General features: G+C 49.4%; 55 protein-coding genes (2 of these 55 only partly in view). 29 read left to right on the forward strand and 26 right to left on the reverse strand.

What is annotated here, in order from left to right; genetic code table 11:
• Both gltX and V5J35_RS05895 read right to left on the reverse strand, forming a co-directional pair.
• Positions 1 to 332, reverse strand: the start of a protein-coding gene (gene gltX, locus V5J35_RS05890; RefSeq protein WP_354010355.1) for a glutamate--tRNA ligase. It extends 1,162 nt beyond the left edge of the window; 332 of the gene's 1,494 nt are visible here — the first part of the coding sequence; its start codon is at positions 330 to 332; the stop codon falls past the left edge of the window.
• Positions 333 to 480: 148 nt separating this feature from the next.
• Entirely contained in the window at positions 481 to 2,640 is a 2,160-nt protein-coding gene (locus V5J35_RS05895) for a hypothetical protein (RefSeq protein ID WP_354010356.1), read from the reverse strand.
• Positions 2,641 to 2,929: 289 nt separating this feature from the next.
• Between V5J35_RS05895 and V5J35_RS05900 the strand changes: the two genes are divergently transcribed.
• Together V5J35_RS05900 and V5J35_RS05905 are read left to right on the forward strand one after the other, a co-directional pair.
• Positions 2,930 to 3,838 (forward strand): hypothetical protein, encoded by a 909-nt coding sequence (locus tag V5J35_RS05900; protein ID WP_354010357.1) that lies wholly within the window; start codon positions 2,930 to 2,932, stop codon positions 3,836 to 3,838.
• 153 nt (positions 3,839 to 3,991) lie between these two features.
• On the forward strand, positions 3,992 to 4,369 hold the full coding sequence (locus V5J35_RS05905) for a RidA family protein (protein ID WP_354010358.1): 378 nt from the start codon (positions 3,992 to 3,994) through the stop codon (positions 4,367 to 4,369).
• A gap of 51 nt (positions 4,370 to 4,420) precedes the next feature.
• Here V5J35_RS05905 and V5J35_RS05910 read toward each other — a convergent pair whose 3' ends face one another.
• From V5J35_RS05910 to rplM, 7 genes are all read right to left on the reverse strand, one after another.
• Positions 4,421 to 4,984 (reverse strand): DUF2058 domain-containing protein, encoded by a 564-nt coding sequence (locus V5J35_RS05910; RefSeq protein ID WP_354010359.1) that lies wholly within the window; start codon positions 4,982 to 4,984, stop codon positions 4,421 to 4,423.
• Between the two features lie 177 nt (positions 4,985 to 5,161).
• The gene (locus V5J35_RS05915) at positions 5,162 to 5,920 is read right to left on the reverse strand and encodes a cytochrome c1 (RefSeq protein ID WP_354010360.1); all 759 of its coding nucleotides are present in this window, start codon (positions 5,918 to 5,920) and stop codon (positions 5,162 to 5,164) included.
• Positions 5,920 to 7,155: a cytochrome b gene (locus tag V5J35_RS05920; protein WP_354010361.1), complete on the reverse strand. Its 1,236-nt coding sequence runs from the start codon at positions 7,153 to 7,155 to the stop codon at positions 5,920 to 5,922. The genes V5J35_RS05915 and V5J35_RS05920 overlap by 1 nt, the downstream gene beginning before the upstream one ends.
• Positions 7,152 to 7,745 (reverse strand): ubiquinol-cytochrome c reductase iron-sulfur subunit, encoded by a 594-nt coding sequence (gene petA, locus V5J35_RS05925; protein ID WP_354010362.1) that lies wholly within the window; start codon positions 7,743 to 7,745, stop codon positions 7,152 to 7,154. The genes V5J35_RS05920 and petA overlap by 4 nt, the downstream gene beginning before the upstream one ends.
• A gap of 530 nt (positions 7,746 to 8,275) precedes the next feature.
• Positions 8,276 to 8,917 (reverse strand): hypothetical protein, encoded by a 642-nt coding sequence (locus V5J35_RS05930; RefSeq protein ID WP_354010363.1) that lies wholly within the window; start codon positions 8,915 to 8,917, stop codon positions 8,276 to 8,278.
• A 363-nt stretch (positions 8,918 to 9,280) separates the two neighbouring features.
• Entirely contained in the window at positions 9,281 to 9,673 is a 393-nt protein-coding gene (rpsI, locus tag V5J35_RS05935) for a 30S ribosomal protein S9 (RefSeq protein WP_262566283.1), read from the reverse strand.
• A gap of 12 nt (positions 9,674 to 9,685) precedes the next feature.
• Entirely contained in the window at positions 9,686 to 10,114 is a 429-nt protein-coding gene (gene rplM, locus V5J35_RS05940) for a 50S ribosomal protein L13 (protein WP_262596735.1), read from the reverse strand.
• 403 nt (positions 10,115 to 10,517) lie between these two features.
• Between rplM and rpe the strand changes: the two genes are divergently transcribed.
• The 7 genes from rpe (at position 10,518) to trpC (ending at position 17,552) form a co-directional block, all read left to right on the forward strand.
• Complete coding sequence (rpe, locus tag V5J35_RS05945) at positions 10,518 to 11,195, forward strand: ribulose-phosphate 3-epimerase (protein WP_354010364.1); 678 nt, start codon at positions 10,518 to 10,520, stop codon at positions 11,193 to 11,195.
• A gap of 69 nt (positions 11,196 to 11,264) precedes the next feature.
• Positions 11,265 to 11,954: a phosphoglycolate phosphatase gene (locus V5J35_RS05950; protein WP_354010365.1), complete on the forward strand. Its 690-nt coding sequence runs from the start codon at positions 11,265 to 11,267 to the stop codon at positions 11,952 to 11,954.
• Between the two features lie 201 nt (positions 11,955 to 12,155).
• Positions 12,156 to 13,139, forward strand: coding sequence for a carbohydrate kinase family protein (locus V5J35_RS05955; protein WP_354010366.1), 984 nt, complete (start codon positions 12,156 to 12,158; stop codon positions 13,137 to 13,139).
• A 384-nt stretch (positions 13,140 to 13,523) separates the two neighbouring features.
• The gene (gene trpE, locus V5J35_RS05960; RefSeq protein WP_354010367.1) at positions 13,524 to 15,050 is read left to right on the forward strand and encodes an anthranilate synthase component I; all 1,527 of its coding nucleotides are present in this window, start codon (positions 13,524 to 13,526) and stop codon (positions 15,048 to 15,050) included.
• A gap of 1 nt (position 15,051) precedes the next feature.
• Positions 15,052 to 15,630: an aminodeoxychorismate/anthranilate synthase component II gene (locus V5J35_RS05965; RefSeq protein WP_354010368.1), complete on the forward strand. Its 579-nt coding sequence runs from the start codon at positions 15,052 to 15,054 to the stop codon at positions 15,628 to 15,630.
• A gap of 56 nt (positions 15,631 to 15,686) precedes the next feature.
• Positions 15,687 to 16,721 (forward strand): anthranilate phosphoribosyltransferase, encoded by a 1,035-nt coding sequence (gene trpD, locus V5J35_RS05970; RefSeq protein WP_354010369.1) that lies wholly within the window; start codon positions 15,687 to 15,689, stop codon positions 16,719 to 16,721.
• A 21-nt stretch (positions 16,722 to 16,742) separates the two neighbouring features.
• Positions 16,743 to 17,552: an indole-3-glycerol phosphate synthase TrpC gene (trpC, locus tag V5J35_RS05975; protein WP_354010370.1), complete on the forward strand. Its 810-nt coding sequence runs from the start codon at positions 16,743 to 16,745 to the stop codon at positions 17,550 to 17,552.
• 190 nt (positions 17,553 to 17,742) lie between these two features.
• Here the strand turns inward: trpC and V5J35_RS05980 are convergent, their stop codons facing one another.
• The 5 genes from V5J35_RS05980 to crp form a co-directional block, all read right to left on the reverse strand.
• A complete protein-coding gene (locus V5J35_RS05980; RefSeq protein ID WP_354010371.1) occupies positions 17,743 to 18,279 on the reverse strand; it encodes an NUDIX hydrolase in 537 nt (178 codons plus the stop codon).
• A gap of 109 nt (positions 18,280 to 18,388) precedes the next feature.
• Positions 18,389 to 18,871, reverse strand: coding sequence for a GNAT family N-acetyltransferase (locus tag V5J35_RS05985; protein WP_354010372.1), 483 nt, complete (start codon positions 18,869 to 18,871; stop codon positions 18,389 to 18,391).
• A 291-nt stretch (positions 18,872 to 19,162) separates the two neighbouring features.
• Positions 19,163 to 19,249, reverse strand: a complete 87-nt coding sequence (locus V5J35_RS05990) for a hypothetical protein (RefSeq protein WP_354016530.1) — start codon at positions 19,247 to 19,249, stop codon at positions 19,163 to 19,165.
• A gap of 19 nt (positions 19,250 to 19,268) precedes the next feature.
• The gene (sodC, locus tag V5J35_RS05995) at positions 19,269 to 19,712 is read right to left on the reverse strand and encodes a superoxide dismutase [Cu-Zn] SodC (RefSeq protein WP_354016290.1); all 444 of its coding nucleotides are present in this window, start codon (positions 19,710 to 19,712) and stop codon (positions 19,269 to 19,271) included.
• Positions 19,713 to 19,778: 66 nt separating this feature from the next.
• Positions 19,779 to 20,447: a cAMP-activated global transcriptional regulator CRP gene (gene crp / locus V5J35_RS06000; protein ID WP_354010374.1), complete on the reverse strand. Its 669-nt coding sequence runs from the start codon at positions 20,445 to 20,447 to the stop codon at positions 19,779 to 19,781.
• A 223-nt stretch (positions 20,448 to 20,670) separates the two neighbouring features.
• Between crp and V5J35_RS06005 the strand changes: the two genes are divergently transcribed.
• Positions 20,671 to 21,081 (forward strand): OsmC family protein, encoded by a 411-nt coding sequence (locus V5J35_RS06005; RefSeq protein ID WP_354010375.1) that lies wholly within the window; start codon positions 20,671 to 20,673, stop codon positions 21,079 to 21,081.
• 69 nt (positions 21,082 to 21,150) lie between these two features.
• Here V5J35_RS06005 and V5J35_RS06010 read toward each other — a convergent pair whose 3' ends face one another.
• The 3 genes from V5J35_RS06010 to V5J35_RS06020 all read right to left on the reverse strand — a co-directional run bounded on the left by V5J35_RS06010 (position 21,151) and on the right by V5J35_RS06020 (position 23,696).
• Complete coding sequence (locus V5J35_RS06010; protein WP_354010376.1) at positions 21,151 to 21,492, reverse strand: histidine triad nucleotide-binding protein; 342 nt, start codon at positions 21,490 to 21,492, stop codon at positions 21,151 to 21,153.
• A 28-nt stretch (positions 21,493 to 21,520) separates the two neighbouring features.
• Positions 21,521 to 22,252 carry a sulfate transporter CysZ gene (gene cysZ, locus V5J35_RS06015; RefSeq protein WP_354010377.1) on the reverse strand — a complete coding sequence of 244 codons (732 nt, stop codon included), beginning with the start codon at positions 22,250 to 22,252 and terminating at the stop codon, positions 21,521 to 21,523.
• A 103-nt stretch (positions 22,253 to 22,355) separates the two neighbouring features.
• A complete protein-coding gene (locus V5J35_RS06020; protein ID WP_354010378.1) occupies positions 22,356 to 23,696 on the reverse strand; it encodes a PTS sugar transporter subunit IIC in 1,341 nt (446 codons plus the stop codon).
• Between the two features lie 307 nt (positions 23,697 to 24,003).
• On the opposite strand from V5J35_RS06020, the gene trxB reads away from it, so the two are divergent.
• Positions 24,004 to 24,966, forward strand: coding sequence for a thioredoxin-disulfide reductase (gene trxB, locus V5J35_RS06025; RefSeq protein ID WP_354010379.1), 963 nt, complete (start codon positions 24,004 to 24,006; stop codon positions 24,964 to 24,966).
• 207 nt (positions 24,967 to 25,173) lie between these two features.
• Positions 25,174 to 25,821, forward strand: coding sequence for a hypothetical protein (locus tag V5J35_RS06030; RefSeq protein WP_354010380.1), 648 nt, complete (start codon positions 25,174 to 25,176; stop codon positions 25,819 to 25,821).
• A 176-nt stretch (positions 25,822 to 25,997) separates the two neighbouring features.
• On the opposite strand, the gene V5J35_RS06035 is transcribed toward V5J35_RS06030, so the two are convergent.
• Positions 25,998 to 26,516, reverse strand: coding sequence for a Z-ring associated ZapG family protein (locus tag V5J35_RS06035; protein ID WP_354010381.1), 519 nt, complete (start codon positions 26,514 to 26,516; stop codon positions 25,998 to 26,000).
• A 173-nt stretch (positions 26,517 to 26,689) separates the two neighbouring features.
• Positions 26,690 to 28,183: an ankyrin repeat domain-containing protein gene (locus V5J35_RS06040; protein WP_354010382.1), complete on the reverse strand. Its 1,494-nt coding sequence runs from the start codon at positions 28,181 to 28,183 to the stop codon at positions 26,690 to 26,692.
• 285 nt (positions 28,184 to 28,468) lie between these two features.
• On the opposite strand from V5J35_RS06040, the gene zapE reads away from it, so the two are divergent.
• The 3 genes from zapE to V5J35_RS06055 all read left to right on the forward strand — a co-directional run bounded on the left by zapE (position 28,469) and on the right by V5J35_RS06055 (position 32,044).
• The gene (zapE, locus tag V5J35_RS06045) at positions 28,469 to 29,572 is read left to right on the forward strand and encodes a cell division protein ZapE (RefSeq protein WP_354010383.1); all 1,104 of its coding nucleotides are present in this window, start codon (positions 28,469 to 28,471) and stop codon (positions 29,570 to 29,572) included.
• A gap of 138 nt (positions 29,573 to 29,710) precedes the next feature.
• Complete coding sequence (locus tag V5J35_RS06050) at positions 29,711 to 31,069, forward strand: MATE family efflux transporter (RefSeq protein WP_354010384.1); 1,359 nt, start codon at positions 29,711 to 29,713, stop codon at positions 31,067 to 31,069.
• Between the two features lie 189 nt (positions 31,070 to 31,258).
• A complete protein-coding gene (locus V5J35_RS06055) occupies positions 31,259 to 32,044 on the forward strand; it encodes an SDR family oxidoreductase (protein WP_354010385.1) in 786 nt (261 codons plus the stop codon).
• A gap of 117 nt (positions 32,045 to 32,161) precedes the next feature.
• Here V5J35_RS06055 and V5J35_RS06060 read toward each other — a convergent pair whose 3' ends face one another.
• Positions 32,162 to 32,896: a hypothetical protein gene (locus V5J35_RS06060; RefSeq protein WP_354010386.1), complete on the reverse strand. Its 735-nt coding sequence runs from the start codon at positions 32,894 to 32,896 to the stop codon at positions 32,162 to 32,164.
• 166 nt (positions 32,897 to 33,062) lie between these two features.
• Between V5J35_RS06060 and V5J35_RS06065 the strand changes: the two genes are divergently transcribed.
• Entirely contained in the window at positions 33,063 to 33,275 is a 213-nt protein-coding gene (locus tag V5J35_RS06065; protein WP_354010387.1) for a hypothetical protein, read from the forward strand.
• Between the two features lie 92 nt (positions 33,276 to 33,367).
• Here V5J35_RS06065 and V5J35_RS06070 read toward each other — a convergent pair whose 3' ends face one another.
• The 4 genes from V5J35_RS06070 to V5J35_RS06085 all read right to left on the reverse strand — a co-directional run bounded on the left by V5J35_RS06070 (position 33,368) and on the right by V5J35_RS06085 (position 36,583).
• Positions 33,368 to 33,571 carry a hypothetical protein gene (locus tag V5J35_RS06070; protein WP_354010388.1) on the reverse strand — a complete coding sequence of 68 codons (204 nt, stop codon included), beginning with the start codon at positions 33,569 to 33,571 and terminating at the stop codon, positions 33,368 to 33,370.
• Between the two features lie 295 nt (positions 33,572 to 33,866).
• On the reverse strand, positions 33,867 to 34,688 hold the full coding sequence (djlA, locus tag V5J35_RS06075; protein ID WP_354010389.1) for a co-chaperone DjlA: 822 nt from the start codon (positions 34,686 to 34,688) through the stop codon (positions 33,867 to 33,869).
• Between the two features lie 21 nt (positions 34,689 to 34,709).
• Positions 34,710 to 35,402 (reverse strand): N-acetylmuramate alpha-1-phosphate uridylyltransferase MurU, encoded by a 693-nt coding sequence (gene murU, locus V5J35_RS06080; protein ID WP_354010390.1) that lies wholly within the window; start codon positions 35,400 to 35,402, stop codon positions 34,710 to 34,712.
• A complete protein-coding gene (locus V5J35_RS06085) occupies positions 35,399 to 36,583 on the reverse strand; it encodes an aminoglycoside phosphotransferase family protein (RefSeq protein WP_354011372.1) in 1,185 nt (394 codons plus the stop codon). The genes murU and V5J35_RS06085 overlap by 4 nt, the downstream gene beginning before the upstream one ends.
• A gap of 315 nt (positions 36,584 to 36,898) precedes the next feature.
• Here V5J35_RS06085 and V5J35_RS06090 point away from each other — a divergent pair, with 315 nt between their 5' ends.
• The 6 genes from V5J35_RS06090 to V5J35_RS06115 all read left to right on the forward strand — a co-directional run bounded on the left by V5J35_RS06090 (position 36,899) and on the right by V5J35_RS06115 (position 45,619).
• Positions 36,899 to 39,736, forward strand: coding sequence for an LPS-assembly protein LptD (locus V5J35_RS06090; RefSeq protein ID WP_354010391.1), 2,838 nt, complete (start codon positions 36,899 to 36,901; stop codon positions 39,734 to 39,736).
• A gap of 23 nt (positions 39,737 to 39,759) precedes the next feature.
• Positions 39,760 to 41,046 carry a peptidylprolyl isomerase gene (locus tag V5J35_RS06095; protein ID WP_354010392.1) on the forward strand — a complete coding sequence of 429 codons (1,287 nt, stop codon included), beginning with the start codon at positions 39,760 to 39,762 and terminating at the stop codon, positions 41,044 to 41,046.
• Between the two features lie 138 nt (positions 41,047 to 41,184).
• A complete protein-coding gene (gene pdxA / locus V5J35_RS06100; protein WP_354010393.1) occupies positions 41,185 to 42,171 on the forward strand; it encodes a 4-hydroxythreonine-4-phosphate dehydrogenase PdxA in 987 nt (328 codons plus the stop codon).
• A gap of 383 nt (positions 42,172 to 42,554) precedes the next feature.
• Complete coding sequence (gene rsmA, locus V5J35_RS06105) at positions 42,555 to 43,355, forward strand: 16S rRNA (adenine(1518)-N(6)/adenine(1519)-N(6))-dimethyltransferase RsmA (protein WP_354010394.1); 801 nt, start codon at positions 42,555 to 42,557, stop codon at positions 43,353 to 43,355.
• Between the two features lie 147 nt (positions 43,356 to 43,502).
• Positions 43,503 to 44,309 (forward strand): symmetrical bis(5'-nucleosyl)-tetraphosphatase, encoded by an 807-nt coding sequence (locus V5J35_RS06110; RefSeq protein ID WP_354010395.1) that lies wholly within the window; start codon positions 43,503 to 43,505, stop codon positions 44,307 to 44,309.
• 89 nt (positions 44,310 to 44,398) lie between these two features.
• Positions 44,399 to 45,619 carry a type II secretion system F family protein gene (locus V5J35_RS06115; RefSeq protein WP_354010396.1) on the forward strand — a complete coding sequence of 407 codons (1,221 nt, stop codon included), beginning with the start codon at positions 44,399 to 44,401 and terminating at the stop codon, positions 45,617 to 45,619.
• 157 nt (positions 45,620 to 45,776) lie between these two features.
• Here the strand turns inward: V5J35_RS06115 and V5J35_RS06120 are convergent, their stop codons facing one another.
• Positions 45,777 to 46,574: an HpcH/HpaI aldolase family protein gene (locus V5J35_RS06120; protein ID WP_354010397.1), complete on the reverse strand. Its 798-nt coding sequence runs from the start codon at positions 46,572 to 46,574 to the stop codon at positions 45,777 to 45,779.
• Positions 46,575 to 46,916: 342 nt separating this feature from the next.
• On the opposite strand from V5J35_RS06120, the gene V5J35_RS06125 reads away from it, so the two are divergent.
• Both V5J35_RS06125 and V5J35_RS06130 read left to right on the forward strand, forming a co-directional pair.
• A complete protein-coding gene (locus V5J35_RS06125) occupies positions 46,917 to 47,126 on the forward strand; it encodes a hypothetical protein (protein WP_354010398.1) in 210 nt (69 codons plus the stop codon).
• Positions 47,127 to 47,741: 615 nt separating this feature from the next.
• The gene (locus V5J35_RS06130) at positions 47,742 to 48,884 is read left to right on the forward strand and encodes a hypothetical protein (protein WP_354016291.1); all 1,143 of its coding nucleotides are present in this window, start codon (positions 47,742 to 47,744) and stop codon (positions 48,882 to 48,884) included.
• 476 nt (positions 48,885 to 49,360) lie between these two features.
• Here V5J35_RS06130 and V5J35_RS06135 read toward each other — a convergent pair whose 3' ends face one another.
• Positions 49,361 to 50,686 carry a uracil-xanthine permease family protein gene (locus V5J35_RS06135; RefSeq protein WP_354010400.1) on the reverse strand — a complete coding sequence of 442 codons (1,326 nt, stop codon included), beginning with the start codon at positions 50,684 to 50,686 and terminating at the stop codon, positions 49,361 to 49,363.
• A gap of 616 nt (positions 50,687 to 51,302) precedes the next feature.
• On the opposite strand from V5J35_RS06135, the gene ygeW reads away from it, so the two are divergent.
• The 5 genes from ygeW to xdhA all read left to right on the forward strand — a co-directional run.
• Positions 51,303 to 52,493, forward strand: a complete 1,191-nt coding sequence (ygeW, locus tag V5J35_RS06140; protein ID WP_354010401.1) for a knotted carbamoyltransferase YgeW — start codon at positions 51,303 to 51,305, stop codon at positions 52,491 to 52,493.
• Between the two features lie 125 nt (positions 52,494 to 52,618).
• The gene (gene dpaL / locus V5J35_RS06145; protein ID WP_354010402.1) at positions 52,619 to 53,812 is read left to right on the forward strand and encodes a diaminopropionate ammonia-lyase; all 1,194 of its coding nucleotides are present in this window, start codon (positions 52,619 to 52,621) and stop codon (positions 53,810 to 53,812) included.
• 37 nt (positions 53,813 to 53,849) lie between these two features.
• Complete coding sequence (locus V5J35_RS06150; RefSeq protein WP_354010403.1) at positions 53,850 to 55,073, forward strand: YgeY family selenium metabolism-linked hydrolase; 1,224 nt, start codon at positions 53,850 to 53,852, stop codon at positions 55,071 to 55,073.
• Between the two features lie 140 nt (positions 55,074 to 55,213).
• Complete coding sequence (gene hydA, locus V5J35_RS06155; RefSeq protein WP_354010404.1) at positions 55,214 to 56,659, forward strand: dihydropyrimidinase; 1,446 nt, start codon at positions 55,214 to 55,216, stop codon at positions 56,657 to 56,659.
• Positions 56,660 to 56,661: 2 nt separating this feature from the next.
• On the forward strand, positions 56,662 to 57,671 hold the beginning of the coding sequence (gene xdhA / locus V5J35_RS06160) for a xanthine dehydrogenase subunit XdhA (protein ID WP_354010405.1). Its footprint extends 1,303 nt past the window's final position; only the first 1,010 of its 2,313 coding nucleotides appear in the window; it begins with the start codon at positions 56,662 to 56,664; the stop codon falls past the right edge of the window.

The following is a 57,671-nucleotide window of genomic DNA, read 5'->3' on the forward strand; positions in this document are numbered from 1 at the left end:
TCAGAAGAACAGAAGCAACGGAATGCATGGCCTTTATCCAGCAGAATCTGAGCATGCTCAGCGTAAATTTCACGACGCTCACTCTGCCGGTATGGACCTTTGTCACCGCCAATATCCGGACCTTCATCCCAGTCCAGACCCAGCCAGCGCAAAGAGTCCATAATCTGTTGTTCTGACTCAGGCGTACTGCGAGCCTGATCAGTGTCTTCAATACGAAGCAGGAATTGACCGCCCTGACTCTTGGCAAACGCCAGGTTAAAGAGGGCAATATAAGCGGTGCCTACATGAGGGTCGCCGGTAGGAGACGGCGCAACACGGGTACGAACTGTCATCGGAATCCCAGTCAGAGGAATTAAAAACGGTGCATTATAGCGAGAGAGGAGGGGCAAACCCAATAAATAAACGGGCAGAAAGGCATATCGGGCAGATACGCTCTTTCAACCAGGGTTTCTACAGAATTATTTACAGACTCCGATCTATTTAGCTTTCTTGTGAAGGCGCTGTATCACTCTCTACGAAATACTCTTCCAGTGGACTGATAACGCGTTTGATTTCTTCAATAAATTCTTCCCCCACAGCTGTTTCTCCTCTAAGTTTTCTTTCAGACGCTCCCCTGAATTCTTCAATGAAAGACTCCAGAGGTTTTTTTAAAGGCAACAAAATATGCACATGCCTCCAGGTCTGCTGATCGTCAGAGAGCGCCGGACCTTTACCACCGCTGTTAGTGTCTTTCAGCATTTCAGTTTCATATGGGAACTGCTGTCTCCTCAGGTGCTGCTCATAATTTAAGGAATTAAGATGTTCTATGAGGTAAACCATAAAATCCAGATCCTTTTCCGCAGACGGCTTATCCCGACCAGACACTTGTTTAGAACACTTGTCGAGCAAACTGGGAAGCTCCTTGACCAACAGCCTGACAGCAAGGTGATGGTTAATCTGAATACCTCCAACAGAGGCTTCTGGCAAGTGCTGCCGCAACCCGTCTGACAGAGCCAGCAGTCGCTCCTGACCAATTTTCAGCGCTTTAGGTTCGGGAGGCAGTGACGGATCCAACCAGTTGTCAGGACGCAGCTCCGGACTGAAAACAGCTTCGATATAGCTATGACTCTTCAGACTTCTGTCATCTTCAAGATACCTTTTGAGCTGACCTGAAAAATCATTTTCATCACAATGACTGATCAGTTCCCGCAAACGCTCCAACTCAGCCTCAGCCTTTTGACAATGCCCGATTTCATCAATGGCTTTCTTAAGCACCTTAAATTCTCCACCTCCTGCTATCACTTCATTCCGACTTTCCCGGTGACGATGTAAGCACATGGATAGATGATCAAGACATTCTGATACCTCTTTAAGCTGTATGCGTCTGGAAGATTTATCAGGCTCACCCTCCTCTGGTTGCAGCATATTCATCAATACAGACTCAATGATCAGCATTAGCTGTGCTCCACTGACTTCATAGTGTCCCGTACGTTTGAGTACTTTCCTACCCCCTGATGATGCCTCCCCCCGAACTTTTTGCAGGTCACTTTCATCAGTCAACCCCAGAGTTGAAAGGGTTGTACCATTCACACATAAAAGATCAGGTGCATCGCTAATACCCGAACTTTTGAATTCGCGGAGAGACTGACTACTTCCAGGCAACTGAGCAGCCCACTCCCGGGAAGCTGACCCAACCTCTGAACCTTCGATTCTCTTCTGTTTATTTACAGGCTCGAAAGACTGACCATGGTCTTCCAGACCCGAATTTGAAGATCGCGATCTTTTTCCAGCGGTTACAGGCAGGCCATCCGAACTCTTCAATCCAGTCCACTTAAATTTATGCTTTGGTTGCAGTCTTTTTATATCAGCTATTTCTTCATCAACTGTCGAAAGCCGGTATTTCATGCACTCGTATTCAAACTCAGACAAATCTGAACTTTTAATAGCCTCTTCTTTATCCTGAAAAGCAACCAGCCAGTTATAAAGTCCATCATTTTTCTTGTATAAATCGGTTGCGGTTAATGATTCCCCCTTTCTAGTGGGAGCTACATTATCATTCCGAACGTTGTAGTAGGTAAAGTAGATACTACCAAGATCTTCTCCGTACACTTTTTTGTTCATCCAGGGGGGAACAAACGCTATCCTGCCAATCTTTTTCAGATAGTCGTCATAGTTTGCATCCAAAGCAGGTTTGAGATCCTTGTCTGCTTTCTTTAGCTTCCAGCCTTTGACATCAGGACTGACCACCAGCGGCAGGTGCCTCCAGTTTACAGGAAAAGTCCCAAATACATCATCCAGCCACCCGGCAATAATACCTTTTTGTTCTTCACTAAAGGCACCTGTCTCACAGGCTTTTTCAAGATTCATCAGAGCTATGATCATATCGTTGTAATTACGGCCGAAAGCATTAACCGTATTGAACAACGGCTTCCCGCCATCAACAAACTGGTTATAGATTTTACCCAGCGGAACCAGAATGCTGCTCCTATAACGTTCAAACCAGTCTGGACATTTATCCGGAAACCCAAACGCTTTTGCATCAACGTTTTTTAACTGAGAAACATAATATTCATGCAGAGGTTTTCCGGATACTGAAGAAGAGTGCTCAGCAGCAGGCATATAGCCAGAAACATCGGAACGAGAAGCATCAGGCAATGTCATATCACGCCCCTGATACTGAACCTTCTGTTTTTCCGCAGTTTTTTCAAATCTCGCTGAACAAGAAACAGCTGGCGATCCAGCCGGTTGAGTGCTTTCCATGACAATTCCTGTTTATCCATAATCCATTCATTGCCCTTTATGACTAAAAAATTCAATAAAAGTTCAACATTAAACTGGCGACAACCCTCCTTCATCTCCCACACCAAGGCCGTTCTTAACTGTTTTGGCAAAAAGCGCGTTTCTTGGCTATCTTTTCAGAACCCAACAAGCAGTAAGAAGTTAACACCCCTTGAGTTCACCCATTCTTTCGACGAGCCATCCCTTTATATCCGGCAACTGGCACAGAGCATGGCTGCTGATGGCGGCATTTGTGATAACAGCCATCATCGCGGGCTGCGGCTCACCAGTACCTTACACCATGAAAGAGTCACCGGAACCTCTGGCACAGGATGTCAATGAACTCAAAATGACCATGCTGACCGACATCGCCTCCATCATCTTCAGCGATAGCGAACTCAACACCGATGTTAAAACCAGTATCGCAAGACAGGCCATATCACCTCTGAGAAAAACGTCGGAAATCCAGATATCCGGAGCCGACAAGGTCACTCGTCCTGTTGCTGTTAGCTTCCAGAAAGCCTTTGAGCAAAGCCTGGTCAACATGATTAATGAATCAAAGATCACCCAGGTAACAGTGATCATTCACACCCGCAAACCCACAACACCACTGTGCAACCCGCCCGGTAAGGTTCTTACAGAAACACTCCCCCCTTCAATGAAGAGCGATACAGCAAGACGCAAAACCATTGAAGACCGAACCATTACTCTGCGAAGAATGGCAAAACAACCTGAGATAGATCTCTACGTCGCTTACATCCATAACGGTTTAAACAAGCGCTCACTGGAAGAGCAGGCTATCTATCGCAGTGAAGTAAGCAACCCTGAAAATACCAGCCTGCATGACTCCGAAATGGCTTGTACGGAAATGCCCGATGAAATCGTTGGCGCTTCTTACCTGATCACGACACGACAAGGTCACAAGCTGTACTTTGGCAACAACGGTGTACAGGCGATTGATGGCTCTGGCAATACACTATGGCGATACTGGTTTGGCGGACTGAACGATGCTGTGGTGAACAAGCGCTACAGAGAGGTTACAGACTATTTACGCAAGTGCGGTCTTGATCTGAAATTGTAAGAAAACTGGATAAAAATGCATAACAGCAGCTAGGTATTTGTACTCAAATCCACAAAGTTGCCTGTGCAGGCACGATGACAAAAGCGCCGAAGCACACTAAAATCTCGCCATTCATAATCCTCCCCACGTAAACTCTCAGGTAATGACATCACCATGGATAAAGTGATCGAAACCCCAGATGCGCCTCCAGCCATCGGCCCATACTCTCAGGGTATCCAGTTTGGTAACCTGATCATCACTTCCGGCCAGCTGCCAATCGACCCGGAAACCGGTGAGATGGAAGAAGAGACCAAAGCTCAGGCGCACCAGTGCCTGAAAAATGTAAAAGCGGTTCTTGAGGCGGCTGGCAGCAGCATGGACAAAGTGCGCAAAGCGACCGTATTCGTAAAAGACATGAATGACTTCACTGATATCAATGAAGTCTACAAGCAGTACTTCACTTTCCCATTCCCGGCTCGCAGCCTGGTGGAAGTGGCTCGTCTGCCCAAAGATGTTAAAGTCGAAATTGAAGTGATTGCTACCGCCGAATAAACGTCTGCGGTAACGTCATTGGCAGAGGGGGCTGAAAGCCCCCTGCTTCCATTACCACATCAGGTCGTCTGGAATCTCAAAGTCTTTGTACCAGTCTTCTTCCTCGCTGGTCAGCTCTTCCGCCGTATTATCATGAATAACCACTGCCTCTGGAATGCGTTCATTAATCTTTGCCGCCACAGGTGCAGGAATAACATGAAATACTTCACTGCCATCCGCTTCCTGCAGGATACCAATCGCAAATAAACCGCGACTCAAACGCTCCTGCATTTTGTCGGTAACATAAATTTTCTTGACCTTTTTATCGACTACGAAGTTGTAGCCAACTTCCCCCCCGTCACGAGACATGGCATTCGTTTCAATCAACTGCCGAACCTGAGCTTCAATGGCTTTCTGCTGACGCTCATCTTCAAGCTTGCGATTCAGTTCCCGGTCGCGTTCTGCCTGAGCTGCACGTTCTTTTTCCAGTTCAATACGGCGCTTATCCTGCTCCGTCATTTCACCGGATTTAACGGCCTGCTTCTTCTTCTTTTTGGTGGTCGTTTTCGCTTTCAGGGCCTGCTGCTTGGTCGCCAGGCCAGCTTTCATCAACTGATCTCGAAGGGACTTACTCATGAACTTCTCTACACTCTGCCATGCAGGACAGTTACCCAGCCTGCTGCACCATTCATAAAAAATAAAGTTGCAATGGTAGCAATGCCATTACCAATCAGCCAGAGCACATCGTTTCCTTTGCACAAAAAAAACGGCACTCAAAAGGTGCCGTTCTGTCATCATCGATGGCACACCACTCTAATGTACGTCTTTCCAGTACTCCCGCTTGAGGAGGAAAGTAAAGATAAAGAGCAGTATCAGGAACAGCATCACATAAATACCCAGCTGCTGACGCTGTGCCTTCATTGGCTCTGCCGAATAAGCCAGGAAATTAACCAGATCGTACATCGCCTGGTCGTATTCTGACGGAGTCATAGAGCCTTTTCGTTCAGGGTCAACCGTCAGCCCACAGACTGCCTGACCAGTCAGTGGATCACGCTTCGTAGGGTCTTCACCATTACAGCTATCCAGCTGCACACCCTGCAACTCCAGTAGCGCATGGGGCATACCAACATCCGGGAACACCTTGTTATTCACACCCCAGGGGCGCTTGGGGTCTTCATAGAATGTTTTCAGGTAGGTATAGACCCAGTCTTCCCCCCGTACACGAGTGACCATGGTCAAATCCGGTGGTGCCGCACCAAACCAGACCTTGGCATCTTCTCTTGCCATGGCATTGGTCATCAGGTCACCAATCCTGGCATCTTTATTAAATACCAGATTTTCCATCATCAGATCATGGGGTATACCCAGGTCATCAGCCACCCGTTCATAGCGCTGAAACTCCGTGGAATGGCAACCACTGCAATAGTTCTGGTAAAGCGCTGCCCCGCGCTGCAAAGATGGCTTGTCCGACGGATCAGTTTCGATTTTATCCAGGGGATAACCGCTACCGCCTGCTGAAAAAGCCAATACCGAATAAAAAGACAGCAACAGTGTAAGTATTGTTTTTTTCATCAGCCGGTCACCCTTTCAGGTACAGGTTTTGTTTTCTCCATCCTTGTATAGAACGGCATTAACAGGAAGAACGCAAAATAGAGTACGGTGCAAATCTGAGCGATCAATGTGTAGGTTTCTGTCGCAGGCTGAGTCCCAAGCCAGGTCAGAAGAATAAACACTAACGCAAAAGAGATAGTAGCTACCTTGCTGATAATTCCCTTATAACGAATCGACCTGACCCGACTGCGATCCAGCCAGGGCAGCACAAACAGAATGGCAATGGCTGCCCCCATTGCTATAAAGCCACCCAATTTCGAATCAATCGGCCCGACATCAAAAGTAATGGCCCGCAGAATGGAATAGAACGCGCCGAAATACCAGACAGGTGCAATATGTTCTGGTGTCTTCAGAGAATCAGCCATTTCAAAATTAGCATGCTCCAGGAAGAAGCCGCCCATCTCCGGCATAAAGAAAATCACGCCACAGAAGACAAACAGGAAAACCGCCACACCCACCAGATCTTTCACAGTGTAATAAGGGTGGAAAGGAATACCGTCCAGAGGAATACCGTCAGGCCCTTTGTTTTTCTTGATGTCGATGCCATCCGGATTATTGGAACCCACCTCATGCAGAGCGAGGATATGCAGCACAACCAGACCCAGAATCACGATAGGGAGGGCAACGACATGCAGGGCAAAAAAGCGATTCAGGGTAATGCCGGAGATCAGGAAGTCACCACGAATCCATTGTTGCAAATCAGCGCCAATCCATGGAATCGCACCAAACAGTGAGATAATGACCTGAGCGCCCCAGTAAGACATCTGTCCCCATGGCAGCATATAGCCCATAAAGGCTTCGGCCATCAGGGCCAGATAAATCGCCATACCAAATATCCAGATCAACTCCCTCGGTGTCTGGTAGGAACCATAGAGAAGTCCCCGGAACATATGACAATAAACCACAATAAAGAAGAATGAGGCACCGGTTGAATGCATGTAGCGAATCAGCCAGCCATATTCAACATCACGCATGATGTACTCAACGGAAGCAAAGGCTTTTTCCGCGTCCGGCACATAACTCATGGTCAGCCAGATACCGGTCAGCAACTGATTAACCAGCACCAGTAAAGCCAGTGAGCCGAAGAAATACCAGACATTAAAATTTTTCGGCGCATAATATTTGGCCAGATGGTCTTCCCAGGCTCGTACCACAGGAAGCCGGTCATTGACCCAGTTCAGCAGACTATTCATCATGCATTCTCCTTATCCTTGCCAATGATGATGACCATGTCGCTTTCATAGCTGTAGGGCGGCACCACGAGGTTTGTAGGAGCAGGTACACTTTTATAAACGCGGCCAGCCAGGTCAAATTTCGAGCCATGACAGGGGCAGTGATACCCCCCTTTCCAGTCGGAGTCGAACTCCATGGGCTTAACTTCAGGCAGGTACTTGGGAGAACAGCCAAGATGGGTACACAGACCAACCACAATAAGATACTCGTCTTTGATTGAACGGTATTCGTTTTTAGCGTAATCGGGTTGTTCTGATTTATCGGAATCCGGATCCCGGACTTTTGAGTCAACCTCGCGGATTTCCTGCAACATATCCGGGGTTCGACGAACCACAAAAACGGGCTTGCCCCGCCACTCTACTACAATCTGCTGTCCCGGCTCGAGCTTGCTGAGATTTACCTTCACGGGAGCACCTGCGGCTTTTGCCTTGGCGCTTGGGTTCCATGATTTGATAAAAGGTATCGCAACCCCGACAGCTCCGGCAGCCCCCACCACCGAAGTTGCAGCCACGAGAAAGCGGCGTCGGCCAGTGTTTACGCCGTTGTCACTCATTAACCTACTCTCCCCATCCGGGCAATTTCGCCCATTGACTTCTTTTTGTTCATGGGTGGGATATTAGCAGGGAGTTAAGAGATGATGACTCTTGTTGAAAAAAAAACACCGGTTTTCAGGTACTTTTTTCTTCATCCCCCGTTCTCACCATTCTGTATTATTACCTATCCACTAAGCGTGGTGGTACGTAATGATACTGCTTTTAGTGCTTTCTAAAAAGGCTTGTCTTTGTATTTTGTAAGGCTTTATACCGTTCTCAGCCAGACGACGTTGGTTATCGTACTTTTGTACCTGCCGTAGAGCGCCAGTGAAACGTGCGTTTCGCGATGCATTCAATGTTTCCCAGGCCTTGTGAAGCAGGAAAATGACACTATAAAAAAATATCAAAATAAGAATTTTGAATGACGAGGTTAGCACTACCACCAGATCCCCTCAGCGACCAAAAGCCCCCCTTCTTTGAGCAATTTCGTTTGATCAGGTACTTGACGGACCAATAGGCAGGTTGGAGCGAGCGATTATACTCATCAGCTTCAGGTGAAGTTTTGATCATATAAATCCGTTGGATTTCCATTGCTGTAGGACATTCTAAAAAAGGATGCCTCACGTATAAGTAATTGTTGAACCCACTTGGTAGCTTGTTGAGTCTGGGTAGGCTCAGTCCAAATTTCTTTGCCCTCAGCCTCCCAGCTGGTTGCTTGTCCCATAAGCAACACAGGAAACAGATGCATCTCACAACATAGACCAGACCACGGGTCACACACATAGAAATCCTGATCCATGTAATACTGGAAATCATTCAAAGTCATCTTGGAAGGAAGCTCTCTGGCAAGCACGATAAAAGAATGACCACATCCCTTAGCAAGCCAGATATTGGGAATACGCAGTTGAATCCCCTGCCAGAGAGCTACTATAGCGTACTCAGCACAGTTTCCAGCTCTTTGCCGGGGATCACTTGCGAACAGCAGCTGTATCCTCTCGGAATAGTGCTGATGTTTTCTCAGGGATGCTATTCTATATCCAGCCTTAACGGCACTTTCCAGGCGCTCTTGCTTCTTTAGTGGTGAAGCATGTCCATAGGCATCAGAATAGATTTTGTTACTTGATTTTAAGGATCCCCTGAAAAAATTCCGCGCGAAGGTTAATAGTAGATTTGCGTTTTGCATTTCATTCATTATCCGATCACCAGTTATTCAGAATTAATGCTTCGGACAATTTTTCAGTCAGAGGCGGCCATGAGAGAATTCAACGAAAATAGAGCCCCCCTCTCTGCTCGCTGACCTGTCTCCCTCATGAACAACATAGCTAAGATCGATCTGGACACCATGCTCAATGTCAAAAAGCCACAGAAGACTTTCATCTGCCAATTGCTTTAACGCTCATATTGTTCAGGGTAAAGCCACTTTTCTCTACATGAGTCGCATTTTTCAATAATCTGTTTTGTTGACGCAAAAAAAATGCCTGCATAAAGCAGGCATTTTTTTTGCGTGCGTTCCCGAAACGGGAACGCCAGAAAAACGTCCGGAGACGTATTCCCATTAACGCTTGGAGAACTGAGGACGCTTACGCGCTTTGCGCAGACCAACCTTCTTACGTTCAACTTCACGAGCATCACGGGTAACGTAACCCGCTTTGCGCAGAGTAGGACGCAGGGATTCGTCGTACTGCATCAGAGCACGGGTGATACCGTGACGGATAGCACCAGCCTGACCAGAACCACCACCACCGGAAACGGTGATTTTGATGTCGAACTTCTCGAGCAGTTCAGTCAGCTCCAGAGGCTGACGTACTACCATGCGAGCAGTTTCACGACCAAAGTACTCGTCCAGGGAGCGACCGTTAACAACGATGCTGCCAGAGCCAGACTTCAGAAATACGCGAGCGGTAGAAGACTTACGACGTCCAGTACCGTAGTATTGTGTCACAGACATGACTACCCCCGATTAAATTTCCAGTTGCTTTGGCTGCTGTGCAGTGTGCTTGTGCTCGGCACCAGCGTACACTTTCAGCTTGCTGAACATAGCGCGACCCAGAGGACCACGTGGCAGCATGCCTTTAACAGCAGTTTCGATAACCATCTCTGGCTTGTGAGCGATCAGCTTTTCGAAGCTCATGGACTTCAGGCCGCCAACATAACCAGTATGACGATGGTACATCTTATCAGTAGCTTTACGGCCAGATACGTGTACCTTCTCAGCGTTTACAACAACGATGTAGTCGCCGGTGTCAACGTGAGGGGTGTATTCAGGCTTGTGCTTACCGCGCAGACGGGAAGCAATCTCGGTAGCCAGACGACCCAGGGTTTTGCCCTCAGCGTCTACTACGTACCAGTCACGTTTTACAGTTTCTGGCTTTGCACTAAAAGTTTTCATTAAATTCGCCTCAAGAGTATTACAGATGCAATACCTGTTCTTACTTGGCCGTTCCTGCGCAGCGTGAACCTTGCAGAATTAGAAACCAGGCTAATAGTTCCCGAATCGGCCTGCTCAAACATTGGGCGCTCAATTGGGAAACGGGAGCCGTATTATAGCGGCTGAAAACAGGAAAAAAACCCCTGTTGAGGTAATTATCTGGACAAATTAGCCAATTACGGATAGCGCCGGGTAAAATATGACATTTATTGCTATTGAAATAATCACCTTTGCCACCGCCTGACCTGTAAAAGGCTTAACCTCCCTTTATTTGGATGGCAGAAAGGCCAGAACTGACATCAGCCCCACAAACCGCTAAAATCCCGCCAACCCCTGACAGACCTCAAGACTGGAACACTGCACAATGCGTGACTTTATTATTGCTCCCAGCATTCTTTCTGCCGATTTTGCCCGTCTGGGTGAAGAAGTAGATCAGGTAATTGAAGCCGGAGCTGACTGGGTTCACTTTGATGTAATGGACAACCACTATGTCCCGAACCTGACCATTGGCCCGATGGTCTGCAAGGCTCTGCGTAACCACGGTGTGACGGCCCCGATTGACGTACACCTGATGGTGAATCCGGTAGACCGCCTGATCCCGGATTTTATTGAAGCCGGTGCCAGTATGATTACCTTCCATCCGGAAGCATCCCACCACATCGACCGCACCCTGCAAATGATCCGTGAAAGTGGCTGCAAAGCCGGTCTGGTGCTGAACCCGGCCACCAGCCCGGACATTATTGAATACGTGATCGACAAGCTGGATATGGTTCTGCTGATGTCCGTAAACCCCGGCTTCGGCGGCCAGAAGTTTATTCCTACTACCCTGAAGAAGCTGCGCAGGGTTCGCAAAATTATTGATGACAGTGGTCTGGATATCCGTCTGGAAATTGATGGTGGCGTTGGCGTCCAGAATATCCGCCAGATTGCCGAAGCCGGTGCTGATGCATTTGTTGCAGGCTCTGCCATCTTTAATGCAGACGACTACAAAACCGTGATTGGCCAGATGCGTGAAGAACTGTCCAAGGCTGATCCGGTTTAATTTCACGGGTCTGTCCACAAACGCTATTCACAGACACCATCCACAGACGCTATCAGGTAGAAGAAAGACATGAAACTGACTGAATTCACGGCAGGCAACCTGCCACTACTGATCATGTACGATCTGGACGGAACGCTGGTCGACAGCGTTCCGGATCTGGCCATCTCCATTGATGCCATGCTGGACGATATGAACCTGCCCAAAGCGGGTGAAGACAAGGTCCGTCTGTGGGTGGGCAACGGTATTCCATCGCTGGTTAAGCGCGCCCTGGTTGATGACATGGCGGGCGACCAGCCAGGTATTGTTAACCGTGACGTGTTTGTGAAAGCCTACGACAATTTCAAGCACCACTATGCTATCGAAGTGGGTCAGCACAGCCACCTCTATCCAGGTGTCAAAGACTTCCTTCAGGCTATGGCTGACAAAGGTGTAAAGCAGGCTGTTGTGACCAACAAGTCCGAGATTTTCACTGAAAAGCTGTTAAAACTGATGGGCATTGATCACTTTTTCGAAATCAGTCTGGGCGGAGACAGTCTGGATGAGCAAAAGCCTCATCCTCTGCCGCTGCTGCATGCCATTAAAAAGGCTGAGGCCAGCCCGGATACAGCCCTGATGATTGGCGACTCCAGCAATGATATCAAGGCCGCCCGGGCTGCCGGTGTGAAAGTGATTGCCCTGCCCTATGGTTACAATCACGGCGAGCCGATTGAAACATCGAATCCGGATCTGATTGTTCCAACCCTTGACAGGCTGCTCTGAACCTCGCCTCTGTCGACCCTCTGGCATCCTATTGTCAGAGGGTCGACAACCCCATTCCTGATTACACCTGTTCTTCCATAGACTATTCTTCCATAGACTGTCCTTTCCCTGGCTCAGCAGGACATAAAAGGAAAGCTGTCGGCAAAACACTCACAGACCCAATCCTTAAGCCTCACTTTTCATTTAATACAGAGCAAACCGATGACCTTCGATGTGATTGTGGCAGGCCGAAATGTAATCGACCTGTTTGTAGTACTACCTGAAGAGTACGTTCAGGGTCGCAAGCACGAAGTGAACAGCGTCCTGATTCAGGGCGGGGCTCCTGCCGCCAATGGTGCCTGCGGTCTGACATCGCTGGGGTTAAAAACCGCCTTTCTTGGTTTCCTTGGCAACAATATCCAGAGCGACATTGTCCGTTCAGAACTGGTTCGCTGGGGTGTTGAAACAGGTCTTATGCTGACAGCCCCGTCTGCGGCTCCAGCCCTTGCCTTTATAGAAGTAGATCCTGATTCCGGGGAGCGAACCGTGTTTTACTCGACACAAAACTATCGCCCCCTCACACCTGCCGATATCAAGCCGGAATGGTTGAACAACACCCGCCTGCTGTTTATCGACTGCTATGACGCTGAAGGCGTTATTGCCCTGCTGCAAGTGGCCAGAGAAAAAGGCATTCCTTCCGTCCTCGATATGGAAGCGGGTCACATCTCGCACCTGAAAACGATGTTGGCGCTGGGAAGCCACATTATTCTTCCACTCGAAGCTGCGCAGTTTATTACCCATGAGCAAAGGGCAGAATCCTGCCTGCACCAGTTAAGCCAGATGACCGATGCCCAGCTGGTGATTACAGATGGCACCAACGGCAGCTGGGCATCAGAACACGGTACCATTATTCATCAACCCAGCTTCGAGGTGGCTGTTGTAGACACCACAGGCTGCGGTGATGCCTATCATGCCGCTTATGCCTATGGCCTTCTGGAAAACTTCGGGCTGGCACAGAGAATGAAATTTGCCTCGGCATTTGCAGCCATTGTTGCTACCTATCTGGGCGGCAGAACGTATTTTCCAACACCTGATGAAGTGCGTTTGTTTATCCAGAGCCGTGAAATTGAACTGAGGATTCCTGACAGCTGCACCGAACCTGAAGAGGCAGTCGGTGAACAGCCAAGAGGAAGCTGTATTCTTTGAAGCAAAGCCACGCCTCACAACAGCCCGTGCTGGATACTTACGTACGCTTATGCGGACATTTGCAATACACACAACAGTCGTATACCCTTCCAACTTCGAAGATACTTTATAAGCTATTTTCAAGCTGCTCAATTCAATGCCAGCCCCCGATTACTGGCAAGATCCAACTGACATAGCGTGGAGTCAACAGTGAATCACTGTGACATGGTGCCAAACAGCCCTTCCTCCCAAGCTATCCCTTCCTGGCGATGGTCTGTCTGGCCTTGTGCCTGAAATTTCCCTGACCAAGTGTCGTACCCCGTTTTATAAGCAGCCCCAGTGCTGACAAGCATCACCAACAGTGATGACCACTGCAAAACAAACCGTTACTGACAAGAGACTGTTATGACGCCTGAAGCTTTCGTGCGTCTGGCCCGTGAAGGATACAATCGCATTCCCGTAACCCGGGAAATCCTTGCGGACCTGGACACACCTTTAACCACTTATCTCAAACTGGCCAATGGTCGCTATTCCTATCTGCTGGAGTCTGTTGAAGGCGGAGAAAAGTGGGGTCGCTACTCAATGATCGGCCTGCCCTGCCGCAGTGTTCTCAGGGTTCACGGGCATACCATTACTCTCGAAACGGACGGTGAAATCGTCGAGCGCCATGAAAGCGATGACCCTCTGGCTTTTATTAATGACTTTAAAGATCGTTATAAAATGCCAGAACTGCCAGAGCTGCCCCGCTTTACCGGCGGACTGGTGGGTTACTTTGCTTACGACACCGTCCGTTATATTGAACCCCGCCTGAAACACTCCGCCCCCCACGATGAACTCGGAACCCCCGATATTCTGCTGATGATTTCCGATGAACTGGTGGTGTTCGATAACCTCAGCGGCAAACTGATTCTGGTTACTCACGCTGACGCTTCCGACGAGGCGGCGCTTGCCAAAGCCGAGTACCGGCTCGACGATCTGGTTCGCCGCTTGCAGACTACCAACGTTCAGGCACCCGTTCAGGCATCTCTGAACCCTGTCACAGAAGAAGACTTCCAGTCTGGTTTTGGCGAAGCACCTTTCAAGGCTGCTGTAGAGACTATCCGCCAGTACATTCTGGCAGGTGATGCCATGCAGGTCGTGCCTTCCCAGCGTATGACCATCCCTTACGACAGTTCTCCACTGAACCTGTACCGCGCCCTGCGCAGTACTAACCCGTCGCCGTATATGTATTACATGGATCTGGGGGATTTCCACGTTGTAGGCTCATCGCCGGAAATCCTTGCACGTCTGGAAGACGGAGAGATCACTGTTCGCCCAATTGCCGGTACCCGAAAACGGGGTGAAACCGAAGAAAAGGACCGGGCTCTGGAACAGGAACTGCTGAACGACCCCAAGGAACTCGCTGAACACCTGATGCTGATCGATCTTGGTAGAAACGACGTTGGTCGTGTGGCTCAAACCGGCTCCGTGACCCTGACCGACAAAATGATTGTCGAACGTTACTCCCATGTCATGCATATTGTGTCCAACGTCACTGGTCACCTGAAACCGGGGCTGGATGCGATCGACGTACTCAAGGCGACCCTGCCCGCTGGCACCCTCAGCGGAGCCCCAAAAGTACGTGCCATGGAAATCATTGATGAACTGGAACCTGTGAAGCGCGGTGTCTACGGTGGTGCTGTGGGCTATCTTGGCTGGAACGGTAATATGGATACCGCCATTGCCATCCGAACGGCGGTTATCAAAGATCGTCAACTACATGTTCAGGCCGGTGCTGGCGTTGTTGCAGACTCGGTGCCAGAACTGGAATGGAAAGAAACCATGAATAAAGGCAGGGCTCTGTTCCGTGCCGTTGCCATGGCTCAAACCGGTTTCACGCACAGTTCTGAACATAACGTCCGCCAGGCCACCAGCATTCCGGAGAACCAGTAATATGCTGTTAATGATCGACAACTACGACTCCTTTACCTGGAATCTGGTGCAATACTTTGGTGAACTGGGTGCCAGGGTTGAAGTGCATCGTAACGACGAAATCACGATCGCTGATATTGAAAAGCTCAACCCGGAACGGATTGTTATTTCACCCGGCCCCTGCACACCCAATGAAGCCGGTGTTTCCATGGAAACTATTCGCCGCTTTCAGGGTGAATTACCGATACTGGGCGTCTGCCTCGGACACCAGAGCATCGGACAGGTATACGGCGGTAAAGTGGTCAGGGCGCGTCAGGTGATGCATGGCAAAACCTCTCCCATTTATCACAAAAACGAAGGCGTTTTTGCCGGGCTGCCAGACCCTGTCACTACCACCCGCTACCACTCCCTGATCATTGAAAAAGAATCACTGCCAGATTGTCTGGAAGTTACGGCATGGACACAGTTTGATGACGGCCGGGAAGATGAAATCATGGGTGTGCGTCACAAGACACTGCCTGTCGAAGGGGTACAGTTCCATCCGGAGTCCATTATGACCCACCACGGTCATGACATACTGGCAAATTTTCTGAAGATCTGATTAGAGCAGCAACGATTTAAACAACTATTTAAACAACAAGGATTAGAGCAACCATCATGAATATAAAAGAAGCCATTTCACTGGCGGTACGAAACCTCGACCTGAGCCGTGACGAAATGATTGCCGTAATGCGTGACATCATGTCCGGTCAGTGCACCCAGAGTCAGATTGGCGCTTTCCTGACCGCCATGCGCATGAAAAGTGAGAGCATCGAGGAAATTACCGGTGCCACCACTGTACTGCGGGAAATGGCAACCCATGTGAATGTTAATGCCGACCATCTGGTCGATATTGTCGGTACCGGCGGTGATGGCGCGCATCTGTTTAATGTCTCCACAGCGTCGTCTCTGGTCGCGGCAGCCGCTGGCGCCCATGTGGCCAAACACGGTAACCGGGGCGTATCCAGTTCCAGCGGCAGCGCAGACCTGCTGGAGCGCAGCGGGGTTAACCTGAATATTTCTCCGGCACAGGTAGCCCGTTGTATTGAGGAAATTGGTGTTGGCTTTATGTTCGCACCTGCACACCACGCCGCTACCAAAAATGTGGCTGTTATCCGTAAAGAGCTGGGCATCCGCACCTTCTTCAACATTCTTGGCCCAATGTCCAACCCGGCCGGTGTACCCAACCTGGTGATTGGTGTGTTTACCCAGGAACTGTGTCGCCCCATGGCTGAAGTACTGAAAGAGATGGGTAATAAACACGTGATGGTGGTTCATTCCCAGGATGGTCTGGATGAAATCAGTATTGCCAGCGAAACCTTTGTTGTCGAACTGAAAGAGGGCAACATTTCTGAAACCGTGATCAAGCCCGAAGACTTTGATATTGAGTCACGAAGCCTGATCGGACTGAGCGTTGAAGATTCTGCAGAATCTCTGGAACTGATTCGCAATGCCCTCGGTAAACGTGACAGTATCAATGCCAGAAAAGCCGCCGATATGATTGCCCTGAATGCCGGTGCCGCTATTTATGTCTCCGGTGTGACCCAGACCATGCAGCAGGGGGTTGCCATGGCTCAGGATATCATTGACAGCGGTCAGGCTCTGGAAAAACTGCATGAATTGTCTACCTTTACCAGCGCTCTGGCTGAATAACAGGCTAGCGGATTAACAGGAATGTCTATGTCTACCCCTACTATTCTCACGACCATCGTCGAACGCAAGTTTGAAGAGATTGCTGAACGACAAAAGTCGCTTTCTCCTGATGAAGTGGTGGCCAGAGCCCGGGCTGCCATTCCGGCCCGGGGCTTTGCAAACAGTCTGGAACAGCGTACCTCGAACGGCCAGGCGGGAATTATTGCAGAAATCAAAAAAGCCTCTCCCAGCAAAGGTGTGATCCGGGAAAACTTTCATCCCGCCGACATCGCCAGAAGCTATGAGCAGGCGGGAGCCAGTTGTCTGTCTGTTCTGACGGACAGCGACTTTTTTCAGGGCTCTGAGCAATACCTGCAGGAGGCACGTGATGCCTGCTCCCTGCCGGTTCTGCGTAAAGACTTTATGGTTGACGTATGGCAGATCTACGAGTCCCGGATGCTGGGCGCCGACTGTATACTGCTGATCGTCGCCTGCCTGACCGATGAGCAGCTGGTTGAAATGAGCAGCGTCGCCCTTGATCTGGGTATGGACGTTCTGGTGGAAGTCCACGGTGCAGAAGAACTCAGACGAGCGTTGCCTCTGCAGGGTACCCTGCTTGGCATCAATAACCGTAACCTGCACACATTTGAAGTCACCCTGGATAATACCTTTGAGCTGCTGTCTTCTATTCCCGCAGATCGCAAGGTTATTACTGAAAGTGGTATTCACAGCGTTGAAGATGTTGATGCCATGTTTGCCCGAGGCGTTACCAGCTTTCTGGTCGGGGAAGCCTTTATGCGACAGGATAATCCCGGTGATGGTCTGAAAACCTTGTTTGGACACCGTCTGTGACTGCTCCCCAACTAAGAGGCTATCGCAAACCCAATTTTGCGTAGGTTGGGTAGAACGCAGTGAAACCCAACACCCAAGAGTATCGGGTATGTTGGGTTTCGCGTTGCTCTACCCAACCTACAAATCTAGATTTCTGCGACAGTCTCCTAAAGTTGGGGGCGGTCACGCCAGATAACATCTGCTTATCCACCTACAGCAAGCCCCTTAGCTTTGCAAGGCCATAAGCATTTACAGTTGTAGCATCTTTTATTTTTCCATTAATTATCATGGACTCAAATTCTTTGATATTGAATTTTTGAGAAATCAGCCCTTCTTCCTCAATATCTAAATTTTTACTTCCAGCCTTTAAATCAGTAGCCAGGTAGATGTGATAGCCCTGGTTTGAAAATCCATAAGCTAAGTATTGATGTCCAACATACTTCATTCTTCCCGCAATAAGTCCAGTTTCTTCCTTTAATTCACCAGTAGCCAGTGAAAGGTGATCTGCATCAGGCTCACTCTCCCAAGCCCCTTGTGGTAGTTCCCACCACCTGCCTTTAACAGGATAACGATATTGTTCTACCAAATAAATATACTGATCTTGTATAGGAAGAATTACCGCAAAATCAGATTTATCAACAACACCAAAAATCCCTTCCTGACCACTATTTCTGAGAATTTTATCCTCACGTACGCTCATCCATTTGTTTGAATAAACCGTTCTACTTTCTAAAGTTTTGATTTCCATTGAGCGTATTCCTCAGACTCATCACGCCTGGTTAAGCCGCCGCCGAAGGCAGCCGGGGGGAGGGCAAAACCCCGGAACGAAGAACTGGAGCCATTTGTTATATGCGTGCTTAACTTTTGGCAAAACTCTCAAGTGCCTGACCTTGCAAGCGATACCCAACCCATTCACTTTGTGATTTCGCACCAATTGATTCATAGAATTTTATAGCTGGCTCGTTCCAATCTAATACTGACCATTCAAACCTGCCACAATTATATTCAACAGCTAATTGCGCTAAATGTTTGAGCATTTTTTTACCAGCTCCACAACCACGAAACTCAGGGCTGACATATAAATCTTCAAGGTATAAACCGTTTTTCCCAAGCCACGTTGAAAAATTCAAGAAGTACACTGCGAATCCAACAGGCTTACCACCGTAAAGACAAATTACAGCTTCTGTTGTTGTGCTTTCATCAAATAGATTTTTCTCTATATCTTCGACTGTGGCTATAACTTCATTCTCAGCTTTTTCATATATTGCCAGCTCTTTTACAAAGCTAAGAATAAGGCTAGCATCATCAATATTTGCTTTTCTAATCTGTACTTCTGACACTTATTTCTCCGATATTTTTAATTTTCATTTTATTCCTATTGCTTCTTTTTATTGGCTATGTGCATAACGTTTGTAGTCTGTACACACAGGAAAACCATTTATATAACTGATTTCCCTGTGTGCGCATTATAATTTCATAGCCCTGTCACTCCAGCAAATAATATCGTTAACTGAAGGAAAAGGTAGCTGTAGTGTGCCTGAGTAAGCAAATATCTGACAGGCGTTTACCATTTTATATTATTCCCCGTCATCCCCGCCTTCACGGGGATGACGTTGGAGCATTTTTATCGGTCACTTCACTACCCCACAGGCAATTCTGGCACCGCCCCCACCCATTGGCGGATTATCGGAGTAGTTATCTCCTCCCTCATGAATCATCAATGAACGTCCTTTGACTTCAGACAGTTTTTAAACGCCTTGCCACCACCGGCGACCTGGCAAACCCTTTTTCATCAACCATCAGGACCGGAAGGTCTCCTTTATGGCCGTCGCCTTCAGGGCCAGCATGCCGACCGGTTTTATCAGGGTCATAATGACCACCCGCTGCAAGGGCTGCAACCATCTTGCCGTCCTTTTCAGCCGGCTCACACGACGGGTTTTCGTGAACATGAAAACCGTGTTCGCCCGGCACAAGGTCGTGCAAATCCGGTGTAAATTGCAATCCGCTCGACACTTCTTCCAGAGTAATGGTGCCAATCTCAGGGCCAATACCGTCGGGCGTTACCCGGTTCATGACCACCTCTACTGAATTATCAGAAGAACACCCAGCCAGAATGGCAACGGTGAGCAACGAAGCCCTGAAAGGCATAGACAGGGGCAGATACAGATTGGTGACTTTCATAGCCAGCCTCTTCGTGATTACCATCAGCAAATATAGCCAGCTATGAACTGTCTACCAATGAAAAACTCAGCGTGTTCCAAACACCACCATGGTTTTACCTTTAACAGAAATCAGCCCCTGAGCCTCCAGGTCTTTCAGGACCCGCCCCACCATTTCACGGGAACAACCGACAATGCGGCCAATTTCCTGCCGGGTAATCTTGATTTGCATACCATCCGGATGAGTCATGGCATCAGGCTGTTTGCACAAATCCAGCAGCGTTCTTGCTACACGACCACTGACGTCCAGAAAGGCCAGGTCACCAACCTTCTGTGTCGTTTCCTTCAGTCGATTCACCAACTGTCCGGACAGTACCAGCAACAGTCCCGGATCTTCCTTAATCAGGCCATAAAACTGGTCGTAACTGACTTCAACCACCTCACAGGCTGACCTGGCCTTGATCCAGGCACTTCTTGGAGCCCGGTTCTCACCAAACTTTTCATCGGACTGTTTATCGAACTCTTCATCAAACAAGCCCATCTCACCAAAGTACTGTCCCGGATTCAGGTAGGTGACAATCATTTCCCGTCCGTCGGTGTCTTCAATCACGACAGACACGGTACCCTGGATGATGTAGTAGATGGAGGATGAGGCTTCACCAGCACAGAGGATTGTGCTTCTGGGTCTATAGTTCTTGCGTTTCCCTACTGACAGAAACTTATCCATTCTGCTATCTGACTGCGCAATCATTGTCATTGTATTCTTCCAGACTCTTATTATCTTTATTCTGAAATAAAAGAAATACCAGGTGAGTCAATGCATAGAACCCAACCCGTACACTTTACTGGTTCCGGTTAATTTTTTCCTATACCCTTCGCAGGCAGCCTCTGGTTCTAATAAAAATCGTAGTATTGCAAAATTCTACTAGTTGATACCAGCTTTACATCCGGTTTAAAACCCTTATTTAAGGAATAATTCAATGCAAGCGCAGGTAAAATGGGTTGGCGATGATCGCTTTCTGGGTCTCACCGACAGCAATCACTCCGTCGTTATGGATGCACAGCCGGGAGAGAAGTCAGCGCCCTCTCCAATGGAGATGGTCCTGATGGGTGTGGGTGGCTGTTCATCAGTGGATGTGGTGAGCATCCTGAAAAAATCCCGCCAGAATGTGTCTGACTGTAAGGTCGAGATCAAGGCTGAACGTGCCGACTCAGTGCCAGCGGTTTATACCAGTATTCACCTGCACTTTGTGGTGACAGGCAAAGAACTGAAAGAGTCACAGGTAAAACGTGCCGTCGACCTGTCGGCCGATAAATACTGCTCGGTTTCCATTATGTTGGGCAAAGGTGGCGTTGAAGTCAGCCACAGCTACGAAGTGGTTGAAGCCTGACTGTCTGTCGATTCTTTCCGATGATTCTTTCCAATGAAAGTCATCGGAAAGAATCGTAAACCCCCGAACTTAACCCGGAGGCCATGCCATCTGACGCCCACCCAGCAGATGCAGGTGGATATGATAAACGGACTGCCCCCCATGACTGTTGCAGTTCAGCACAACACGATAGCCGTCGTCTTCCAAACCTTCCTCAACCGCCAGTTCTCTGGCTTTCAGCATGATTTTACCCAGCAATAACTGATCATCAGCTGAAGTATCGTTCAGTGTGGCAATGTGTTTTTTCGGAATAATCAGGATATGCGTCGGTGCCTGAGGATTAATATCCCGAAACGCCAGCAGCTCATCGTCCTCATACACCTTGTTTGTGGGGATTTCACCTTCCACCATCTTGCAGAAAAGACAGCTCATTAACGGTTCTCCATTCTGTCCCAACTCATCAGGGGCGTTCAATCTGACGCTCCCACAGCAGGGTAGAACCTACCACGGCAGCAGGCATGATCACCAGATTTATAAAAGGCACCAGCAACACTAAAGAGACCGTTGCACCAAAACCCCACACACCGCTACGCTGCTCCCGAAGTCTGACCAGCATGTCATTGAACGACACTCCCCGGTTATCTGCAGCGTAATCACAATACTGGATCGACATCATCCAGCTGTTAAACAGAAACCAGAGCACCGGACTGACCAGATTAACCACCGGGATAATCGACAGAACCAGCAGCACCAGCGCCTTGGGCAGGTAATACACCAGTTTACGAAGCTCACGACAAACGGTTCGGGGCAGCAGAACCAACCAGTCTTTCAACTCATAATCCGGCAGATCATCAGCCCCATTCAGTCGCTGGACTTTTTCTGCCAGCAGCCCGTTAAAAGGGGCTGCGATTAAGTTACCAAGAATCGTAAAGGTAAAGAAAACCACGCCCAGCACCGCCATGGACAGTATCGGCCAGAGCAGATACTCCAGAAAGGACAGCCAGGTCGGTATCCAGCCGAACAGGTCTTCCATCCAGATACTAAACTGCCGGAAGGTCAGATAGATCAGTCCACCAAACACCAGCAGATTAAGCATCAGCGGAAACAGAACAAACCAGCGAATGTCAGGATCTGGCAATTTTTTCAAACCTTCCAGAAAATACCCGGGACCACTGGTAACAGACTCATTCATGCTTTCAACTCTATGCTTCGTTATTGGAATGCCGCATGTCCTGCTCGCCAGTATAACAAGGGCTGGCAGCCATCACAGGTTCAGCCTCTCTATGAAAGTGACTTTATTTTGCCGGGCTTGCCACCAGCTCTTTCTCACTTTCTTCAGACTGCCGGTCGGCTTCCAGTTTCTTTTCATACATCTTCAGGAATGGCAGGTAGGCCAGAGTCGAGAAAACCAGAAGACTGAGACTCAGGATCAGCGCCGGAATTGAAAAGTCCGTAGCCAGCAATGCACTAAGTGGCGCAGGCGTAGTCCACGGTACCAGAGTCACGACCCGTCCAACAAGGTTGTGATAAGCAGCGAAGTAGGCAATGGTGGTACTGATCAGCGGCACGACCATAAAGGGAATGCCAAGAATCGGATTCATCACGATGGGGGTGCCAAACATCACAGGTTCATTAATCTGGAAAATGCCGGGAACGATACTGATGCGACCAATAGAACGAAGGTGCGCGTTATCAGACATTGACATGGCAATCGCCAGCCCCAGCGTAGAGCCGATACCACCAATCAGCACAAACATATCAAGGAAGGAACCTGCATAGATGGTGGGGGCTGCAAGACCCGCCAGAAATGCAGCGTTATTAGCCTGAAAGTTAGCCAGGGCAACCGGTGCCGCAATACCGCCAAGAATATTGGAACCGTGCATACCAAAGAACCAGAGAATATGAAAACCGAACACAATCATCAACAGGCCTGGCAGTGTATCAATGGCCGACACCAGTGGCGCAAAGGCAACGGTTACCAGTTCAGGAATCAGCGTACCACCTTTGCCCAGGCTGGCCACAAACAGGTTGAGCGGCTGCAAAATGACTATCAGCGCGATCACCGGAGTTAAAGCCTCGAAAGAACGGGCAATGGCTGGCGGTACCTGTTCGGGTAAACGTATCGTCATCCCCTTTGAACACATGAACCGGTACACCTCAATCGCAAACAGGCTGAACACGATGGATGTAAATATGCCATTAGTATCCAGAAAGCGTGCATCCATAGCGGGCGGCCAGCCATCAACCGGCGCTGCCACCAGAAAAAAAGCAAACATCGCCAGAAACCCACCCGGAGTAGCAGGCAGCTTATAAAGCCTGGCAAGATTGGAACCGATGCCGTAGCTGATAAAGATGGAGGCCATGCCCAGTGAGGCATAAAAGGGCTGCATCCAGTCGGCTTTATGTGCCTCCATTAATTTGGCATACCATTCTACATAAACAACCGACTTCGGATCGGTCACCGGAAGATTCAGCAGAAGCAGGAGCAGCGACCCGGCAATCAGTAACGGCATTGCGTTAATCATACCGTCACGAATGGCCGCCAGATACTTTATGCGACCCAGCCTGTCAGCCATCGACAGTAGCCGCTGCTCCATAACGGCCATCCGTTTTTCCACTATTTTGTCTACTTTCAATGCAGCATTACCCTAAACCTGTAATGCTCAAAGTTTTGCACGACAAATGGAGTGGTCAAGTAAAAAACCTTCTGTTTACAATCTTGCAAAAAAGCTGATTTAGAACTGGGTGCTTACGGTGGAAAGGGGTTGGCAGGTCTGAGAGATCAACCCTTTAAATGCTAATACTCACTGGTTCTAATCCTGACCGGTGTTATTATTGTTTTCTGTTTTCAAGCTTTCAGTTTTCGACTAGTCATCTCAACAATTAATCTTGACAATGCTTGCGCTGACATCTGCAGGATGCCGCATTCCAAGGAGTATAAAAATGAGCGAAGCTAAACCTTCTCCAAGACACTGCCGCCTGCTTATTCTCGGGTCAGGCCCGGCCGGATACACCGCCGCAGTTTATGCCGCTCGCGCCAACCTGGAGCCGGTCATCATTACCGGTATGCAACAGGGCGGACAACTGACTACCACCACGGATGTTGATAACTGGCCGGGAGGCTCTGAAGGTTTGCAGGGTCCGGGCCTGATGGTGGATATGGAAGCACATGCCAAACGTTTTGGCACAGAAATCGTTTTCGATCATATCGAAGAAGTCGATTTCAGCAAAAAGCCTTACACCCTGAAAGGCAGCAATACCTACACCTGCGACGCCCTGATTATTGCCACCGGTGCCAGCGCCCGTTATCTGGGACTGGACAGTGAAGACGCTTTCAAGGGCAAAGGCGTATCAGCCTGTGCTACCTGTGATGGATTCTTCTACAAGAATAAAGATGTCGTTGTTGTCGGTGGTGGTAACACAGCGGTTGAGGAAGCGCTGTATCTGTCCAACATTGCCAGAACTGTGACCGTGATTCATCGCCGTCAGGGCTTCCGGGCAGAAAAAATTCTGCAGGATAAAATGATGGATCGGGTAGAGAATGGCAACATGCGCCTGGTACTGGACTCGGTACTGGAAGAAGTACTGGGTGATGACATGGGCGTCACCGGTGTACGGGTTAAAAACGTACTGACCGGAGAGACACAGGACATTGATGCCCTCGGTTGCTTTATTGCCATTGGCCACTCACCAAACACCGGCATTTTTGACGGACAGCTGACGATGAAAGACGGTTATATCATTGTCGGCAGCGGCCTCGAAGGCAATGCTACCCTGACGTCCAAAGAAGGTGTGTTTGCGGCGGGAGATGTTATGGACCACGTTTACCGCCAGGCGATTACATCCGCAGGAACCGGCTGTATGGCTGCCCTGGATGCAGAGAAATATCTGGATTCTCAGGCTTAAGCATACCCAAAGCGTGAGAGCAGGATTCCCTGCTCTCATACCAATTCCGCCTTCCGGCTAAATCATTCCACAAGCCCTGGTATTACTGTATTGATGCTTTTGATAACACAGTGCAGAAAGTTCCTGGCCAGTGCGAGAGTTACTCAACCGTTCGCTAAACTGTAACCCATGCATTTCGTCCTTAACTCAATTAAGGAGTCTGTGAAGATGCCCTTAATCCAGGCATGGGAGCTTTCAGAATTTGCTCGCGAGTATTTTCGGGGTACTCTGAAAACAGCAAACAAAGTATATAGCCTGCAATATGGAAGTGTGGCTGAAGACGACAAACTTCGACGTAATTCGAATCGGCAGAAAGCTTTTCAGTCACATATAGACTTGTGTAAGCATCCAGTGCAGAGCAGGATCGAAATTCTGGAAACATGGGAGCAGGAAAAAAGGTGTGGTAATTGTCTCGAGTATGCACAGATTGCAGCTAATGAGGGTATAAAAAGGAAAATCCCCAACATCTGGCTAGCTTCTTATATTAACGGGCTGCATGTGTTTTTGGTACTGACCGATACCCCTGCCCAGTTTGACATTATGCCAATAAAAGATTTTAAAAATTTTGAGCAAAATGATTTTTTCGTATGTGACCCATGGTTTAACATCAGCTGTAAACTATGCCTCTATCATTCGAAAACCTTCGAAAAAGCTTGTGACTGGAATAGCAAGGGTAAAGAAATAACATCGAAGTTATTTCGAACAGGGGAACCCGCTATACAGTGGTTTCACAGGCTTGCAGATAGCAAAATCGAGTTTTGTCAAATAACAAATGAAAAAGGTGAGGCAGTTTCTTTGGGCTACGATATTTTTTAACAACGTTATCGCTTCACCTCATGCGACTTGCTTTAGTTCTTCTGTGTCCGGTCTGTCCGGATATTAAGTCAGGCTTCTAAACTGGCAAAAGGCATCAGTGTCTTATACCCGTTCCGCCTGCTAAATATGGCCATGAGCAAGTCATATTTAGAAGGCGGAACGGGTATCACCTGTCATTAACTGGCCTGCTTCTCTCCAGGCATTGGGTTGACAGGGCCGACCTCTACCGCTGGTGCGGCGGGTTTATCTTCAGGTTTCACACTGAATTCTTCAGACAGGGTTCCCTTTTCATCCGGAGCCTGCTTCGGAGCATAGTCCTTTGGCTGCTCCACCGCCTTTGGGCGCTCGGTCCTGCGCTTGGTAATCTTTCCAGACAGCAGGGCATTGCTGCTCAACAGTGCGTCACTCAGACGATTTTTTACCACTTCATCTTCACACAGGTTTTCCGCGCCACTCGCCATGTGTTCATGAACATCACGATAGCTGTCAGTCAGCTTGTTGATAAGGTGTGCTGTGGTACCAAAATGGTCAGATACCTTGTTCTGATAATCTTTGAAGTCGTTCTGCAGTTCATCCAGCTGATTCTGCAGCTTGCCCCGTTCAGACTTAGACCCGGCCAGCAGATGGTATAGCAATGCCCCTGCCAGCATCCCCCCCAGAAACGCCAGACTACCTACAAACCAAACTACATTCATATCTTCCACAGTATTGCCTCAATGGTACGTTCTGGCTTCATCTGCCTATGACTCAGATAATGCTTACTGTTCAAAGAGAAACCACTCCCCGATCCTGAAAGCCAGTTTTGCTTACGTTATAATTTTTCCATGCCAAAGTATACATAGGTCTGGCGGTTCTTTACGCAGGTTACTCACTCTTTACTCTCCTCCAGCATGCCATCGGGTAACTCGATGACTTCAGGCGCTATCAACTGAAACTCATTGGCTTGAAAACATTCATACACGCAACTGAGTAATCTCTCTCCCAGAATACCGGCCACAGCAAAATGTCCAAATTCCAAAGCCAGAGCCTGAGGAGTCCTTCCAAGAAGGTCTTCTGCCTGAACATTAGCCCCTGCATTCATCAGTACTGTCACGCAGACCATAGCTCCATTTCTGGCCGCAACATGAAGAGGTGTTTGCCCTTGATCTGTAAGGGCTTCAATATTGATATCTGGCTGCCGGATCAAATACTCAACCACATGGCTCTGCTGTTCGAATGCCGCCTCATGCAGCGGAGTAAAGTTATCATTTTCACTATCTCCCGAATTAAGGCTTTCAGGGAGTATCCGGAGCAACCACTCAACAACGTGCAGGTTGCCTGTTAACGCTGCAATATGCACAGGCTGACGCCCGAAATCATCTATCACTGTCAAACTCAAAAGCGCTGCCTCCGGGGGGAATAGCAATAAACGAATAACTTCCGTTTGCCGGGTAATGACAGCATTGTGGATCGGAGTCTGTCCCTCATCATCTATAGCCGTTCTGTCTGCCCCGAATACCAGTAAGGCCGCAACAATATTTACATGGCCCTCAAGGGTTGCCAGATGGAGAGCAGATTGCCCTTCTGTGGTGACAGCTTCAATATCAATTCCGGGCTGCATAAGCAAATAGGCTACGACTCTGGAATGACCGGCAAAAGCCGCTTCGTGCAGTGGAGTGTAGTGACTGTTCCTTCCTCTGGAGGCATTAATTCTGCCACAATTGAGCCGGTGCAAATATTTCACTATCCTGAGATACCCAAGAGCGGCCGCAATATGCATTGGACTTCGCCCAAACCCATCAATCCTTCTAATTGATCCTCCATGTTCGACCACAAACCTCACCGTCGATACATCTTCCGTAGTCACCGCCAGATGTACCAGCGTTGAACCGTCTGAATCACTGGCGTTTGGGTTCACTCCCCGGGTGACCAGGCTTCGTATAAAACCCATACGAAGCGGTCCTTCTATAAGATTCACATAATCCAAAACAAGTGGCACATTAGAACCAGTCACCTCGAGAGCAGCTCCAGCATCTATTAAATGCCTGGCTACAGGATAGTGACCCAGCCTCAGGGCAGTATGCAAAGGTGGAGTATCTGTGGTGGATAACGAGAGAATTTCAGTAATCAGGGTAAGTTCATCTCGTTCACAAAGAATATCGACCAAAACGGTCAACATCAGATTAACAAAGTGCTGGAGGTTGGCTGATACGCAGTAGGATACAGGATAGTCGGTGCGGTTGTTGCCCGATACTGCCTGACTATCGGCGGGCAACGGAGTTCGGAACCAGTCAATAACAGCGTTCTGCTGTTCCGGATCATTGCAGACCAAGCGCGTACTCAGTGCGTTTGTCGCTTCAACTATATCAGGAATAAGTCTCAATACTTCCAGATCATAATGATTCGGAGGCGCACCGAGCGCAACCGAAAGCCCGAAGCTACTGATTACACTTGTCCGGGTGAGGATATTGAAAGACTTTCGACAAAGAGCGTTTAATAAAATTATTGTACCCGATACAACCACAGTAGTTTCCTGACTTTGAAAGGTCGTGAGTATGGGAGTACTTTGGTAAAAAACCAAACCAGTGGTACATTGACCAGCAACTGCATCATCACCAGCAGCCATAACAACCAATAACTCTTGCCAGACCTGACAATGAAAAGCAGCATGACTCCGCAGGAACGCTACCAGCAAGACCTGAAACGCGACGACTTTATGCCGGACCCTGCCCAGCTGGCGGCGGTTAAGCAGTTACAAAACCTCTATGACCGACTAATAGCCACTCCGTCACCCTCATGGCTGCAACGCCTTAATCCGTTTACATCAAAGCACAAAACACCGGTTCTGGGGCTCTATTTCTGGGGCGGCGTCGGGCGCGGCAAAACCTATCTGATGGATACATTTTTTGACTGCCTGCCCTTTCAGCAGAAAATGCGCATGCACTTCCATCATTTTATGCGACGAGTGCATTCTGAATTAACAAAGCTGGAAGGCGAAAAGAACCCTCTGGAAAAAGTAGCGGATAAGCTGGCTGGCGAAACCCGGATTATCTGCTTCGATGAATTCTTTGTGTCTGATATTACCGATGCCATGATTCTGGGCGGACTGTTTGAGCAACTGTTCCAGCGGGGTGTGACGCTGGTAGCCACTTCCAATGTCGAACCTGACCAGCTCTACAAAGATGGTCTGCAACGCGCCCGTTTTCTGCCTGCTATTGCACTGTTAAAAGAACATACGCTGGTCGTTAATGTGGATGGCGGCGTTGACTACCGGCTACGTTTGCTGGAGCAGGCTGAAACCTGGCATTACCCTCTGAACGAACAGACCAGTACGCGACTAACCGATGCTTTCGCCTCGCTGGCCGCCGATTTTAACCATGCAACGGGTAATCAGCCTGTTACGATTGCTGGCCGGAAAATCCCCTGTAAACACAGCTGCGAAGACCTTGCCTGGTTTACCTTTACGGCCTTATGTGACGGACCCCGCAGCCAGAATGATTATATTGAGCTTGCCTGCCTGTTTCAGACAGTCATACTTGAAGGCATTCCACAAATGAACGCCAGTAAGGACGACCAGGCTCGCCGCTTTATCAACCTCGTCGACGAGTTTTATGATCGCCATGTCAAGCTGGTTGTCTCTGCTGAAGTACCATTGCCAGAACTGTACGCCGAAGGCAAACTGAGTTTTGAGTTTAACCGCACTCTCAGCCGCCTGCAGGAAATGCAGTCGAGAGAATACCTGGCACAGCCTCATCGGTCAGCCGTCGTTTAAACCTGTTCAAAATACGTATAGCAGATTCGATGGGACAGTCTGATAGAATCCCGTCGCCGCACTGGCCACCTGCTTATGCCCGACACGCCATTCTGCTTCCACCCCCGGCATGGAGTACAGGTGTGACGACTTTGATTAATGCACTCCAACAGTTTTTCATTCCATCGTTTTCTGAATGAATCCAGGGCGCTCCTGCGCCTGTCTTTACCCATCATTATTACCCAACTGGCGACCAGTGCCATGGGGTTTGTCGATACCAGCATGGCCGGTCAGGCCAGCGCCCGTGACCTGGCAGCCATTGCGGTAGGAACCAGCCTCTGGTTGCCTGCCAGTCTCCTTTTACGAGGCATCCTGATGATGCTGACGCCGGTAACGGCTCACCACCGTGGTGCCGACAACCAGACCGGCATATCGGTAGACATTGGCCAGACAATCTGGATTGCCCTGCTCTCGGCACTGGTTCTGATTGCTTACCTGAGCCAGAGTGAAAATATTCTGACCTTTATGAACGTTGACCCGGAGGTAATCCCCATCGGTGTTGGCTACCTAAAGGCCCTTGCTATTGGTGTACCGGGCATCGCCCTGTTCTACACCTTTAACAGTTTTCTGGAAGGCATGGGCGATACCCGGGCGCCAATGGTGATGTCGCTGCTGGGTTTGCTGGTGAACATTCCTGTTAACTATCTGCTGATATACGGCAAATTGGGCTTACCTGAGCTGGGCGCTGTTGGCTGCGGCTGGGCGACAGGTCTTGTCTACTGGCTGATGTCTCTGATGATGATTCTGTATATTACTGCACGACACCGTTATAAGGTTTATGTGGTTCCGCAAAATATGATGCCCCGCATGAAGCGCATGTTTGAACTGTTCAAACTGGGCTTGCCCATTGGCATCAATATTTTTGTCTGCGGCAGTATCTTTGCAGTGATTGCACTGCTGATCGGCAAACTCGGTGCCAACAATATCGCCTCTGCCCAGATTGCCCTGAACTTCTCCAGCATGACCTATATGATTCCAATGAGCCTGTCATTTGGTATTACGATCAGGGTTGGCCATGCACTGGGGCAAAACAACACCGCTGAAGCCAGATTACGTTCCATCAGTGGTATTCTGCTGGCAGGCATGGTTGCCATGGTCTCTTCCAGTGCTCTGCTGCTGTTTCCAGACCAGATTATCGGCCTTTACACCAGTGAACCTGAAATCGTTGAAATGGCGGTAGCCCTTCTGACGTTCACTGCCGTCTATCAGTTCAGCGATGCTATACAGGCTGCAGCCAATGGCGCATTGAGAGGCTATAAGGATACCCGTACACCTATGCTTCTGGCCTGTATCGCTTACTGGGGCATCGCCCTGCCACTGGGATACACCGCTGCCATGACTGACCTGCTGATGCCTGCCATGGGTGTCCGGGGTTTCTGGGTTGGCATTGTCACAGGACTGACATTGTCAGCCGGTTTTATGGTGGTTCGCCTGATCCGGAAAATGCGCAGTGCTTAAACAGGTTACAATAACACTCAGGCTATCTGATACCTGAATCTTACCCTCCCTGTCTACTGGTCAGGGAGGTCAGAAATAACCATAGGCTTCCAACAAAAACTCATAACAGATTATTTCAGAATCTTTCAGGGCGTAGCTGATTTAGAAGACATTTGACGTTAGAATCAGTCACTCGGATGGAGGAGTACGATGAATCTAAATATAACAAACAAAGTCTTCATGGTGGCCGGAGGCAGTTCTGGCCTGGGTCTGGGAATTGCCCGACAGCTGGCGGCTGAAGGGGCAAAAGTATCAATTGCCAGCCGCACACCCGATAAAATCGCACAGGCGGCATCAACCATCAGCAGCGAAACCAGCTCGGAAGTTCGTGGTTATGTTTTCGATGCCCGAAACCAGGAAAGTATCCGCCACTGGGTTCTCTCAACCCTGGACGATTTTGGGCATATCGATGGTGTTGTGATCAATGCTGGCGGACCACCTCCGGGGGCTTTTGACGAACTGGACGACAAAGCCTGGCAAAACGCCTTTGAACTCACCCTGATGGGCGCTGTACGCCTGATTCGCGAAACATTGCCAGCCCTCAAGGTCAACGGCGGCAGCATACTGACCCTGACATCATCTACCATCAAAGAACCAGTTGACTACCTGACCCTGAGTACGGTTATGCGCTCCGGTGTCGCCAGCCTGGCAAAAAGTCTGGCAGACCAGCTGGCTGAAGATAACATTCGTATTAACAATCTGATCCCCGGTAGTATCCAAACTGACCGTATGGATGCGTTAAATCAATACATTGCCGGGCGCAGTGGTACCTCACGGGATCAGGCTCGCGCCATAATTGAGGCCGATATCCCCATGGGGCGTTACGGCAAAGCAGAAGAGTTCGCTAAAGCCGCGACCTTCCTGCTGTCCGATGCTGCCAGTTATATTACTGGCAGCAGTCTGGCTGTAGACGGTGGTCGTATGAAGAGCTTATAAACTGCCTGCCCTTTGAGTTTACCACGCCATTACTGGCAGCGAGGTTTGGTGTTTTATAACCTAAAGCCTCGCAACTTTTCATATTGCTGAACAAAGCTATCAGTTTGAGCAGAGAAATCATCGCCTTGCATTCTTTTCCTTATCTACGGTATTCATGAGTTCTTTATTTAAATCAAGTCGAAATTCGCGCATAGTTTCCATGAGGCTCTCAATTGTTCCTGCTGCCAGTTTTTGATTTTTTGGTGCCTTTTTGTTTGCTGCGACTATGATTCTGACAATTCTTTCCGCCTCAGCTTTTTTATTACGGGGAAGCTCCTTCAGCAAGCCGATTAACTGCCTTCTGGGCTTTTTCATTAATTCTTCATCACCGATATCATCCAGGTAGAACCAGTCAAGCTGCTGATTTTTCGGTCGTCTTTTCCTGTCATCACCATCATCGTCGTCGTCACCCCCTTGGGTTGCTCCCCGGGTGGCCGGAGGTGTGCAAGGTTGTGATGGTTTTCTACTGGTGACTGAGGCGGCATAAGTTTTCCCGGCAGTCACTTCACTCGACGAACAGCTATTATCCCTGTCGCCATCTTGAGGCACCCTTAACCATAAAGCGTCATCTCCCCTGAAAACTAAGCCTTCAGAATCGATGATGACCCCATTGGCAGGTCTGTTTTCACCATAGTGCTGTACATTCAGAGTGAGGCTCCCGCGATCATTTTGCAGTACTGCTACATCTCCTTTGCGGATAAGAATACTGTTTTGAATGGAGCCCCAGGTGTCATAAGTCAGCTTCGCGAGCCGTAATAACTTCCAGGTTCCAGCCTCAGCCGGAGTAATGACGATGATGTTTTTGCTGGTCATTATTTCAAACCGGGCTTTCAGATACTGAACCGCCTCAACATTCTCAGGCAATGTTTTGTCATCATCACTATTTTTCTTGTTCAGATAATAAACCGGTATTAACTCATCCGGGCTTCTCATTAAAAATCGTGCAGGCAGGGATAACTCCTCACCCGGATAAAACTTGATGGGGTCTTCTGAGGCCACACAGGATAACGCATTTTCCGGACACCCATATCCGGGAGGAACAGGAAGCAGTTTGTTATGGCTGATTGCGGGAGGCATCGGCACGGTTTCGGCAAGCATCTCTGATGGGGTCAAAAGCAGGCAAAATCCGGTACAGGCCAGCCATATTATATTTCTGACAACACTGAAACATTGCTTCGATCGAACCATGTAAGTACTTCCTTAGCCAGTAAAGGCAGTTGCAACCAACTGATGGAAGCAGGAAGGTTAGCTCACTGTTAGAAGACCTGACCAAAAATATAGAAATTAATTTTTAATGCATCGGTCACTCAGGGTTTTGCCGATCGGCGGATAGTGTTTCAGCACGAGATATTTCACCGCTTTTCTGACCTTTCTGATCAGCCTTGCGGGATAAAAGCAGTAAATGCCCTGAGAAGGGTCTCGCTCCAGAAATACACGGGTAACGGCAGGAACCTGCCAGTACAGAAAGCGTTTTCTAACCAGATACATGGGTATCAACCTTTTATGGAACAAAGAGGGGACACGGCGAAAGCTCCACCGTCAGTGGGTATTAGTCCCTGTACTGGCTAGAAAGTTCCCAAACCTGCAATATCGTACAAATCAGGTTATACCAATCAAAGTTATTAGCTTCGTCATGAGCATGACTTTTCAGCCGGTTAGGCAAGGCGGCGTGAGGAGTCATAGCCTTTATGCCCTATGGGTAGTAGCTATGGCGACGATCGCCAACGCAGAATAACCGGCTGAAAAGTCAGCGCAATAGAATAGCTAATAACTGCGATTGGTATTATTTCCGACTGTTACGAACGTGGTCGTAAGCGCCCTGAATTTCCTGGGCTTTCTGCTTGGCGACTTCCATCATCTCTTCCGGCAGGCCTTTTGCCACCAGCTTGTCCGGGTGGTGCTGGCTCATCAGCTTACGATAAGCCCGTTTTACTTCGGCGTCAGTGGCAGAGGGTTCAACCCCGAGAATTTCATAGGCCTGCTTCAATTCATCCCGGCCCGGGCGCCCCCAACCTCCGCCGCCCCCAGCCTGCTGCTGGCCGGCGTGGTGATAATAAGCCTGCTGCGCCTGAAAGCGTTTATGCAACAGCTCAAAACTGAGCTGGCTGACACCCAGCTGGTCACAGATATGTCGGAATACGGCACGCTCTGCCTGTGTCAGCCCGCCGTCGGCATACGCCGCCTGCAGCTGTATCTCCAGAAACATGGGAATCAGGGTACTGGAGCCTGCCACCCGACGGAACTCTTCCAGTGCCTCAGAAATGTCGGTCGACGGATTCTTTCCCTGGTTAAACAGTTCGATCGCCGCCAGGCGCTGTTCTTCAGAGAGACGCATTTCCCGCATAATGGCAGACGCCATCTGGATTTCATCTTCACTGACGCGACCGTCTGCCTTGGCGATACGCCCCATCACCAGAAAAGAGGCTCGAAAAAACGCCGACTGCGCACGCTGCCGGTTGTAGCCTCTTTGACCGGCCTGCCTGCGGGACTGATTCGGCGTTATAAAATTCCGGCCAATCCAGCTACCCAGGAGTGCGCCCATCAGAGCACCAAAAGGTCCGCCCCAGATCAACCCAAGAAAAGCACCAATTACTATTGCTGTCATTTAACTTACTATTACTGTCATCTAACAGGTACGAAAGCTACCCGCCAAATACTGTTCCAAATCGTTGAGTCGTTCAACGGTACCAACATCCGTCCAGAGTCCCTGAAAATGTTCTCCGGTCACTTCATCATCCGCTATAGCCTGCCTCAGAACAGGAGCCAGCGCCTGCACACCGGCAGGAATATTCGCAAACAACCCCGGTGTTAATACACTGATGCCACTGTATGTCAGCAACTGATCACCCTGTTCCTGAACCCTGCCCTGCTGCAGGGCAAAATCGCCGGTTTTCTTGAAGTCCGGATTATTAACCATAATCAGGTGCGCCTGTCCGTCTATGGTGTCAGGCACAAGATCAAAAGGGTAGTCGGTAAAGACATCACCATTGACCACCAGAAACGGTTGATTATCTTCAGAGTGGCCATTCTTAAGCAATGGCAAAGCCTGAATAATACCACCAGCCGTTTCCAGAGGCTCAGGTTCTTCTGAATAACTAATGCTGACGCCCCACCGGGAACCATCACCCAGCGCATTGACAATCTGATCACCATGCCAGGAGTGGTTAATGACAATGTCTTTGAAACCAGCTGCTGCCAGCTGCTCAATATGATGGACGATCAGGGATTTGCCCGCGACTTCAATCAGGGGTTTTGGTGTGTGCAGGGTCAGGGGACGCAGACGCTTCCCAAGACCCGCTGCAAGGATCATTACTTTCATGAACTAACAGACTGATCCTTTTTTCCGGCAGATGTTTCAACAGTCGATGTTTCCGGCACAGACACTTCAGCAACAGCAGTTGCCGCCACCGCTGTAATATCAGCAATCTTCTGTGTCAGTATCGGAGCCACCCGTTGCTGCAACCACTGTCCATGCTGCTCAAAAGCAGGATAACGCTGACAGACTTCCAGCACATAGCGGAACGTAGCAGGAATAGCTGACAGGTATTGCGGTTTTTTATCACGCAGCCACAGCCGGGTAAATATGCCCAGACACTTGAGGTGGCGCTGCAGCCCCAGCCAGTCAAACCATCTCTGGCAGGTCGCCCAGTCAGTATCCCTGAGCAGTGCATGCTGCCTGACAAAATCCTGCAGCCAGCCTTCAACCTGATCTTCAGGCCAGCTGACATAGCAGTCTTTTAATAAAGAAACAGCGTCGTATAAAACCGGACCGTGCAAAGCCCCCTGAAAGTCAATCACGCCAATCTGGTTGTCGGGCAGACTCATCAGGTTGCGGGAATGGTAGTCCCGGTGAATAAAGGCAGAAGGCTGCTCTCTGGCACTGGCAATCAACATCTGGTCCAGCCCACAAAACAGTTTTTCGTCCTCTTCCGTCAGTTCAATACCGATCAGTTGCTGAATAAACCAGTCCCTGAAAAGACTCAGCTCTGTCTGAAGCAGTGCTTCATCGTATTCTGGCAGGGTATCAGGAGAAGTAGCCTGAAGGGTTTTGAGCAGTGTCAGGGCATCCGCATAAATAGCATCAACCGACTGGTGGTCAAGCAGATCCAGCAACAGTGTGTCGCCAAAATCTTCAATCAGCATAAAACCCAGATCATAATCCACGGCCCTGATCTGTGGTACCCGTATACCGGCATCAGACAATACACCGGCAATACTGACAAAGGCGGCAGAGTCCTCCTTTTCCGGCGGTGCATCCACAGCCAGAAGCGAACCCTGCGGGCTCTGTATACGATAGTAACTGCGAAAACCTGCGTCCCCACCCACAGGTAACAGTTGCACTGCATTCGTTAAATGTTCTTCAGCAGGTACCAGCTGCTGCTGTACCCATTGTGCCAGTTGCTCCCGACGTTGCTGTTGCCGGGCTGCCTCTGAATGAGACAGCTCTGGCTGAAATAGTTCCTGCCGGGACGGTTGGCGAATCTGGTCAGACGGAGTCATGTCTTGCAAAGAGTTTCCTTGAAAGTTTCCCTGTGTCAGGCAGCATAGAACATCGGCTGAAAAAACCACGAATTCAGCCCGTAAAAATTTTTAAAGTTATTGCACTGTCGGTCAGAGTAACACAGACTAATAGCAGTTATCACCGGAATAAATCTGATACAACCAAGAATAATTGACAACAATCATACAGTTAATCCGTTACAATGGCCGGTTAACGCAAACGGAAACCAACCAAGTCGTGTTTTACGTGGACATTGAAAAATGATCGCATGGCTGTTGAACGTTTAAAAACACACTGCCGGGACTGCAAAGCTCATGGAGATGCATCACTTACCTTTCAAACTTCGGGCATTAACTCTGGCAATTGCCAGTGCCATAATTGCCGGTCAGCCAGTCAGCAAAGCCAGAGCCGAGAACAACCTTTCCGCCGACACCGAGTGGAGCTGCGAAGTGGCCAGCGACGGCAGCGGCTGGCAATGTTCTGTGGTGCCGTTAAAACAGGGAGCCATGAAACGAGCCCCCCGCCCAGTCGTTGCCCCAGTCGCTACTCGAGGCAGAAAGAGCACCAGAAGTACAGCACCTGAAAAGACGATCGCTGTCAGCCAGCCTGAAGATGTACGCACACAGCTGGACTGGGTACACGAATCGAAGCTGAGCGATGCCAGACGCCAGCAGCTGAAACAGGAAGAGCCCTGGTGTGTTGGTACTTATGTCGAGCCAACACGCCCCGGCAAATACTTTAAGGGCGACCCGAACTCTGCGCCTATTATTGCCGACGCCGACGAATCCACTTACCAGAACTCCATAGCCACCCTGTTGGGTGCGGTAAAAATTCGTCAGGGCAATCGTCAATTGGAAAGCAATGAAGCGTATCTCGATAACGAAAAGAACTTTGGCGAATTCAAAGGCAATATTGTTTTCCGTGAACCCGGCACCCTGATTGTAGGCGATACAGCCCAGTCCCAGTTAGACACTGGCCGGACTGAAATCGACAATGCCCAGTATGTTATGCACGAGTCTCATGCCCGGGGCAGTGCAGCTGTCATATTGCGCAATGAAGATGCCACCATGGAGCTGGATGACGCCACCTACACCACCTGCCGTCCCGGCGACCAGGGCTGGCAGCTGTCGGGCGACAGTGTCACTCTTGATCCGTCCACTGGCTTTGGTACGGCACGTAATGCCGTCGTAAGGGTGCAGAACCTGCCCGTTTTTTATAGTCCATACCTTTACTTCCCTATTGATGACCGCCGTCAGTCCGGTTTCCTGTACCCGACGGTGATGGGGTATGACGACGAGAGTGGTGTTGAGTTTGACCTGCCTTACTACTGGAACATTGCACCGAATTACGACGCCACCTTTACACCAAGGGTCATGACCAAACGGGGCTTTCTGCTGGAAAACGAGTTCCGTTACCTGACTGAAAAGGATGAAGGGGAAATCGGTGTTGCCGGTCTGATTGGTGGCGACCAGCTGGAAGATGAAAACGAACACTACAAAAAAGACCGCTGGTTTGTGAATGCCCGCCACCGCCGTCAGTTTACTGATCGCTGGACGGCTGAACTGGATTATGCCGATGCCAGCGACAAGGACTATCTGGACGATTTCAGTTCCAGCCTGAACTATTCCAGCTCGGGCCCTTTAAACCAACGCGTAATGACCCGCTACGATGGCGGCAACGATTACAACAACTGGCAGGCAAAGCTGGACGTTCACAAACTGAAGAATATGGATCGTACCGCTGATGATCCATACAATAAGTTACCGCAGATTGAGCTAAGCGGTAACTGGCAGGCTACCGACCGGGTTCAGGTGAATTATCTGGCTGATTACACCTATTTTGACCGGGCGGATGACTGGAACTATATCAAAGAAAAGCCTCATTCGGACTTCCCGAATAACTCTGGCATTTATGAAAGCGTTTATGATGAGGGATACGGTATTCAGAGAGCCGTTGGCAGCCGCGCTTATTTTGAGAGCGGTGTCAGTTACCCAATCAATAAAACCTGGGGCTTCCTGACACCTGCCGTTAAAGTGCGCAGCGTTAACTACAGTCTGTCCAATCTGGATCAGGAACAGGTTGTTGCAGACTTGAACAGCTCTTACTGGCACAGGAATTTCAACCAGGGCGACTTCACCAAATCTCCCTCGACCACCGTTCCTGCCTTCAGTGTTGATAGCGGACTGTATCTTGACAGAGATGCAAACCTGTTTGGGTCTGCTTATACCCACACATTAGAGCCAAGGATTAAGTATCTCTATGCGCCGTATGTTAAGGGGCAGGAATTTAATCCCCTCTTTGATACAGGCAATATGGGCTTCAGCTACAGCTCTCTCTGGTCAGACAATCGGTTCAGCGGCTATGACCGTCTGGCTGATGCCAACCAACTGTCTCTGGGCTTCACAACCCGTTTTATTCAGGACAATGGTTTTGAACGAATGCGTTTTGGCATCGGACAGATTTTTTATTTTGATGACCGACAGGTCTACATAGGCAATGACCTGGGCTCCGGCGACCCCGACTATATCCCCGACTTTGACGAGAATGAAAACGCCCAACGTCAGAAAGATGAGCTAACCGCCAGCACTTCGCCCATCGCTTCGGAGTTTATCTATAATTTCACCCGCACCATGAGCCTGCGTCAGGATTTTGTATGGAATGCCAATCAAAACCGTATTGACAACTATGCCCTGACTTACCGCTACCGGCCTTCAGAGCGCAAGACCTTTAATATGGGCTTCCGGTTTGCAGACCGGGTGAAGCGTTATAAGAAAAACGAAGATAATACCAATTACGTCGATCCGGTTACCGGCGAGAATGTTCTGGTCAAAAACGACCTGAAAGCCACGGATATCAGCTTTGCCTGGCCGATTCCCTACACCCAGAACTGGTCTGCCATGGGTCGCTGGCAATACGATATGACCAATAAGCGGAACCTTGAGGAGCTGTTTGGTGTCGAATATGCCAGTTGTTGTTATCAGGTGCGATTATTCTGGCGTTCCTATGTTAAATCGACCGATAATATCGACCATCCAAAAGACAGAAGCGGCATCTACCTGCAGTTTGTACTGCGAGGTCTGGGTAGTTTGACCGGTTCTTCAGGTAAAGAGTACTTGCAAGGTATTTCAGGTTATACAATTCGCGAGAAGTAATGATGAAGGGATTGAAGAAATTGATGCTTTCAGCCTGCCGCGCACTGGCGCTGGCGGCTGTTGTGGTATCAACGGGTAATATCGCCCATGCCAAACCGGTTCCCCTGGACCGCATCGTCGCTGTCGTCGACAAAGATGTGGTCATGGAGAGCGAACTGAACAATCGTGTTGAGGCTGTGCAACGCCAGCTGTCTGACCGCAATATCACCCTCCCCCCGGAAAGCGTGCTGAAAAATCAGGTGCTGGAACAGCTGGTACTGGAAAACCTGCAGCTGCAGATGGGCCGCAACGGTGGTATCCGCATTGACGACTGGACGCTGAACGACGCCGTCACCCAAATTGCCGAGCGCAATGGCCTGACCATTGAAGAGTTCCGCAAAAATCTGGAAGCCGATGGCCTGTCTTACGCCGAAGCCCGTGAAGAGATCCGTCGCGAGATGATCATCAACCGTGTGCGTCAGCGCCAGATCACCAGCCGTATCCAGATCAGTGAACAGGAGATTGACAACTTCCTGCGCTCTCCGGAAGGTCAGGCCAGCCAGCAGGTGGAGTATCGTCTGGGGCATATCCTGATTTCGACACCGGATAACCCAACGCCTTCACAGGTTCAGGCGGCGGAGAAAGAAGCCAACAACATATCGGTTCAACTGAAGCAGGGCGCTAATTTTGCCGAGATGGCGATCACCTACTCCAAAGGTCAGAATGCCCTGAACGGTGGCGACCTGGGCTGGAGAAGCGCCGAACAGCTGCCTACCCTGTTTGCCGAACAGGCCGCAAAAATGAACACCGGACAGGTTTCCCAGCCGGTACGCAGTGCCGGTGGTTTTCATATTTTCAAGCTGATGGACACCCGTGGTAATGAGAAGGTGATGGAAGAACAGGTTAATGTTCGCCACATTCTGATCAAGCCCAATGAAATTCGTAACGATCTGGAAGCCCAGATGATGGCCAGAGACCTTTACGATCGCATTGAAAGCGGTGAAAGCTTCAGCGATCTGGCAAAAGCCTTCTCCGACGACCCCGGTTCGGCCCTGAATGGTGGCAGTCTGGACTGGATATCCCCGCAAACCCTGGTGCCAGAGTTTCAGAAAGCCATGAGCGAAACGCCTCAGGATGTTGTGAGCAAACCGTTCCGCAGCTCTTTTGGCTGGCACATTCTGGAAGTCAAAGGTAAGCGTCAGGCTGATATCAGCAACCAGGTACGCCGCAACCAGGTACGTGAACTGCTGGGTATGCGCAAGTTTGAAGAAGAGCTGGAAGTCTGGCTGCGTGAAATCCGTGACCAGTCTTTTGTAGAAATCAGACTCTGATTGATTATAAAGTCGCTCCCTCGTTGGTTGGGACGAGCGGAGCGCTTATGCCCTTCAGGGTAATTCCCAGCATGGTGAACTCAACAATTACCCGTGTTGGGAATCGTTTCACTCGTCCCAACCTACGGAACCGGCCTGATGTCCACTCACCCAAATAAACGACTGATCATTACCTCTGGCGAACCGGCAGGCATTGGGCCTGACCTGAGCCTGATGCTGGCCAGCCATTCATTGCCCGTCCAGCTGGTCGTGGCTGCCGATCCGGAACTGCTCAGCCAGCGAGCCCGGCAACTGAAGCTGAACGTCAGCCTTAAAACCTTCAGTCCACAAGACCACGAGCCTGCACAGACGGGTGAACTGATTGTTGCACCCTTATCCCTTAGCCAGCCCTGCACACCCGGCCAGACCGATCCGGCTAACGGTCAGTATGTTCTGGATATGCTCAGCTATGCAGTTCAGGGCTGCATGGATGGATTGTTCGACGGTATGGTGACCGGCCCGGTTCATAAAGAAGTGATCAATAACGCCGGCGTACCTTTTACCGGTCATACCGAGTTTCTGGCGGAACAGACCCATACCCGCAAGGTCGTTATGATGCTTGCTACCGAAGGTTTGCGGGTTGCCCTGGCAACGACCCATCTGCCCCTGCGTGATGTGGCCGATGCCATTACGCCAGAATCACTGGAAGAAGTGATCCGTATCCTGAACAAGGACCTGAAAAACAAATTTGGCATTGCAGAGCCAGAGATTCTGGTCTGTGGACTGAATCCCCATGCCGGAGAAGGCGGACATCTTGGGATGGAAGAAATTGAGGTCATTATTCCGGTTCTGGATAAACTGCGTCAGGAAGGCATGAACCTTAAAGGCCCTTTACCGGCAGACACACTGTTTAACCCGAACTACCTTGAGTCGGCGGATGCGGTACTGGCCATGTACCATGATCAGGGGTTACCCGTGTTGAAATTCAAAGGTTTTGGTAAGGCAGTGAATATTACGCTCGGGCTGCCCGTGGTCCGAACCTCGGTTGATCACGGCACAGCGCTTGACCTTGCCGGCCGTGGCAAAGCCAGTCCGGACAGTTTGCTGACTGCCATCAATTATGCAGTGCAGATGATCAACGGATAAAAGAGCCTTTACTGCCTGTCTGCTGGCAACTGAATATTGTTCCGGTGAATGTTGTACCGGTGAACATGGATCGCCAGCGTTCTCCGGTCTTTACTGACGACTGTTTCTCCAGATGAAGAGTCAAGTGAAGAGCCAGGTGAAGAGTCAGATGCAGGCACTGGATTGTAGCGAAAGAACATTATTTTTTGTTTTAACTGCATGCATTGTCTCCCTGACTATTTTTCGGTTTGAATGCAGTTTTGAGTTTCCTGACCGCTGATTAGTTCCCAACTCCACCCACATAGCGGCCTCCTGAACAACGAATGATCATCAGCAGTATGCAAAGCGGTTTTCTGCCGCTATCATAAGCCGCCATTTCCCTGAACGACCGTAAACAGTACATTATGTCCGAATTTCCCCATCACAGAGCCCGTAAACGCTTCGGCCAGAACTTTCTGCACGATCAGGGCATAATCCAGAGAATCGTTCGCTCCATTCACCCCCGTGAAGGTGACCGGCTGGTTGAAATTGGTCCGGGTCAGGGCGCCATCACCGAGTTCCTGCTGGATGGGGCTGGTCAGCTGGATGTTATTGAGCTGGACCGCGATCTTATCCCGATCCTGAAACTCCGCTTTGGCCTGAACCCCAACTTCCGCATCCATGAAGGCGATGCCCTGAAGTTCGACTTCTCCAGCCTCAAAAACGACGACAAACCTTTGCGACTGGTCGGCAACCTGCCTTACAACATCTCCACGCCGTTGATTTTCCATCTGCTGGAGTACCAGGGCCTGATCAGCGATATGCACTTTATGCTGCAGAAAGAGGTTGTGCTGCGTCTGGCAGCCCAGCCGGGTGAAAACAACTATGGTCGCCTGGGCATCATGGCACAGTACTACTGCCGGGTAGACTATCTGTTTACGGTTGGTCCTGGCTGTTTCAACCCTCCGCCCAGGGTCGATTCTGCCATTGTACGGCTGACGCCTCATAAAGAGCTGCCGCACCCATGTAAAGACGTAAAAATGCTGAGCCGTGTGGTTCGTGAAGCATTCAGCATGCGTCGTAAAACCCTGCGCAATACCCTTAAACAACTGGTGTCTTCAGACGAGCTGGAACAGCTGTCGATTGATCCGTCTGTTCGTCCGGAGCGGGTGACGCTGGAAGAGTTCGTGCGAATTGCTGACTTTATCCACGACCGCAACGCTTAAGCTCTTTGCCAGAGCTATTTAGAACTCTTCACCTGAACTCTTTCACTTGAACAGGCGCAACAAGCTGAGATAAAACTATAAAAGCAGGCTGGCATAAACATCGCCGATGAGTGTCAGCTGACCTTTGTGTGACACTCAGGAGACTCTATGGCGGTTTATGCCATTGGCGATATTCAGGGCTGCTACGACCCGTTTCGCCGTTTGCTCGACAAAATCAGGTTCCAGCCCGGTCAGGACAAACTATGGATAGCCGGTGATATGGTCAACCGGGGGCCGGATTCGCTCCCTACCCTGCGCTTTATTAAATCCCTTGGCGACGACTGTGTCGCCATTCTTGGTAATCATGATCTGCACTTACTGGCTGTGGCGTCAGGCGTTCGCCCGGCAAAGAAAAAAGACACGCTGGGTTCAATTCTGAACGCGCCAGACCGTGAAGAACTGATCGAGTGGCTACGCCACCGCCCGGTTCTGCACCACGACAAAGACCGTAACATCACCATGGTGCATGCCGGAATTCCCCCTATCTGGACCATCAAGCAGGCTCGTTTCTATGCAGGGAAGCTCGAAAGAGCCTTGCAGGCAAACGACTATCAGGAACTCTTGCACTACCTGTTCAGTAACGACAAGCTGAATGCCTGGGAAGATGCCCTGACCCGACGCGCCCGGCTGAAGATGATCACCGCCTACTTCACCCGTATGCGCTTCTGCGACGAAAACGGCAGACTGGATCTTGAAAACAAAACCGCTTATTCCGGCAAAGGCTTCTACCCATGGTTTCAGTTCCCGGACAGCCTGGTGTACAAAAAAACCATCGTCTTTGGCCACTGGGCAGCCCTGGAGGGAAACAGCGGTCGAAAGCGCATTCATGCCATAGACACAGGTTGTGTCTGGGGCGGAGAAATGACGGCCCTGAATCTGAAGACCTTCAAACGAACCAGCGTCCCTGCAGAATAAGTCTGCTTTTTACTATTGCCAGAGGGTATCTGTCCGATACATACGCTAATAATCTTCGGAAAAACAGCCAGAACCGTACGGACACACCTATGGCCAAAAAATCAGCCAAATCTTCCACTTTTATCTGGGAAGGTAAGGATAAGAGTGGGCGTAAAACCAAAGGGGAAGTGGAAGGCACCAGTATCGCCCTGGTCAAGGCCGAGCTACGCAAGCAAAATATTTCTGTCACCAAAGTCAGAAAGAAAAGCTTCTCGTTTGGCAAAAGTAAGGGGGGCAAAATTAAACCCCTTGATATCGCCCTGTTTACCCGACAACTTGCCACCATGATGAAAGCCGGTGTACCGCTGCTCAACGCCTTTGACATCACGACTGATGGTATCGAAAAGCCTGCCATGAAAGAGCTGCTTCTCAAGGTAAAAAACGAAGTGGCAGGGGGTACGACTCTGGCTGAAGCCCTTCGGGCGCATCCACAGTATTTTGATGACCTGTATTGCAACCTGGTGGCTTCCGGTGAACAGTCCGGCGCACTGGAGACTTTGCTGGACAGAATTGCAACTTATAAAGAAAAATCTGAAGCACTTAAAGCCAAGATTAAAAAGGCGATGAACTATCCGGTCGCAGTTGTGTGTGTCGCTTTCATCGTTACCGGTATTCTGCTGGTAAAGGTAGTACCACAGTTTGAAGAAGTCTTTCAGGGATTCGGTGCAGAACTCCCGGCCTTTACTCAGGTGGTCATTCAGATTTCCAACTTTGTTCAGCAATGGTGGCTGGCGGCTATTATCGGACTGGCGGCTATTGGTTTTATGATTAAAAAACTGATGCAGCGTTCAAAAGCAGCAAGGGATAAAAAAGACAGACTGGTTCTGAAACTACCTGTTATTGGGCCAATACTCGAAAAGTCTGCCGTCGCACGTTTTGCCCGAACCCTTTCTACGACATTTGCCGCCGGTGTTCCATTAGTCGATGCTCTGGACTCCGTAGCAGGGGCTGCGGGTAATGTTATTTTTGCTGATGCGACCAACCGTATCAAAGAAGATGTTTCTACCGGCCAGCAGCTGCAGTTTGCCATGAAAAGCTCCGGTATTTTCCCGGCAATGGCTATACAGATGGTATCTATCGGTGAAGAATCAGGCTCTCTGGATGAAATGCTGGATAAAGTCGCCACCTTCTACGAAGACGAAGTGGATAACGCCGTTGATGGCCTGACCAGCCTGATGGAACCATTGATTATGTCGGTACTCGGGGTGCTTGTTGGTGGTCTGATTGTTGCCATGTACCTGCCGATCTTTCAGATGGGTTCTGTCGTATAAAAAGAAATTGTTAAAATGTATTAAAACTATCGACACGTGTGCAAAACTATCGACACAAAAGCAGTTTTCTCTTCAGTAGCCCTTATTTTACAGGGCTATCTGTCAACCGATTAAATACACGTACACCTGAAAAAAACAGACCCGTTTTAATACATTTTCAGGGGCTTTGTTTATCATTTAAACGACTTTCACCGTCTGTTACTGCCGAAGCACGCATAGCAGCTTCCATAAAAAGCCCTACATCGGTTCCGTAGGTGATATATTGATAGCCTGCCTCAATAGCTCGCTGAACATGGCTTTCATTGATTCCATAAATACCTGCAAACTTTCCTGCAGCGACAGCCTTACGGGCAATTTTCTGCTGTAGCTGTAAAGACGACTCTGACAACGGATCAATACGCTCACCATTTGATACGTTGACCGCCAGATCAGACGGTCCAACAAAAATGCCATCCATCCCCTCCAGAGAGAGAAGGTCATCCAGTACGGCAATCGCTTCGTTGGTTTCTACCATAGCAACCGCCAGAGTTTCCTGGTTTGCACGTGCAAAATACGTCTGCATACTCTCTCCACTGAGATGTATGGCTCCGGCAGGTCCCAGGCTGCGATTGCCCAGAGGTGGATATTTGCAGTATTTAATAAGCTCTCTGGCTTCTGAAACAGTATTAATCATAGGTGCGACAATCATATCGGCACCTGCATCCAGCAACCAGCTGGCTTTTGAAAACTCATTCACACAAATGCGTACTGCCGTTTGACCACCACAGCGTGACACAGACTTTATAATATCCCGGGCTTCTGAGGAGCCTACAGAACCATGCTGAAGATCAATTAATACAGAGGAGTAACCAGCCTTGATAAAAAGCTCACCGGTTATCGGGGAGGGCTGGCTAATCCACCCACTGATTTCAACCTCTTTGTTCTTAAGTACCGCAGAAAGCTGCCCCGTTTGCATAAGCTTACCTCTGTCAGATTATTCCTATGAACCAGTACTGCGCTTTAATGCAACAGGCAGAATAGAAGGTTCAGTTGAAAAAAGCGATACTCAACCGATCAGGACGCTCATCAGGAACAGTAACAGCTTGTTGCACCAGAAAAGTCTGCGGAAGTTAGCTTGCCATCCTTACAGTAGTTTTATTCCAGCCGCGTCCGAGCCAATCAACACAATAAAGCCCACCTATGTATAGAGCAGGCATTAAAGTTACTGCCCTGACAGGTGCTTTATTGTATTTCGGATTCCTTGTGTAAAAACAGAAACTTTGAAATATCCCCCTGAAAGCTCTGGAGGTAACTCAAGATGCTTCAACTAACCGATATGGATAACAGAGGTTCAGAGGGACAATTTCCCCCCAGCAATTTAACACTGAGCTATCCGGAAACCGGAGTGGCCTGGCTGTCTGGAAATCAAAAGAATGTTGCTGCTAACTTTTTTGGCGCACCTTCATCGGGCGGACCTTATCCTGCCTACCCGGTATTCACCATAGACACACAGAAAGTCTGTCAGTGAAAAAGCAGACAAACTGGTCAGGGCAAACAAACTGGGTGGTATGTGGTTCTGGGAACTGACAGGAGATGCCCTGAAAAGCCCCGGGCACTCACTGTTCTCACAAGCTTGCACAGAGCTGGGTAATAATGGAAAGTGTCTGACTGATTAACGAATGCGAACATCTGGTCTGTTTTCATTCTGCAGTTGCTCTGGTTGCTGTAGTTCCTGTAAGTAGTGGAAGCTTGATCCTGACTCATCACTGAACAGGTTGCCCCTGCGGCAGAGGGCTGCAGGGGTGAAAATTTATCGCTGGGGCTTTGTTTAGCCAAAATCACCGGAAATGTATTGACGGGTTTTTTCGTGGTCAGCCTCTTTGAAAAAATGGTGCTTGCAACAGCGCTGACAGAGGCGGTTGCCAGCAGAGGTGGGGGCGAAAAGATGTTACGCCTGCTGCATTACTTGTGCTGGAATCTTAAAAAGGCTGTATTTCAGAATTGTTACAACCGGCATGGTATGAATTAATGATTATTATTAACGCAATTTGAAGAGCGCTGTAAAAAATATTGTCTACTGTTTGAGGGTGATCATTACGAGATCAGTTTGTGGAATTCATTATTATTACCCGGGAGAGCCGCTGTGCAGTTTGACAAACAGGTAAACAAAAAACGCTTTGCTATAACGTGCTCATTAGTACTCTGTCTTTTATCTTTTAACCTTTCTGCTGTCATTTACAAAATTACCGACCTTTCGAACAACAATGTATCCTTTTACTTCCAAAGTCAGGCCAGGATGAATAATCTGACTGTCTATCTCGACAAAGAGTTACTACAACTCTCAGGCTTTCAAGCCGAGCAAGTAACCATTGAACCAGGTACTACAGATACTTCACTTATCTACAGGGTTTCAGGCGGATCCAGTTTATCCCAACAGACTGACAGTTCAGCAAGCAGCCAGGAGCTAACCCGAAATCTTTTACCCGCCTTCCGTATGATCAGCTCCACACTTCGACATCCTGAATTTCGGCAGGCCGTGAATCCCGAACCTGAGCAAAACCATCGAGGGATGCGTATCTTTTACCATGTAAATGGACCAAATATTAACCTGATATCTGATATGGATGAAGTCAGCAGAACTGCAAATAGTTTACAGACCGATAGAAGAATCAGCGCCTGGTTCCCTCAGCTTCCTTATTTAAAAGATGAGAGAGAGTACGTCATTCCAGTGACTGTCTACCAGGCTGACACGACCCCAAAATGCTCTTCTGAAGCAACGACCTCAGACTGTTCATCTGGCCAGCCTTTTCTGCATCAGGGTAATATTCTTGATGCATTCGGGGTACCTGTTGGCAACCAGCCCGAACCTCTGACCCTATCAGAACGGAACAACTTATTACCCTCCCCCCAGTTTGACAATATTGACCAACAGGTTGAAAGTCAGTTGCATATCACTACTGGTGCAAGAATGTCACCTGAATATGCAACGGCAAACAGGGAGGGTCGTTTATCGTATCATGACCCATCCTTATCAAAGGTCATCTTCTTAAGGGTGGATTATGAGGACTGCACCTCAATCTGGTTTCCACCTCAACACTTTATTTTTCGCGCTGAATTTGACTCAACAGATGATGAAGATATAACAGTACCGGATATCGTAAATATGAACGCCTTTTATATTTGGGGATACTCTGGATACACGGTTTCAAGAGTACACCTGGATTTACCGATATACGGGTGCACAGAGAATATCACCACGAAGAGTAGTAGCCAGCTTCATGTTTGACTACTACTCAATCCGTAGCACCACGATTAACTTGCAGGATCTGCAATCGAAAAGTATCAGAAACTCTGATGACCAAAGCACCAGCTATCGTTTTATCCATTGGCAACCAATGCAAATTAACACGGTTACGCCAACTCAGCTTGCAGAAGAGGAACGCGCCCGTCGCGAATCGACTACCCCTGTTCAATCGCTGGGAAGGTTTCGAGCAATGGTACAAAGCGTTGCTCGTGCATGGGGCAATCGCGGAAATCGAAACAATGATGAACAAGAGACTCCCATGCTTGAAATGGAACCGGGTAACAGGGCAAGACACCATATAGAGGGTAGCCCCTCCTCCTTCAGGGGAAGTCGCAATTAATTACTTAATCATTCAGAAATAAGTGTACTAGTCCCCAATCAGAAGGTAGTGCAGTGTATTATGGAAGACATTATCACTGCACTGCTTTCAGAACGAACCTGATATTTCTGGATTTGCGCTATTGGCTCTCAGAAACAGCATTCAGCGTTTCTTTTACCGGCTTGCTTTCTGGCAAAACCAGGTTGGCAATAACTGTCACAATCGCCCCCAGAGCGACACCATTGCCACACACCATTCTCACCAGGTCCGGCAGTTCATTAACGATTTCAGGCCGGTACGTCACAGTCAGACCGGCAGCAATACCCAGGGCAAGCACCATGGTATTACGGCGGGAGAATTCAATTTTTTTCAGGATGCCAATGCCTCCGGCGAGAATCATACCGAACATTATCAGGCCAGCACCGCCGATAACCGGCTCAGGTACACTGACAATCAGGGCGCCAAACTTTGGCAGGAGTCCGGCAGCAACCAGAATGCCTCCGGAAAACGCCACCACATAACGGCTGGCCACACCAGTAATACCCACAACACCAATATTCTGACTGAATGAAGTGGTTGCCATGGAATTGAACACGCCTGCCAGCGCACTGTTTAAACCTTCACAGCGAATACCGGCACTTAAACGTTTACTGTCCAGCTCGGTGTCACAATAGTTAGACAGGGCAAGGTAGTCGCCTACAGACTCGACCATGGATACGGTGTACACAACACACATGGCAACAATGGCACCTGTGTGAAACTCAATACCGAAATGAAGCGGGTTGGGAATAGCCACCACAGCGGCCTCAGTCACGGGGCTCAGATCCAGCAACCCGAGGGCAAACCAGAGAAGGTAGCCAAAAATCAGGCCAATCAGGATGGAGGCTGAAGAGATAAACCCTGAAAACCACTGGTTAAAAAAGATAACCAGTAAAAACACCACGCCACCAACACCCAGATACATCAGGCTGCCGTAGTCTTCAGCGCCCTTCCCGCCTGCCAGCCAGTCCACCGCCACAGGAAAGATCGTCATACCGATCAGGCAGACAACCGTTCCGGTCACCACTGGCGGGAAAAACTTTCGTATGCGATGAATATAGAAGCTCAGGAAGACCTCAAATAATCCTCCGACAATCGTGGCACCTACCACCGCCGCGAAACCGTATTGAAACCCAATAGTGATCGACACCCCTACAAAAGCAAAACTGGTACCCTGAATAACAGGGAGCTTTGCCCCCAGCTTAAGCGGGGTAAAACCCAGTCCCTGAATCATACTGCCAATACCGGACATCAGCATGGAAGCATTCACCAGAATCACCGTTTCCTGTATAGAAAACCCCAGAACCGAGGCCACCACCAGCGGTGCGCCAATGATCCCCGGCAGTGCAGACAGAAGATGCTGAAAACCCAGAATAAGGCTTTTTACAAGAGGCGGGCGATCATCAAGCTTATAATACAGTTCCATACGACCTCCGTATTGCCAAAGCCAGCAATCAATGCAGCCAGACTCAATGAAAGCATTGATGGAATAGCTTAAGCAACCGTTGCTTTTTAATAGTACCCGTTAATTGATGAATGCAGATTCCTCAACTTATTATTCAGGTACCTGTTTTATTAAGACGATCTCACCGAACACGATAATCAATGACATTGGCTTTTTTTTTGATGCAGGTCATAAATAGCAAAACAATATCGAACAAACTCAATGATAAAATACTCATCACTTTATTTTTTCATTTTGATTCTCACACTATTTTTTTTATCAATCTGATCGAACAACGTTTAATAATTAATAATTCAGTGACATTTTTTCACTCTGACAAAAAACACTACCAACAAATGAACAATATAACTTATTGTTTTTATTGATATTATTAAAGATAAAATCAAAAACGGATAACAAAATAACAAACTGGCACACATCTTGTTAATTACAACAACAGAGTAACACTGAGTCTTGCCGGCTCTTATTTACCAGAAATCAAACAGCCGATCACTGAATCTCCTATCAATCAGCAAGCTGTTTTTTACACAAAGAAAAGAACGATTCAATGTTCTAATTAACATCAAAGGACCATTCCATGACAACTTATCAGGACCTTATTGAAGAAATTAAAAATCTTGACTCTGAGCTGCATAACAAGGATTTCCTGCTGACGTGGGAACAATCCACCGATGAGCTGAAACAGGTATTAACGGTTGCAGAAGCCCTGCGCGAACTGCGGAATGAAAATATCTCCACCAAAGTATTCGACAGTGGTTTGGGTGTTTCACTGTTCCGTGACAACTCGACCCGTACCCGTTTCTCCTTTGCTTCCGCCTGCAACATGCTGGGTCTGGCCGTACAGGATCTGGATGAAGGCAAGTCTCAGATTGCCCACGGCGAAACCGTTCGGGAAACTGCCAACATGATCTCTTTCTGTGCAGACGTCATTGGTATTCGTGACGATATGTACCTGGGCTATGGCAACCAGTATATGCGCGAAGTGGGCGAAGCTCTGGATTTCGGTAAAGAAGAAGAGGTACTGGCTCAGCGTCCGGGTGTCGTTAACCTGCAGTGCGACGTTGACCATCCTACCCAGAGCATGTCTGACCTTGCCTGGCTGAAAGAGCATTTCGGCTCTCTGGAAAACCTCAAGGGCAAGAAAATTGCCATGACCTGGGCGTATTCCCCAAGCTACGGCAAGCCTCTGTCTGTACCTCAGGGCATTATCGGCCTGATGACCCGCTTCGGCATGGACGTCACCCTGGCTCACCCTGAAGGCTATGAGCTGATTCCGGAAGTGGTTGAAACCGCCGCCAAACAGGCGGAAGAAAGTGGCGGCAGCTTCAAACAGGTCGCCTCCATGGAAGAAGCCTTTGAAGGCGCTGACATCGTTTATCCAAAATCCTGGGCGCCTTATCACGTCATGGGCAAGCGTACTGAGCTGCTGAAAGCCAACGACCACGAAGGTTTGAAGGCTCTGGAAAAAGAGTGTCTGGAACAGAATGCCCAGCATAAGGACTGGCACTGCACCGAAGAGATGATGAAGCACACCAAAGACGGTGAAGCCCTGTACATGCACTGCCTGCCTGCCGACATCACCGGCGTATCCTGCGAAGAAGGTGAAGTAACCGAAGGCGTCTTTAACAAATACCTGGTTGATACTTACAAGGAAGCTGGCTGGAAGCCATTTATCATCGCTTCCATGATTCTGAACCGTAAATTTGGCAACCCTGACGTGGTGCTGGAAAAACTCATGGAAAAAGGCAAGCGTCGTGTAGACGGCTGATCTTTACATGGACGCCCCTGGTTCATGGTTTCAATGAGATTAAAGCATTAAAACTATGTACCCGGGGACAGAGCTACAGAGGCCAGGAGTACATAGTTCAGGAATAAATAGTTCAGGAGTAAAAAGTGTCAACATTTTCATTATCACTGCAGCAAAAAGATAACCCGTTTTTTACAGGCCAATCGTCTTCTTTGTTCAGCACAGAGAGCGCCAGAACCGTTCTCGAATTTCATCAAGAGATCGACGCTTACAAGCCCACCCCGCTGGTCTCCCTTGACCATCTGGCAAACGAGCTGGGCATAGGCAAAATTCTCGTCAAGGACGAGTCCTACCGGTTTGACCTGAATGCTTTCAAAGTGCTTGGTGGTTCCTATGCCATTGCCCAGTGTGTCTGCCAGAAGCTGGGCATCTCTCTGGACGAATTCAGCTTCGACAGTTTAAAAGATCAGGAACCCATCACCTTTGCAACCGCTACCGATGGCAACCACGGTCGCGGTGTTGCCTGGGCTGCGCAGCAGCTGGGACAGAAAGCAGTCGTCTATATGCCAAAGGGCGCAGCAAAGGAACGTGTCGATAATATCCTCAGGCTGGGAGCCGAATGCATTGTCACCGACCTGAACTATGACGACGCTGTTCGTCTGGCCTGCAAAAATTCCGACGACAACGGCTGGCTGATGGTTCAGGACACTGCCTGGGAAGGCTACACTGAAATCCCGACCTGGATTATGCAGGGTTATATGACCATGGCGTCTGAAGCCTGCGACCAGCTGGAAGCTATGGGTATTTCCCAGCCTACCCACACTATTCTACAGGCCGGCGTTGGTGCGCTTGCCGGTGGCGCAATGGGCTATCTGGCTAACCGTTACGATGCTCACACCTTTACCGGCATTGTGGCAGAACCCGATAAAGCCGACTGCATTTACCAGTCCGGCTGCAACCCTGACGGCACCGCCGTTAATGTGACCGGTGACATGGACACCATTATGGCCGGACTTGCCTGTGGTGAACCAAACCCGCTGGGTTGGGAAATCCTCAAAAACTGCAGCCGTCATTTCCTGTCTGTAGAAGACAAAGTGGCTGCACTGGGTATGCGTATTCTGGGTAACCCACTGTCAGGTGATGACGTGGTTATTTCCGGTGAATCCGGTGCCATTGGTATCGGCCTGCTGTATGCCATTGCAAAACATCCGGATGCCGGGCGCATCATGGAGTCGTTAAAGCTCGATAAAAATTCTGTCGTATTGCTGTTCAACACCGAAGGCGACACCGATCAGGTGAATTACCGGGATGTGGTCTGGGAAGGCAAGTACGCTGTTTAAACACCGATAATTTATAAAACGATTAAGGAATACAACAATGACAACCGATCTGAAACTCCCTTTTGCTGACATTCTGAAAAAGGCAGAAGAGTACAAGCCTGAAATGACCCGTTTCCTGCGGGATATGATTGCCATTCCCAGCGAATCCTGCGACGAAGAGAAAGTCGTCCTGCGCATCAAGGAAGAAATGGAAAAAGTGGGTTTCGACAAAGTTGAAATCGACCCTCAGGGTAATGTGCTGGGAACCATAGGTCATGGTAAGCATGTGATTGCCATGGATGCCCATATTGACACCGTTGGCGTAGGCAATATGGACAACTGGACCTTTGACCCTTACGAGGGGTATGAAGACGAAGAGACCATTGGTGGTCGCGGCGCATCCGACCAGGAAGGTGGCATGGCGTCCATGGTGTATGCGGGCAAGATCATCAAGGACCTCGGCCTGGAAGACGACTACACCCTGGTGGTTACCGGTACGGTTCAGGAAGAAGACTGCGACGGTTTATGCTGGCAGTACATTATTAACGAGACAGGTCTGAAGCCGGAATTTGTCGTCAGCACCGAGCCTACCGACTGCAATATCTACCGTGGTCAGCGCGGTCGTATGGAAATCCGTGTAGAAGTCAGCGGCATCAGTTGCCACGGCTCAGCGCCTGAGCGTGGTGATAACGCTATTTTCAAGATGGGTCCGATCCTGAATGAAATCAAGGAGCTTTCAACCCGTCTGGGCGACGATGAGTTCCTGGGTAAAGGTACCCTGACGGTTTCTGAAATTTTCTACTCCTCCCCAAGCCGTTGCGCGGTGGCTGATGGCTGTGCTATCTCCATCGACCGTCGTCTGACATGGGGTGAGACCTGGGAAGGCGCGCTGGAAGAAATTCGCGCTCTGCCTGCGGTTAAGGAAGCCAAAGCTGAAGTCACTATGTACAACTATGACCGTCCATCCTATACCGGTCTCGTGTATGAAACCGAATGCTACTTCCCGGCCTGGCTGATCGACGAAGACCATCTTGTGACAAAAACGACAGAAGACTGTTATGAGCTTCTGTTTGATGAGAAGCCACTGGTTGATAAATGGACCTTCTCCACCAACGGCGTATCCATCATGGGTCGTTACAACATTCCAGTGATTGGCTTTGGCCCGGGCAAGGAGCCTGAAGCCCATGCGCCAAACGAAAAAACCTGGAAAGACCATCTGGTGAAGTGCGCGGCGATGTACGCTGTGATTCCTGGTATGTACCTGCATAACCTGAAGAAGTAGTCCACAACAACTCAACCAACACGTTAAACACACAACTTAAGCCACACAACAACCGGAACTCTTCAGGAGTTCTGGTTGCCTTACCCGTAACCATCACTTGCCAGTGGTTACCGGTAAGGTAACCAGACAGGGTAGAGATCATGTCCGTTCTTATAAAAAACGCCACACTGGTTAATGCCGATGCCAGTGAACAGGCAGATATTTTCATCAATAACGGCCTTATTGAACGGATAGCACCCGCCATTAACCCTGCGGATGTCAAATCGTCTGACGCCTCCTCTGTCGAAGTGATAGACGCCAGTGGCAAATACATTATTCCCGGCGGGGTTGATGTTCATACCCACTTCAACATTGATGTAGGAATAGCCCGGAGCTGCGACGATTTTTACAGCGGCACCGTATCCGCAGCCTGCGGGGGAACCACCACCATCATTGACCATATGGGCTTCGGCCCTGAAGGCTGCTCCCTACATCATCAGCTTGAACGCTACCATGAGTTCGCCCGTGACAGTGCGGTGATTGATTACAGCTTTCACGGCACAATCCAGCACATTGACGACAGCATTCTGGATGAAATGGAATCCATGGTGCTGGACGAAGGCATCTCAAGCTTTAAACTCTACCTGACTTATGGCTATAAGCTGGACGACACGGAAGTACTGTCAGCCCTGTCACGATTAAACCAGCTAAACGCCCTCACCTGTGTGCATCCTGAAAACGACGGCGCCATTCGCTTCCTGAAAAACAGAATGCTGGAAAGGGGTCTGAAAGACCCCATCTATCATGCACTCAGCCGACCTCCGGAGTGCGAGGCAGAAGCCGTTGGTCGTATGATCAACCTTGCGGTTCTCGCAGGTGACGCCCCCATCTATATCGTGCATCTGTCCAATGGTATTGGTCTGGAATATATCCGTCAGGCACACCAGCGCGGGCAGCCGGTCTTTGCAGAAACCTGTCCGCAATACCTGCAACTGGATATCAACCGGTACAATGAGACCTGCCCCGGCAATTTCCCTGCAGACCAGGGTTTAAAGTACATCATGAGCCCTCCCCTGCGCGACAGCGACCATCTTGAACAGTTATGGCATGGATTGCAGGACGGCACCATCAGCACTGTTGCCACCGACCACTGCGCTTTTACCATGGATCAGAAACGGGCTGGTCGAGACGGTTTTCAATATTGCCCCAATGGTGTGCCCGGTGTTGAAAACCGGATACCACTGATGTTCTCTGAAGGGGTGATGAAAGGTCGGCTGTCCATTAACCATTTCGTCGATCTGGTCAGTACCCAACCGGCTCAGCTGTTTGGCCTCTACCCACGCAAAGGGGTGATTGCCGAAGGTTCTGACGCAGACCTGGTCATTATTGACCCGGACTGTGAAGTCACCCTGAGCCAGAGCCAGATGCACAGTCGCTCCGACTATTGCCCCTACGAAGGTATGACCCTGCAGGGTTATCCGGTGATGACCCTGTCCAAAGGCAAAATCATTGTACGTAATGGTGTGTTCAAAGGGCTGGCAGGCGACGGCGAATTTATTCCGAGAGAAACCCTGAATCGTTGTTTTCGCTACTGGAACAGGAGTTGATTATGAGCATTGGGTACTCTGAACAACGGCTGGATGCTACCGCCAAGGTAACAGGCAGAAGCCGTTTTACCAGCGACCTTATTATGCCCGGAACCCGGATTGCCAGATATCTGCGCAGCAAAATTGCCCACGGCAGGATTACAGACATTGATACCTCTGCCGCTAAAGCTCTACCCGGCGTTGAGGCCGTGTTTACCTTTGAGGATATTCCCAGAACACCGTTTGCAACGGCAGGCCATGCCTACTCCCTTGACCCAAAAGGCAGAGATGTCGAAGACCGGTTACTGCTGACCGACTATGTCCGCTATCACGGGGATGAAATCGCCATTGTTGTGGCGACAGACCATTTGATTGCCGAACAGGTACTGGGGCTGATTAAGGTAACCTACGACGAGTACCCGCCTCTGCTAAATCATCAACAGGCCATGGCTGAACAGGCACCGCTTCTTCATCAGCAAACATCCAATAAGGTCGCTGAACATCAATATCAGCTCGGCAACCCAGATGAAGCCATGCATCAGGCGGATACAACCGTAAGCGGAAACTTTCAGACCCAGATGGTGCAGCACTGTCATCTGGAAAACCAGATTGCCATGGCTTACATGGACGACACTGACCATATTGTAATCACCTCTTCTACCCAGATTCCCCATATATGCCGTCGTATAGTCGCTCAGGCACTGTCGTGGGAAATGAGCCGGATACGGGTCGTAAAACCAACCGTCGGAGGTGGTTTTGGTAACAAGCAGGATGTGGTGCTTGAGCCTATGGTCGCTTTTCTGACCTGGAAACTGGGCGGTATTCCCGTGATGATCGACCTGGACCGGGAAGAGTCGATGGTCAGTACCCGAATCCGTCATCCGATCAGCGTCGACATAGAGTGTGGTGTTAACCGTGACGGAACCCTGAAAGCACTGACACTGGATGTGGTGTCTAATACCGGTGCTTACGCCTCCCACGGTCATTCCATTGCCAAAGCGGCGGGCTCCAAACTGCCTCCCCTTTATCCAAA

This window comes from Endozoicomonas sp. NE40 (assembly GCF_040549045.1).
Lineage (GTDB): Bacteria > Pseudomonadota > Gammaproteobacteria > Pseudomonadales > Endozoicomonadaceae > Endozoicomonas_A > Endozoicomonas_A lisbonensis.

Bases quoted from the DNA above. Each gene is read 5' to 3' on its own strand.
- V5J35_RS06030 (WP_354010380.1), top strand. From the start codon at position 25,174: ATGCCCTTAATCCAGGCATGGGAGCTTTCAGAATTTGCTCGCGAGTAT.
- V5J35_RS05955 (WP_354010366.1), top strand. From the start codon at position 12,156: ATGACCTTCGATGTGATTGTGGCAGGCCGAAATGTAATCGACCTGTTT.
- V5J35_RS06115 (WP_354010396.1), top strand. From the start codon at position 44,399: ATGGCCAAAAAATCAGCCAAATCTTCCACTTTTATCTGGGAAGGTAAG.
- V5J35_RS06085 (WP_354011372.1), bottom strand. From the start codon at position 36,583: ATGACTCCGTCTGACCAGATTCGCCAACCGTCCCGGCAGGAACTATTT.
- V5J35_RS06150 (WP_354010403.1), top strand. From the start codon at position 53,850: ATGACAACCGATCTGAAACTCCCTTTTGCTGACATTCTGAAAAAGGCA.
- V5J35_RS05905 (WP_354010358.1), top strand. From the start codon at position 3,992: ATGGATAAAGTGATCGAAACCCCAGATGCGCCTCCAGCCATCGGCCCA.
- pdxA (WP_354010393.1), top strand. From the start codon at position 41,185: ATGTCCACTCACCCAAATAAACGACTGATCATTACCTCTGGCGAACCG.
- ygeW (WP_354010401.1), top strand. From the start codon at position 51,303: ATGACAACTTATCAGGACCTTATTGAAGAAATTAAAAATCTTGACTCT.
- V5J35_RS06055 (WP_354010385.1), top strand. From the start codon at position 31,259: ATGAATCTAAATATAACAAACAAAGTCTTCATGGTGGCCGGAGGCAGT.
- V5J35_RS06090 (WP_354010391.1), top strand. From the start codon at position 36,899: ATGGAGATGCATCACTTACCTTTCAAACTTCGGGCATTAACTCTGGCA.
- V5J35_RS06005 (WP_354010375.1), top strand. From the start codon at position 20,671: ATGCAAGCGCAGGTAAAATGGGTTGGCGATGATCGCTTTCTGGGTCTC.
- crp (WP_354010374.1), bottom strand. From the start codon at position 20,447: ATGACAATGATTGCGCAGTCAGATAGCAGAATGGATAAGTTTCTGTCA.
- V5J35_RS06035 (WP_354010381.1), bottom strand. From the start codon at position 26,516: ATGAATGTAGTTTGGTTTGTAGGTAGTCTGGCGTTTCTGGGGGGGATG.
- rpsI (WP_262566283.1), bottom strand. From the start codon at position 9,673: ATGTCTGTGACACAATACTACGGTACTGGACGTCGTAAGTCTTCTACC.
- hydA (WP_354010404.1), top strand. From the start codon at position 55,214: ATGTCCGTTCTTATAAAAAACGCCACACTGGTTAATGCCGATGCCAGT.
- V5J35_RS06110 (WP_354010395.1), top strand. From the start codon at position 43,503: ATGGCGGTTTATGCCATTGGCGATATTCAGGGCTGCTACGACCCGTTT.
- V5J35_RS06070 (WP_354010388.1), bottom strand. From the start codon at position 33,571: ATGTATCTGGTTAGAAAACGCTTTCTGTACTGGCAGGTTCCTGCCGTT.
- V5J35_RS06060 (WP_354010386.1), bottom strand. From the start codon at position 32,896: ATGACCAGCAAAAACATCATCGTCATTACTCCGGCTGAGGCTGGAACC.
- V5J35_RS06010 (WP_354010376.1), bottom strand. From the start codon at position 21,492: ATGAGCTGTCTTTTCTGCAAGATGGTGGAAGGTGAAATCCCCACAAAC.
- trxB (WP_354010379.1), top strand. From the start codon at position 24,004: ATGAGCGAAGCTAAACCTTCTCCAAGACACTGCCGCCTGCTTATTCTC.
- V5J35_RS06095 (WP_354010392.1), top strand. From the start codon at position 39,760: ATGCTTTCAGCCTGCCGCGCACTGGCGCTGGCGGCTGTTGTGGTATCA.
- V5J35_RS05910 (WP_354010359.1), bottom strand. From the start codon at position 4,984: ATGAGTAAGTCCCTTCGAGATCAGTTGATGAAAGCTGGCCTGGCGACC.
- V5J35_RS05895 (WP_354010356.1), bottom strand. From the start codon at position 2,640: ATGACATTGCCTGATGCTTCTCGTTCCGATGTTTCTGGCTATATGCCT.
- trpC (WP_354010370.1), top strand. From the start codon at position 16,743: ATGTCTATGTCTACCCCTACTATTCTCACGACCATCGTCGAACGCAAG.
- V5J35_RS05990 (WP_354016530.1), bottom strand. From the start codon at position 19,249: ATGATTCATGAGGGAGGAGATAACTACTCCGATAATCCGCCAATGGGT.
- trpD (WP_354010369.1), top strand. From the start codon at position 15,687: ATGAATATAAAAGAAGCCATTTCACTGGCGGTACGAAACCTCGACCTG.
- zapE (WP_354010383.1), top strand. From the start codon at position 28,469: ATGACTCCGCAGGAACGCTACCAGCAAGACCTGAAACGCGACGACTTT.
- rpe (WP_354010364.1), top strand. From the start codon at position 10,518: ATGCGTGACTTTATTATTGCTCCCAGCATTCTTTCTGCCGATTTTGCC.
- rplM (WP_262596735.1), bottom strand. From the start codon at position 10,114: ATGAAAACTTTTAGTGCAAAGCCAGAAACTGTAAAACGTGACTGGTAC.
- rsmA (WP_354010394.1), top strand. From the start codon at position 42,555: ATGTCCGAATTTCCCCATCACAGAGCCCGTAAACGCTTCGGCCAGAAC.
- V5J35_RS06120 (WP_354010397.1), bottom strand. From the start codon at position 46,574: ATGCAAACGGGGCAGCTTTCTGCGGTACTTAAGAACAAAGAGGTTGAA.
- sodC (WP_354016290.1), bottom strand. From the start codon at position 19,712: ATGAAAGTCACCAATCTGTATCTGCCCCTGTCTATGCCTTTCAGGGCT.
- V5J35_RS05920 (WP_354010361.1), bottom strand. From the start codon at position 7,155: ATGATGAATAGTCTGCTGAACTGGGTCAATGACCGGCTTCCTGTGGTA.
- V5J35_RS06065 (WP_354010387.1), top strand. From the start codon at position 33,063: ATGGGGTCTTCTGAGGCCACACAGGATAACGCATTTTCCGGACACCCA.
- V5J35_RS05950 (WP_354010365.1), top strand. From the start codon at position 11,265: ATGAAACTGACTGAATTCACGGCAGGCAACCTGCCACTACTGATCATG.
- petA (WP_354010362.1), bottom strand. From the start codon at position 7,745: ATGAGTGACAACGGCGTAAACACTGGCCGACGCCGCTTTCTCGTGGCT.
- djlA (WP_354010389.1), bottom strand. From the start codon at position 34,688: ATGACAGCAATAGTAATTGGTGCTTTTCTTGGGTTGATCTGGGGCGGA.
- V5J35_RS05930 (WP_354010363.1), bottom strand. From the start codon at position 8,917: ATGAATGAAATGCAAAACGCAAATCTACTATTAACCTTCGCGCGGAAT.
- V5J35_RS05980 (WP_354010371.1), bottom strand. From the start codon at position 18,279: ATGGAAATCAAAACTTTAGAAAGTAGAACGGTTTATTCAAACAAATGG.
- murU (WP_354010390.1), bottom strand. From the start codon at position 35,402: ATGAAAGTAATGATCCTTGCAGCGGGTCTTGGGAAGCGTCTGCGTCCC.
- V5J35_RS06125 (WP_354010398.1), top strand. From the start codon at position 46,917: ATGCTTCAACTAACCGATATGGATAACAGAGGTTCAGAGGGACAATTT.
- V5J35_RS06135 (WP_354010400.1), bottom strand. From the start codon at position 50,686: ATGGAACTGTATTATAAGCTTGATGATCGCCCGCCTCTTGTAAAAAGC.
- V5J35_RS06050 (WP_354010384.1), top strand. From the start codon at position 29,711: ATGCACTCCAACAGTTTTTCATTCCATCGTTTTCTGAATGAATCCAGG.
- cysZ (WP_354010377.1), bottom strand. From the start codon at position 22,252: ATGAATGAGTCTGTTACCAGTGGTCCCGGGTATTTTCTGGAAGGTTTG.
- V5J35_RS05915 (WP_354010360.1), bottom strand. From the start codon at position 5,920: ATGAAAAAAACAATACTTACACTGTTGCTGTCTTTTTATTCGGTATTG.
- V5J35_RS05965 (WP_354010368.1), top strand. From the start codon at position 15,052: ATGCTGTTAATGATCGACAACTACGACTCCTTTACCTGGAATCTGGTG.
- trpE (WP_354010367.1), top strand. From the start codon at position 13,524: ATGACGCCTGAAGCTTTCGTGCGTCTGGCCCGTGAAGGATACAATCGC.